We start from the raw sequence: 57671 nt of genomic DNA on the forward strand, positions 1-57671 counted from the left end.
TTACAGCCAAATCCCAAGATAGTCACTCATAGCAGATGACTTAGCATGGAAGCATAAGTGAGTAATTGGTAGTAATTGTTAGTTTTTTAGCTACTGTTAATTAACCCTCAGCTTGGGCTGGCGAAAAAGCAAAAATTTACAACTCTATGTTACTAGCTTGCTGCTTGTGGGCTTACTAGCTTTAGGCGGATGTCAGCCTGTGCCATCGGTTAATGCAGCTAAAGTGATACATTTAACCCTGTGGCAGGGGGTAAATCCGCCGCCAAATCGGGATGTTTTGCAAAAGCTGGTAGACAAATTTAATCAAACCCACGCAGATATACAGGTTGAGTCTCTTTATGTGGGACAACAAGATCAGCAAACGCCAAAGATTTTGGCAGCGGTGGTAGGTAATGCCCCCCCTGATTTGTTGTGGTATAACCCGACAATTACCGGACAATTACTAGAGTTGGGTGCTATTTTAACTTTGGATGAGCAGTTAGAAAACTCACCAATCACAAAGGAAATTGACCCTACCTTGTATGCTTCAATGGAATACCAAGGTCAGATTTGGTCTGTACCCTTTGCGACAAATAACGTCGGTGTTTTTTATCGCCCAAGTTTGTTTCAAGCTGCCGCAATTACTCAATTACCCCGGACTTGGGAGGAGTTGCGGCAAGTTGCTAAGAAATTAATTCGTGATCAGAATGGCGATGGGCAACAACACCCGCATAGCGATCGCAAAATTGATCAACATGGTATGCTTCTGCCGCTGGGTAAGGGAGAGTTTACCGTCTTCACTTGGTTGCCATTTATGTGGAGTGGTGGCGGTGAATTGGTGAGTGGTGATTCCCAAAAAGCAGATGGAGTGGTGTTGGAAGAGAATCAAGGTGCGATCGCTGCTTTGCAATTTTGGCGGAATTTAATTACAGATGGTACGGCAGTACTATCTGAACCAGAACGGGGTTATGAGATCAATGCCTTGGTAACAGGTAAAGTGGCAATGCAGATCACAGTCCCGTGGAGTTTAGGGGAATTTAAACAGAGTGGTGTAGATTTTGGTGTTTTTCCCATTCCTGCGGGGAAACAACCTGCGACGGTTATTGGTGGCGAGAATCTATTCCTTTTTAAGACTACACCGGAACGGGAACAAGCCGCCTTTAAATTTGCTGAATATGCTTTGAGTGAAGAGTTTCAGACGGAATTAGCACTGGGAACAGGCTATTTACCAATCAATGTCAAATCTCGTCAAAGTGCCAAATATCAAGAGTTTCTCCAAAAACAGCCACAATTAAAGGTATTCTTAGATCAAGCAAAATTTGGGCGATCGCGTCCTATCTTTCCTGGTTATAATCGCGTTTCCGATAATTTAGGCAGGGCAATTGAAGCGGTGTTATTAGGTAAAAGTTCCCCAGCCGAAGCCCTCAAAGCATCTCAGCAGCGTTTGGATTTGATTTTTAAGTGAATTCAAGTTTTATTTTCAGGCAGATAGGGAAGGTTTAACTTGACCAAAACGGCGATCGCGTTTTTGGTAACTTAACAACGCCTGATGAAAGGCTACTCGGTCAAAATCTGGCCAGAGAATATCAGTAAAATACATCTCTGTATACGCCATTTGCCACAATAAAAAATTACTCAACCGCATTTCGCCACTGGTGCGAATCAGCAAATCTGGTTCTGGGATATCTGCTGTATAAAGGTATTTCGTCACCAGACTTTCATTTATTTCTTGGGGATTTATTTCTCCCAGTTGCACCAATTCCCCTAACTGACGACAGGCGGTGATTATTTCATTTCGGCTACCATAATTAACTGCCACATTAAAATGAATTGCCTGATTATTTGCAGTTTCTATCATCGAATGCTGCATTTCTGCTTGTAAAGACTTGGGTAAATCTGACAAATCACCAATAAACGAGATTCGCACACCTTCCCGGTGCATTTGTGCTAACTCTTGGCGCAAAAGTCGTTCAAACAACAGCATTAGAAAATCTACTTCTTCAGTTGGTCGTCGCCAATTTTCTGTAGAAAAAGCGTAAGCTGTAAGTGCTTTAATTCCCCAATCTTTACAACATCGTAATAGTTCCTTAAGCGTCCTCGCACCTTGGCGATGTCCAGCAATTCGGGGTAAACTTCGTCCTTTAGCCCATCGTCCATTACCATCCATAATAATAGCTACGTGTTGAGGTAAATTTTGAGGATTTAAATCGGCGGGTAATTTGGAGAATGGTTGAGTATTCATTTTTATTTGATGTAGAAAATTAATAAAGTTCAATCACAGATGAACACAGATAAACACAGATGAAGAATTTATCGGTGTTCATCCAATACGGTTCTGTTAAGATCCCCCCGTCTGCGGCGACCCCCTTAAAAAGGGGGTAAAAGAGAGTTAAAAGCCCCTCTTTTTAAGGGGGGTTGGGGGGATCTTCGATTTAAACGTTAACCGAACCGTATTGGGTGTTTATCTGTATTTATCTGTGTTTCTAAAAATCCTGAACCTGTATTTTTGCAAGATGGTTAAAATCTCTATCTTTCATTTCTTCACTCACAGAAACACCAAACAAGTCTTGTAAATAATCTGGTGTGAGGCTATTATTCCAACCCCACAAATGACGCATTGCAGAAGTGAAGGTAAAAATCAGAGTTGCTTTATTACTCAAAGTCCAAGAATTCCAATTGAGTGTTCCCATCATGCGACGCAGAGTCCGGATGAGGCTATTTCGCTGGTAATTTGGCGAACGTGTTTTCATCAGCGTCCGTCCAATGCGGATAATAGAAGTATCGGGGTAAAGCCATACCCCAAACCCCCAGAATTTCGTCATGTGGTTGATTTCATCCTGTACCAATTCCTCTAAAACCTCTTGAAGTGCGCCGGTGGTATGTGCCATCATCCACAGATAAAGACAAGTAGCACCGTATTCAGTCGCAACTCGGTGTAAGCCATGACGATATAAATCTTCGTAGGGGTCATTAGAAGGGAGATAACCCCGGACTATGCGAAATTTTGGGGTAATTTTCTCCCCTGTGAGTTGTGTATAAATCTTGATTAATGCCGGCGTGTGTTGACGTTCTTCTTTTTCCCACAAGCCTAACTCTAACAATTTACCATCTTCCGCCACAGTTCCCCCCACAAAACGAGCCATTTGAGGGTGTAATTTTGTTAAATATTGGCGGCTTGTTTGGGTATAGTCGCGGATGGGGGCTTCTGTATCCATCGCACCTATGAGAATAGATAGAAATATCTCTGGTTTAATACCAATTATTTGCCCACAATTTATTGCTTCCCAGTTAATAACTTTCCAAGGTCGGGTTTGGGGATTTTGAAATTGTAATGGTAAATCTTGCAATCGGTCTTGTAATTTGTCAACTGCGAGATAATGATTTATTAAGAAATTAATGCGGCGTTGTGTTTTTTGAATTGCTAAATTTGCGGTGTGTGGGGTGAGGGTGTTAAGCATATTTTTAAAACTTTGATTTTTACCTCTTTACCCCATAGCTTAAGCAACCCCCCTATTGTTTGTCAGTCGGGTGAAGTAGGGTAAAAAGTCGGTTGTGCGATGTATATTTATGGTCAAATCTTATGTTGACAGGTTATAATGCGTTGCAGCGGTGGATATTACACTACCGTTAGGGACTTTTAAAGACCATAAAGCAAAACATTTATGATTACCATACTGGCTAAAGCATTCATTGAAGACCTGGAAAAATTCGTCGGTGTATTCTCAACTCGTGGTGTTGAGATGCGGAAAAAACACGGCAGTAAAGGTTCTGAGATATTTAAAGTTGTGGCAGAAGAGAATACAGTCTGGGTACTATTTGAATGGGAAAATAAAGAAGCTTTTGAAGAATTTCTCAATGATCCAATGGTTCAGGAAACGATGAAATCAAGTGGCACAATTGGTAAACCTGAGTTTATTATCCTAGATAAAATTGGTGAGTTTCCCGGTTAAGCTAATATAGAAATGAGGCGTGTAACATTTCTATACAGTTAGACAAGTCGGAAAAAAAGTCGGATTGGGGGCAATTTATCCGAAAATGTAGGCGGTGAAATTGTAGAGAGGACTATTAATTTTGATCTAAACTACCCTCGTCGTGGCAAAATGGAAGCTGAAGCAGCATTAGCATGGTTAGAAACCATAATTCCTGCTCAGACCGGGGAACGGTTGAGCGATTTGCAAAAAGTTATACTTCAGCAAGTTTGGTATGGTCGCAAATACTTCGATATTGCCATTTATTATGGCTGTACTGAAGGACACGCCAAAGATGTTGGTTCTCAGTTGTGGAAGTTGCTTTCTCAAGCACTGCGGCAAAAGATTACTAAAGGTAATTGTCGCGCAATTCTGGAACGATGTATTAAGAAAACAGGTGTAATTTCTAGTTTACTTGATTCCCTCCCTCACCACCTCCCAGAAACGCCAAACCTCGCTGTACAACGAGAAGATAGCAATTTTATAGGCAGAAAAAATGCGATCGCACATCTCAATACTTTGGTGAATCAAGGATCTAAAGTGATTGTCATCCAAGGGGAAGGCGGTTTAGGTAAAACTACTCTAGCCCAGCAATATCTGCAAAATCAAGGTTTTGAGTTGGTTTTAGAGTTGCTGATGGCCAAGGAAACTCAAAACATCACCCCAGCAGAACGAGTGGTTGAAGAGTGGTTAAAACAAGACTTTCACGAAGAACCAGGGGTAGAATTTGGGGTGACATTGGGACGACTGAAGCGCCAACTCCACAACCGGCGCATTGGGATATTAATTGATAACCTAGAACCTGCCCTAGACCACCAAGGACGCTTGATTACCCCTCACCGCAACTATGTGGAACTATTGCGGGTTTTAGCTGATGCTAGGGTGCAATCTGTGACGATAATTACGAGTCGCGATCGCCTGAGTGAACCTGGGCTGAATGTCAATCACTATCGGCTTCCTGGCTTAGATTGTACTGTATGGCGACAATTTTTTAGCGCACGGTTAAGCCTACCCATCGACTCACCCACTCTGCAAATTATCCATCACGCCTATGGTGGAAATGCGAAAGCAATGGGTATTCTCTGCGGTGCAATTCAGGAAGATTTTGATGGTGATATGATTGCTTATTGGCAAGAAAATCATGCAGACCCCCTAGCGGTGACAGACTTAAAAAATTTAGCTGTGAGTCAAATTAACCGTCTACAAAATCTTGATTCCCAAGCATATCGCCTACTTTGCCGTTTGGGATGTTATCGTTACCAAGATGTACCCACCATCCCATCACAAGGACTGATTTGTTTACTTTGGGATGTACCAATTTCTCAACATCGTCAAATCATTGCTTCTTTAAGAAATCGGTCTTTAATTGAATGTCGCAAAGGTGAATATTGGCTGCATCCAGTGATTCGGGCAGAAGCGTTAACGCGGGTTGACAATAATGAATGGAAAACTGCTAACCAAAAAGCCGCAGAATTCTGGACAGCCACTATTTCAAAAATTGAAACTTTTCCAGATGCTTTACAAGCACTAGAAGCTTATTATCATTATGTAGAAATCAATGAGTTTGAGTTAGCAGCTAAGGTAATCCTCAAAAGTCGTGATAATCAATGGCGGCAGTTTTTGCCCCTTGGAAGTACGCTTTATCGTATGGGTTTTATTCAACCTGTACTTACTGCTATCACTCAGATTATTGGCGATATTAAAAATGACCAAAATCTAACTGAATTATATAATATTTTAGGTGATTTGTATTGGATAACAGGTAAAATTGATTTAGCCATTGCCTGTCAAGAAAAAACTATCACCTTAGCGACACAAGCGCTTAAATCAATAGTTCCCCAACCAGAGAATAAACATAAAGTCTACTATCTGCGAATGCTAGAAGTAGACTCTCTCTTAAGTATGGGTCTTTACAAAATAGATTTGTGGGAACTAGAGGCATCTGCAAGCTTATTTCAACAGGTAATTTACCTAGCTCAAAATACTGATCATCATCGCTGGGCAGAAAAAGCTTCTGTGTGTTTAGCTTTAGTAAATTCTTATTTAGGAAAGCGAGAGGCATCTTATTTACTAGCAGATGCAGCCTATCAAAATATTACTACAGAAAACCTTTTAGAACAAGCAGGAAGATTTGCATATTTTATTCAGATTCTCGGTCAAACCTATGTCAATTTAGGGGACTTTTCTAAGGGAAAGGAGATGTTTCACAACGCCCTAAATTTTGCTGAGGAAAGTAATTATATGCAGGTAAAAGCCAAAACTCTCAATGGTTTGGCAGAAATACATCGACAACAAGCTGATTTTCAATTAGCCCTGAATAATCATACAGAAGCAATTGAACTTTTGGATAAAATAGGCGCTAAATGTGATTTAGCTGAAGCTTATTTTCAACTAGGTTTAACTTATCGAAATATGAGAAAGTTTGATGAAAGTCAAGAAAATTTTTACCAGGCAATTCAGCTATTTAAAGAAATGAAAGCACCCAAACAGGTAGAAAAAGTTTTAAAATTTTGTTCTACCGTAAGAGTGGGAGGCGGAGCCTCCTGATAGGCATTCCCAGTCAATTGAGGCAGAGGGTAGCCGGGGGAAAAATTGACAATTTAAGTAAAAAATTCCCCGCCTCATCCCTGAAATTAGACCAGCCGCAATTAAATTGAATTTTCAATTAGTTATTGCTGAAATTCAGTTAATAACCAAGCACAAACTTGACCATGATTCATCATTCGAGTTCGTTGTAATGCTTCATTGAGTAAAGTTATGGATAATCCTGATAAAACTTGAGATTGAGTAATTCTTCTACTGCCGCCATTTTCCATCGCAAAAGCAATTATCTGCACATTCTGCACATCAACTATCCAATATTCAGCTACACCTAAATCCTCATATATTAATCTTTTTTCACCCTTATCATCAGCCAGGGAATTATGAGCAACCTCAATGACTAAATTTGGCGGTGGATAAATATCTAGATTAATGATGGAAGTACCGTAGGGAATAATATTGGCATTTTCTCCAATGTAGTAAGATACATCAGGTTGAGCATCCAAGCCTATTTTTTGGTAAGTACAGTTATCTTTACCATTCATATCAATGCCTTTGGTAGCCACAAAAATGCCAATAGCAGAGATAATAATTGTATGATCGCTGGCGTGGTCATTGCCCACGGATGGCATTTCCACCCTCATTTGTCCATTGTGGTAGTAGGTTTTAGCTTTTTCATCAACACGATTGTCAATGGTTTGCATATATTGATCCCACGTTCCTACTATCCAGGTGTCAGTTGGTAATTGTGGTTTAATTTCGCTCATATCGTAATTTTAATTATGAGGATGTTGTGGCTAATATTCGGCAAAGTTTTACAATACTAACTAATTATAAGGCTAAAGCCCTTACACACAAATTTCGTCCAATATCGCTCAATTTACCCTCATCCCATACGACTGGAAGTCGAGGCTAAAAACATCTAAAATGCATTTAGCCCGCCTACGCGGGCTTTGCTTGTCTAGCCCCAGATTTTCACTTTCTCAAAACCAATTGAAAGGAATTCAAATACCCCGTGATGGTTTTAGCTAAAGTCGAACGCTGTTTTTTAGAAACTATACCTATGACCTGATACAAGCGCCCTTCCGCAACATACATTCTGTTGATAGTTACCTTACCAGCGGAATCTACATACTCAATTTCTTTCCCCGGTTGCCCATTGGAACTACGAATATTACGTTGACTAACTAAATTGCTTTGTGTAGCTTTTAAGGTGTTATCCTGGGCTTGATTCAAGATTTTTTGGGGGTTAGTCATTTGAGCATAGCTATAGGGAAATTCATTGTAAGTTACTAAATATGCAACTTCCTGTTCTGGTGGTTGGGTGGCAAATATTTCTAATTTTATTTCTCCCATGTAGGTTTTTTGGACTTGAGTTTTTCTTTTCGGTCTTCCTGGCATTAAAACCTGAAAACTTTTATCTGGGGGAGTGAATACCTTCCATTTTGGCTGCACTACTTTAGGAACAGTCGGTTTACTAGGAGAAACCGCTGGTTTGGGTTGACGCGCTTCGGCTGAAACATAACCACTGTATACAAAAGTGGCAACGATGAAAGGTAGTAAAATTTTGATAGTCATATTTATAGCATTCGCAGATGCAGATTTGATGGTTTCTGCTATTTATAACCTAGCTGCACACACAGCCGCACCAATTAATCCTACTTGTTGATTAAGAATTATATGTACGGGTATTTCTTCTAAAATCGAGCGCATTCTGCCTTTTTGGGTGAAGTTTAATAAGAAGCTCCCATTCTGCATTAAAGGCAGGATTTTGGGTGCGATGCCACCCGCAATGTATAATCCACCGTGGGGTAAGAGTTTGAGGGCGAGATTGCCGGCTTCTGCACCGTAAGCCTCTATAAATAGTTGCATGGTTTGTTCAGAAAGGCGATCGCTTTTAGCCAAGGCTGCACTCCCAATAACCGCACCAGGATCGACTGTTTTTTCTGATTTTCCCGCTTCTTGTTCCCAACTTCTGACAACTTGGGAAATTTCTGGTGATTCGGTGGCTAATTGTCTATCTCGCAAAAATTGGTAAATGGAAGTAATCCCTAAGCCGGAAACAACCCTTTCTACAGAAGCCCGTTGAATACCATGTTTATCCAATAAGTATTTCAACAACTGAAATTCTAACTCGGTGCGGGGTGCAAAATCTGCGTGTCCACCTTCTGAGGGAAAAACATGATAATGATTTCCCTGTTTAATTAAAAATCCTTGTCCTAAGCCAGTTCCCGCACCAATAACCGCCATTGGCGCTTCTGGTTGGTGTTTACCAACTTGTAAAGTCAGCAAATCTTGTTTAGTTAAACCAAAAATGCCATAGCCCACAGCCGCAAAGTCATTAATTAGGGAAATGGAGAGAATACCTAATTCTTGGGCTAAACGTTCTGTATCTAAAAACCATGTTAAGTTAGTTAGTCTGGCAGTATTTTTAACTACTGGGCCGGCAATTCCAAAACAGGCTTTTTCGGGTGTGGATGTATTCGCAGTTGCCAAAAACTTCTGCACTATCGGCACTAAATCAGCAAAATCCCCACTGCGGTAACTCTCCTCATAAAGAGTTTTTAACCCTAATGAATCTGAGGATTCCACCAAGCGCAAAATAGTTTTCGTCCCACCAATATCTCCTGCTAGTAGCAATGTCATAAAATTTATCAGTTAGTTACTTGTGCTGTAATTATTTAGCTATCAGCAAACAGCAGTTAGATTTTTCAGGTTTACGCCAAAAATCACTACTTGATCATCTACTGATTTATCAAATATTCTGACTCCTGAACGGCAGTTGCTTTATGCCGGGGAACCCGTCCACCGCACTGCCTCCTCCTGACTCCTGACTCCTGACTTATACAAATCTCACCATTTCTTCTATTTGAGTCAAATGGGAAGTATCTCCCTTTAGTTCTAGCAACCATTCTGACTCTTGACGTACGACTTTAACTAAAGAACATAAGGAAGCTTTAACTTCTGTTTTAGCAATTTCGCCAACTAGTCCCATTGCTCCCCCCAGTACAGAAGCGCCATGTGCTATCAGTAGGATATCATCTGGGAAGAATTCAGCCGCTAGACATCTGGCTGTTTGTCCAGAACGTTCCCGCACTTTTTCATGGGTTTCGGGGTATTGTGCGGCAATGCGTGATGTGTAGCTGGTGTCAATTCTGGGGAATAATGCTGCTAAAGCTAGTGTAGAGTGTCTTTTTGGTTCTTCTGTCATCCATTCTGGATTTAGCCACTCACTTAAGCCTGTTTCTAATTTAATTGGTAAATTCAGCACTTCTGCAACTGCGTTAGCTGTTTGTACTGTTCGCAGAAATGGAGAAGCGAAAATCTGGGATATTTTTTCACCTTTGAGACGTTTTGCTAGTTGTTGCGCCTGCACCATGCCATCATCTGATAAAGGTGGATCATACCTTTTTTCGGCGGTGAGAAACCAATCAGGGTTGACAAAGTCGAGGCGGTTGGCGTGTCTTGCGATCCAGATGATTTGACTCATGGGGGGAAATTTTACAGGTATAATCAGGTGCAATTTAAATATTAGGACATAAGTGTTATATTTCGTAATTTAGCTAGAAATCGCATTATCCTGCCTGAGTTGATAATGGTAGAGTTTATAAAGTTTCCTCACGCATACACTCAGCCGCAAACGCGAAAACGGCCTGTAATGCTTCGGGTGTAAGTGTAGGATAATTATCAAGAATTTGTTCTTGTGACCATCCAGCAGCAAACAAACCTAACAGAAATTCTACTGAAAGACGAGTACCTTTAACAGTTGGTTTACCTAGCAAGATCTGTGAATCTGAATGAATATATTTATTGTTCCCATGCCTTAAATTTATTCAATTTTACCTAACTACCTCACATTTCTCACCAAAAAATTAGCCTGACCACAACTTTTTCGAGAACGTCTCAAAATTTCTTCGCTACAAATACCAGCTTGACCATCTTTAGAATAGCAAAAGAAGACTTCTTTTAAAAACCTGCCAGAATCAGAACAATATGGTGCTATACTATCAACATTAAATTTGCTATTAGCACTTACAAAGGCAGTTTTCAAATCTTTCACTGTAGTGCGAAAAGGTTTGTCAGGACGATTATAATCTGTGGGAATAACTAGAGAATATTTTAACTGTCTACTTAATGCTAGATATTCGATAGGTTTTTTACCCGAACAAGTTCCATGTTTTTCCCATTCATGATTATAAAGCTTCTCATTGGGAAATAAACCTCTAAACTTTTGTTTGACTAATGGCGGTAATTTTTCAGTTGTACAGTTAGCGGGATAACCTTTTTGATATTGTGGCCAAAGACCATGTAGAACAAAACCATATTTCTTTCCTGGTTTGCACTGCTGGGGGTCACGATTACCATTTTTAGCACAATAATCAGGCGACCAAGATAGAGTTAATACATAAAAATCAAATTTACCCGGAGTACCAGGTTTTTGAGCAGCAGCGATATCAGGTAATGCTAGGCTAGTTATTAATAAGGAAGATGCGACTAAAAATTGCTGAAGCTGCATAATTTCAATTCTTTAACCTAAATAAGCCTTTTTAACTCGCTCATCAGTAATTAACTCTGATGCTGCACCGGTTAAAGTGATAGAACCAGCTTCTAAAACATAACCGCGATCTGCAATTTGCAAAGCTAAATTAGCGTTTTGTTCAACAAGTAAAATAGTAACACCTGTATCCCGCAAATTTTGAATAATTGCAAAAATTTCTTTAACGATAGCAGGTGCTAAACCTAAACTTGGTTCATCTAAAAGTAAAAGTTTCGGTCTACTCATTAAGGCACGAGCTATGGCTAACATTTGTTGTTCACCACCGCTGAGAGTTCCTGCTAGTTGGTTGCGTCTTTGTGCTAACCTAGGAAATAGCTGAAATTGCTTTTGAATATCCGTCTGTATCTCTTTATTATCTGAACGAATATAAGCACCCAACAGCAAGTTATCAAAAACTGTTTGTTTGGCTAATACTCTTCTTCCTTCAGGAGAATGAGCGATACCTAACTTGACAACTTCATGAGCTTGACGACGAGTAATATTACGTCCGCTATAAAGAATATTTCCACTTTGAGAATTAACTATTTTGGAGATAGCGCGGAGGGTGGTAGTTTTACCAGCACCATTAGCACCTATCAACGTCACCACTTCACCCCTGTTAATAGTTAAATTAATTTTTTTCAAAGCTCTTATACCGCCATAGCTAACATCAAGCTCTTGCAATTCTAATACTATTTCATCAATTAATTGTCGTTGAGCGGCGTTCATCAGTGGTTTAAATCCTCATTCAGTTCCTAAATAAGCTTCGATTACAGCAGGGTTATTTCTCACTATAGATGGTTCACCCAAAGCAATCAATTGTCCAAAATCTAAAACTGCAATTGTGTCACACAAACCCATGACTAATGGTACATGATGCTCAATCAGGATAATCGTTAAATTAAAGCGATAGCGCAAATTGCGAATAAATTCACTTAACTGCTGTTTTTCACTAGGGTTCATCCCGGCCGCAGGTTCATCCAAGAGTAAAATTTGCGGTTCTAAAGCTAAAGCACGAGCTATTTCTAATCGACGTTGATCACCGTAGGCTAAGTTTTTGGCTTTTTCTTCTGCACGAGATGTCAAACCAATCAACTCTAATAATTCTAAAGCTTTCTGTTTACTTTTATTTTCCTCATTCGCTGCAAATGGTAAACCTAAAATACCTGTGATTATATTAGTTTTATTATGCAAATGTCTGGCAATTATCACATTTTCTAAAGCTGATAAATCTCCAAATAATCGAATGTTTTGAAAAGTTCTAGCAATACCTAAACTAGCAATTTGATACGGTTTAAGTTGAGAAATTTCTTTACCTTGATAAAGTAATTTGCCGCTAGAAGGGGGAATTAAAGCTGTAATTAAATTAAACATTGTGGTTTTACCAGCACCATTAGGACCAATTAAACCAAAAATTTCCTGTTTATTTACTGTAAATGAAACATTATTTACCGCTACTAAACCGCCAAAACTGCGGGTTAATTCCTTCATTTCTAAAATAATGTTTGTGCTTTTTTCCTGAGTGATTTCCATATAACTATTGTTTAATTCTGCGTAACTTTTTGAAAATATCTGGAGTCACTAAACCTTGAGGAAAAAATATTGTACCAATGACAATTAATAACCCAAAAATAATTAATCTACCATCTCTTAAAAAATGCGCTAACCAATCTGGAAACCCAGTTGTTTCCGCTAAATTTCTTAAAATTTCCGGTAAGGCTGTAAATACCATTCCTCCTAAGACCGAACCTAAAAAGGTTCTAGAACCACCAATTAATACAAAAGTTAAGTAGATAATACTAGCATCAAATGTTCCTTGACGAGCATTCCAAGTATTGAGAAAGTGGGCGCTAATTGCACCGACAATACCAGCGAGAATTGCTCCTAAAGTAAAGGCTAAAACTTTATGGTAAGTAGGGTTAATTCCCATTGCACCCGCTGCTAATTCATCTTCACGAATAGCAATAAAAGCCCTACCAACACGAATACGTTCTAGGCGATAAAGTACCAGCATACTAATAATTAATAATGGCAGCGCAATCCATAAATATTCAATCGATGTTTGGAAAGGTTGAGGAATGCCAAAAATGCCAACAGCACCACCTGTAATTTCTAAATTCAGGGAAATAACCCGCAACACTTCCACAAATGCGATGGTGGCTATTGCTAAATAAATTCCCCGTAATCTTAACGCGGGAACGCCCACAACAACACCTAATAATCCCGAAATAATCCCAGCGATTAACATCTCTAATAACAGCAGAGGAATAGGAAATAATTCACTGTTAGATGTAAAGACTTTGGTAGAAAGAATCGCTGCAATATAGCCACCTAAAGCATAAAATCCAGGGCTGGCTAGAGATAATTGACCGGTCATTAATGGTAAGTAAAGTGATAGACCTAGCAGCGAACCTAAGACCATTGAGACAATTAAAGAACCGTAAGTTGAGAAAAATTCATTCATAATTCTTCAGAAAATATTGGCAATAATTTCTATGTTTCTACACCTTTTGAATAAATTTCTTACCGAGTAAACCTTGGGGTCTAATTAATAGCATAATAAATAATATGCCAAAAGCAACAGCATCTTTATAGCCAGAATATTCACTAGGTACTAAAGCCTCTATTACGCCAATAACTAAACCTCCTAAAACCGCACCGGGAATACTCCCTAAACCACCTAAAACAATGACGGCTAAACCCCGTAAACCAAAACCAATCCCGAAATAAGGACCAGCAATACTCACACTAGAAGCCACCAAAGTTCCAGCTAATCCCGCTAAGAAACTGCTGATAAAAAATGTGAGGACAATAAACTGATCTGTGTTAATTCCTAACAAACTTGCGGTTACTTGATCTTCGGCGATCGCTTGCATTGCTTTCCCATATTTTGTAGAATTAATAAAGTAGGTGAGAATCGCCACAATTACTACAGAAACGCCAAAAATTACCAATTGTACACTGCGAATTGGAATTGGTTTATCTACACTACCAAAATTAATTGCTGCGGGTAAATTACCAAAAGTGTCAGCAGGGAAAGTATAACTTTCTGCTCCTACTAAATATTGAATTAAATTGACAATGACTACCGCCACACCCAAACTAGAAACCACAGTTAATAACGGGTCAGAACCTTTCCGGCGCAGAGGTTGAAAAGCGATACGTTCCATCACAACCCCTACTAAACCTGCCAAGGTACTACCTAAAATCAAAGATATTGCAAAGGGCAATTTTACAGGTAAAGCCGCATTAGCTAACAAACCACTAAAGCCAAAATTACCGCCCATGAGTGCATAAGTAAAATATGCCCCCAAAGTAAAAATTGCCCCATGTGCTAAATTAATGATGCCCAAAATTGAGTAAACCAAGGTATACCCCAAAGCAAAAATTGCGTAAACACTGCCAATGGATAACCCGTTTAATAATTGTTGTAAAACTAGACTGAAATCCATGTACAGTTATTTAATGAATGTGAATTTACCATTGTTGCCATCTTTATCCATTTTGATTTGAGCAACATAAAAATCTTTCTGTACGACTTCACCAATTGGCGTGAAAGAAATTTCTCCCAAAGGTGTATCATATTTTCCGGCTAGGATTTGTTTATTAAGTTCATTTCTTAACTGTGGCAGTTGTAATTTATTAACTTTAGTTTTATTATCTAAAGCCTTGAGTGCTTCCACATAAACCTGTAACGCCGTAAAAGCTTGGGCGCTAAGTTGAGGTGGTTCTTTCTTGTATTGTTCTAAATAAGTTTTACGAAAGATTTTGTTAATGTCATTATCATGTTCTGGACTGTATGCTTGAGCAATAATTACTCCATCACAAAGAGCCTTACAAACAGGTAATATGTTTGAAGTATTTAAACCATTTCCACCAATAATTAAACCTTTATAACCTAGTTCTCGTAATTGACGAACTAAGTTTCCACCATCAGCAGTCAATCCAGAAATAATCACTAAATCTGGTTTTAAATTAATAGCATTAGTTGCTTGGTTTTGAAAATCAGTGTCAGTAGTTTGGAATTTTTGAACTGTAACTATTTCTAGTCCAGTATCCTTAACGGTCTTTTGAAAAATTTCTGTTTCTGATTTATTGAATGCATCATTTTGCGCGTAAAAAATCGCAACTTTTTTAATATTAGGATTTTGCTTGAATGCGGCTTTTACTGCATTAGGTGCAACGGTAGCAATGGGTGCAGATACACGGGAAATATAGTCACCAAGTTCAGGAATACCTTTAGCAGTATTCGAGCCTGCAACTACTGGAACTTTAGCACGGTCAGCAACGGGATCAGCACTAAAAGCCTGTTGTGATAAAGTTGGTCCAACAATACCCACGACTTTATCTTTGTTGATTAAAGTTTGAAAAGCATTAATTGCTCCTGCTTCATCACCACCTGTATCTTGTATTACTAATTTAATGGGTGTACCATTAACGCCACCTTGATCATTAAAATACTTTTGGGCGATTTTTACACCTGCAAGTCCTTCTTGACCAAGTAAGGCAACATTACTAGTTTGGGCAAAAGCGATACCAATGGGGATAGCACCAGATGTAGTGCTTGTTGTATTGTTGCTTGTCGCAGTACCAGGGGTATTAGTTATGGAATTATTTCTAGTGTCACCACCACCGCAAGCTGTCAGCAGCAGGGTACAAGTAGCCAAGAATGTAGTTGTCAGCGCAGCAGGTCTTTTCATTGTTTAAGTGTTATCTACTTAGGGAATTATTTTTATTTCATCATGCAAAGGTAACGCTTCCAAGTAGATTTGATATTTTTATGGATTATGCTAGTGAGGCAGCAATCAGCAATTATCATTTTTTTCTACTAGGTTGCTAAATTGTGCCATAAAACGGCGATCAATACAGTCTTTCCAGTGCCACAATAGCTGATGGGGTGGTAAGGTGAAATTCCCTCTCGTGGCTAATGCGCGTCCATCACCTGTACTAATTAAACTTAAATATTCTTTTTGTGGTTTATAGGGTTTGAGTGATTTACCCAAAATCATCCTTCGCAAATTATCATACAACGGTTTACCTTGACGCACCGCAAACACACCAGCTTTCGGTAAGTGATAATTTCTCATTGTCGCAATATCACCCGCTGCAAAAATATGGGAATGAGTAACAGATTGCAAATTATCATCAACTAAAATAAAACCTTGTTCATCAGTACCAATACCCGAATTTTTCACCCAATCTGGTGCTGATGCTTGTGTTACCCAAAAGACTTGATCACAGTCAACTATTAACCCCGATTCACATTTAATTTCTAACTTGTCGTCTCTTGGTGCAACTTGACACACAGTTTCACTTAAATGCAATTTCACATTTTTGTTAATTAAAATTACCTCCATAATTCGTCGCACTGATAAATGATGATTTGGCATTAATTTCCCACTCCGTTGGAATAAATGCAATTCCAGATTTTTAATTTCCAATCTCTGTAAACCTGCTTGCATTGATAATGCCAATTCCACACCACCAGCACCACCACCCACAATCCCAATACTTAGCTGTTTTTGGGGATTTTTAACAACTGTGTTTTGTAGTTTATACCAATGTTCTAAAAGTTGCGCCACTGGTTTAGCAGCAATTGTATATTCTGCTGCACCTGATACAGATAATTTTGCGGGAGTGCTGCCAATATCAATAGACAGGATATCAAAATCTACGGCAGGTCGGTTAACACAAAGCACTTGGTGATTTTTGAAATCCAGCCCAATTACTTCATCAAGATACAATTCTGCGTGAGCAAATTTGCATAAATTCTGTAAAAAAATATGACATTCAGCATAATTGTAAAATCCGGCAATATGTCCTGGTAACATCCCAGAGTAGGGTGTATATTGATCTGGAGTAATTAAGGTCAAACTTACTCCGGGCAGAGGTTTTTTACCTAAAAGTCTCAAGATAATAGCATGACTATGACCGCCACCAATCAGCACTAGGCTTTTCAGTGTTGGCTGGTAATTTGGCTGCATTTGCAGATTTAAGTAAATTTGATTAGGAATTAAATATAAATAAATTTTATCATGATTGTTCTCTATTGTCAGTGAATACTAAGCAATAGTGATCACAACCAAAAACTGATCAAGATGTGCTAAACATATTTTTCTCTATGTTCATCAATTATATTTGATATCAGAGAATGTTTAGAAAGTTACAAAAATTACTCTTTACCTGTCTCTAAACCTCTTTTATACAAGAGTAAAGCTTTGTGATTCTCCTGTTTCTTGTTCCTTTCTAGCTAAAACTCATGTTTTCCTTTTCCCTCTACTCTTAGGAGATTTCTACTCTTCGGCAATTGTTAGGGACAGGTTGTTGAGGTTAGAGGCCATTTTTATGAGCTAATAATCAATATGAATTTGAAAGTATTATTTTTCACATCCAAGCTACTCGATTTCAGTGGATTAATTCAAAATGCCTCATTCAAAAAAATCATCCTGTGGATGCTGGAAATTCAAGAACGATTAAAACATACTCAACAAAATAACTCATATCAACAGTATTTAATGAATGTCATACCAAGACTTGAGAATAATTCCATTGAAACCAGTCTATCTGCAATTAATGATTTAGAGCGTCTCGCCAAAATCCAACCGCAATACCACTGGATAATTATGGATATGCTGACTCATTTTGTAAGAAATCAAGCTCCCATTATTGCCCCAGAAGAACAGATGATTAATTCTTCTACAAACATCGAGCAAGTGATTCAAGCAGCTATTACCGTGATAGGGAGGAGAGATATCACAAAAGACCCAGAAAATGAGCAGATTGACTTAAGTTATGCAAACTTGAGGGGGGTAAATTTGTCAGGTGCAAACCTAGGAAAAACTAACCTTTATCAAGCTAATTTATCGAATGCAAATCTTGCTGGTGCAAATTTAGAAGGGGCAATCCTCAGTGCAGCAAATCTTTCTGGTGCAAACCTCAATTTAGCCAATCTGTCTGAGGCAATTCTCAGTGCAGCAAATCTCAACGGTGCGAATCTCTCTGGTGCTAACTTGCATCGAGCTAATTTGTATTTAGCTAGTTTACAAAATGCAATTTTGAATGATACCATTCTTAATGGTGCAAACCTGAGAGAAGCTAAGTTTAATTTTTAAGAAATAATATATACCAGGTTGTTAAAATTTTGCCATTAGCATCTTACAATTAAAATTTTTGCTTTCCAGCTATTGACATCTACTCCTATATAGGAGTAGATATATAATTATCCGTCAGGAATTATGAACACCTATTTGATAGCAGATTTTGGGTTAAGAAGTGGTTTGGTGATTTATCTGTATCTGTAGCATCAGCGTTATCAGTTAATTACCCCTTCTAACCCTACCGACAAGGTGTTCACAACCTCAGCAAGAATCTCTATATAGAAAGATATTGTAACTATTCAGACGCTGAGAAAATTTTTTACAGAGTATAGTTATTTTCACTATCACGAATTAGTACCAAAGTTAATCCTGAGTTAATTAATTCCTATTCTGACATCAAGTCCGGTTAATTGCTGATCAAAAAACTCTCCGTGTACCCCTGTCACTGCGCGGTTCCCTAATTATAAGTATTCAAGCAAACACGATATTACATATCCAACTTTGAAGCTAAATGCTATACTGTTTTTTTCAATCATCTCAGTAATAACTCATTATTGTGAAGCATCTTTCTGGTATGTCTGCTAAAAAGACAGACGCAACTTTGAATTGGTTTATCACCATCATAGTTATCGTTGCTATGTCCTTGATACTGATTGTCTTCGCATCTACTAATATTGATAAGTTATCACTTCCGCAGCGAATAGCTGATAGAAATCAAGCATTAACTACAACTGCAATAGTTTTTCTTGGTTTAGCTGTCATGCTTAATGCTTATTACGCAGCCAAGCGGAATCAAACAATGCAAAAAAGTGCCATTACAGCGGAAAAAACCCTAGAAATTGGCATTGAAAATACCAAACTCACCCAAGAAAGATTAATTACTGAACGCTTTATTGGCGGAATTGCCCAGTTAGGACATGACAAAGTTGAAACGCGGACTGGTGCAATTTATGCATTAGAAAGAATTGCTCAGGATTTCCCTCAAGAACATTGGACAATTATGGAAATTCTCACTGCTTTTGTCCGCGAAAATGCACCCATACAAGTAGAGAGAAAACAACAAAAACCAGAAGATTTCATGGCTATTGATTTAGGTCAACATCGAGATAGAGTACGTCGTCAACAATCAGTAGATTCTTATATTCCATCAGAAACTTTCAAACTTCGCACCGATATTCAAGCGGCTTTAACTGTTATTGGTAGACGAAATTTTCAGCAAGACCGAGAAAATCAAAAGCTGGATTTAAGTAATACTAATATCAGGCGGGTAAACTTAGCTGGTGCAAAATTGCAACGGGTAGATTTGCGAGGTTCTGATTTATCTGGAGCCAATTTACGGGAAGTAGATTTAAGTGAAGCAGAATTGGATGGAGCTAAACTTATAGGGTCGATTCTCTATGAAGCTAACTTATTTAAAGCTAGTTTGCGAGGAGCGAATTTGAGCCGTTCCAACCTCAATTTGGCTAACTTATATGCAGTCAACCTACTTTCAGCTAATTTGTTTGGTGCAAGTTTGCGTTCAGCTAATTTACAAGCTGCAAACTTATATAAAGCTAATTTACAACAAGCAAACTTGAAAGCTGCAAACCTTTCTAGTGCTAAGTTGTTTTTGGCTAACTTGCAAGGTGCAAAGTTAGGGAAAACTAATTTACATTTAGCTGGTTTAATTGCGGCTAATTTGCAAGGTGCAAATCTTAATGGTGCAAATCTGCAAGGTGCAAATTTAAATTCTGCTAAATTACAAGAAACAGATATCTATTTTGCTAATCTCAGTCAAGCTAGTTTGACAGAAGCAGATTTGCAACAAGCTAATCTCATGGGAGCTAATCTTTGTGGGGCTATTCTTGATCAAGCTGACTTGTCTTGGGCGAATTTGATGGGTGCTAATTTATCTGGCGCTCAACTTTGTGATGTTAATCTCACTGGGGCGATTTTGACTGGTGCAAAAAACTTAGAATCAGAACAGATAATCATGACATTGGGCGATTACACGACTCGTCTCCCTGATTATATCGAACCCCCAGCTAGTTGGCGACAATCTAGTTAATTTATAGTTATCACTGTTGCTAATTTGGGTGTATTCTACTGTTTAAGGCAGGAGGGAAGAGTGTTTTAGCCTAATTCCTATTCTTGGATCTATTTACCTTTATTTTTACCATGCTACTCACTTACATTTTTTGAACTACTAAATTTGAGTTTTGTTTTATTATATAAAGCTCTTAATTAAGTTATTAAATCATGACTTAGCAATTGTCATGATTGCTTGTTTTAAATTTACTGAATTCGTAATCAAATTAGCTTTTTATATTAGTCAATTCATAGTAACTTCAGATAAACACTAATAACTCGCAGTTTCCAGCTTTTGCTAGACAAAGGTTTGAAAATATCAGGCTGTTACAAAAAGACTACTATTTGTGAGGTTAAAATTATCATGACATTTGATATTACTAATAATTTTTCCTCCAAAAAGGAATTCAATTTTACTCCTATTTCCCCAATTGATACCTTTAATACGCCGGCTGACAATAGCTTAAGTTGGGGTAATCGTAGCAGTTTGCCGAAAGAGGAAACAACAGAAACTATTGCCACAACTAATAGCTATAATTCCAATAATGGCTATGGCTTAGTAGATGCCGGCAAAGCAGTAAGTGGAGCCGCTGGTGAAAGTCCTTATGCAGACGCTCCTGATTTGGGTGGAAATAATTGGGGTGCAGATTTGGTAAATGCTCCAGCAGCTTGGGAACATGGACACACAGGACAGGGTATTATTGTTGCGATTTTAGATACTGGAGTTGACTACAACCATGAAGATTTAAAAAACAATATTTGGACAAATAATAAAGAAGTTGCTGGTAATGGTATAGATGATGATGGCAACGGCTATATTGATGATTTTCAAGGTTGGAGCTTTGATAGTAGCAGCAATAATGTTTTAGATGATAATGGTCATGGAACTCATGTTTCTGGTACTATTGCTGGGGAAAATAACGGTATTGGTGTGACTGGTATTGCCTATAATTCCAAAATTATGCCAGTCAAAGTTTTAGATAAAAATGGCTCAGGTTCTTATTCAAATATTGCTAATGGTATCTATTATGCTGTCAATAATGGGGCTAATGTAATTAACCTGAGTTTAGGAGGTAATTCTTCTAATGACGACCTTAAATCAGCTATTGAATATGCCAGCAGCAAAGGTGTAATTGTTGTTATGGCCGCAGGAAATAATGGCGACTCTACACCATCTTATCCTGCCCGCTATGCCTACAATTCAGGAATTGCTGTGGGTGCAGTAGACAGAAATAATAACTTCACTGACTTCTCTAACCGTTCTGGTTCTCAAGAAATTAAATACGTTACTGCTCCAGGTAAAGATATTTACTCTACAGTCCCAAATAATCAATATACTACTTATGATGGCACTTCTATGGCAGCCCCTCATGTTGCTGGGGTAGTGGCTCTTATACTCAGCGCTAACCGCAGCTTAAGTGATAGTCAAGTACGGGAAATTATCACGAGTACGGCAAACAATACTACACCAACTCCAGAGCCTAGTCAGCCTTCAAATCCATCTCCTTCTCTGCCGTTTCCATTTCCTATTGACTTATTACCTTTTCGTCTAGATATGATAGGTTCACTACTACCAAATATAGGCTCACTATTTCCCTTCGGTTCACAAGGGCAATCAACTATCCAATTACCGCAGGTTGTTCTTTCTGTTGGTGAAAAGAGTTTAGAATTACGGTTTCGTGATGCTGGTACGGGAACGCAAAAGATAGCAAATTTCAGTTATTACGGTGAGAATAATGATCAATGGGAATTGCGTTATTATGACAGCACTGGGGTTAAATACACTATTGCTGAGAATGGTGAGAGTGATATGGAAAAAATAGTATAGTAAACAAGTTTTCATCTATTGAAACCATGCTGTAGAGACGTTAGCTGAAATGTCTCTATAGAGGGTTTAATTTATTTTATTTGGTTCTCGATTGAGTGATGTACAAAAACCCCACCCCCAACCCCCTCCCCGCAAGCGATGAGGGGACTATGATGTACCTCATGTGATTAGGAAACGCTATATTTGGTTAGTTTATCTGAAAATAGTTGTTAGTTTTTTATATATAAACAAATTGGACAAAAATAGCATTCTTGCCGATAATGACATAGAGGGTAATTTGTCGGCAAAAGTGTAAATTTACTAATGACATCTATAATATTTATTCACGGCACTGGGGTAAGAAAAGCGGAATATAACGAAACGTTGAAGTTAATTGAGCAAAAGCTACTTAGCCAACGTTCTGATTTAACAGTGCTTCCTTGTTTATGGGGTGACACTTTAGGGATAAAGTTAAATGCTCAAGGTGCATCTATTCCTTTGTATGATGCCACACTGGCGTTAGGTGATGAAGAAGAAAACGCAGAAATTATCCTTTGGCAACAATTGTATCGTGACCCTTTGTATGAGTTGCGGGTGTTGTCACTCAAGCCAGTAGAAGGAAGTGTAAATCCTTTTGGTGAACAACCGAGCGATCGCATACAATCAGTTTTAACAAGCTACAATCCCACGCCAGAACTACAAACACAACTAGCAGCAGCGGGAATTAGTGAGGAATTTGTCGTAGCTTTAGCAAAAGTTACTCAGAGTGAATCCTACAACCTCGCTTTGCTAACAGCAGCAGATTCCCTTTATGATTTGTGTTTAGCGATATCAAGAGCGATAATTGCTCAGGCAATATTTGACAGTCAGGAAGAAGACAAGTATCCGCTAATACTTACTGATGCAGATTTGCGGGATAAGTTAGTTGAAAGCCTGACTCTGACTTTAACAGAACCAGAATTAGGGTTAGGGAATTGGACATTACAAAAAATTGCCCAACTTGCACAACCAATTGGTACTAATTGGGTAAAACGCCGACGTGGTGCAATTACCAATTCAGTATCGCCTATGCCTGGAGATATTTTGCTATATCAAGCCAGGGGTGAAAAAATTCGCGCTTTTATTCGGGAAACAATAGCCAAGGCTGAACCACCAGTAGTTTTAATCTGTCACAGTTTAGGTGGTATCGCTTGTGTTGACTTGCTGGTGAAAGAGAAATTACCGCAGGTGGAATTATTAATTACAGTTGGTTCTCAAGCGCCGTTTTTATATGAAATTAACGCTTTACCCAGTTTAGAATTTGGTCAACCTTTACCCGCACATTTCCCACAGTGGCTGAATATTTATGATTTACGGGATTTTCTCAGTTATACTGGTGCTAATGTTTTCCCGAATCAAGTGCAAGATGTACTGGTAGATAATAAACAACCATTTCCCCAAGCACATGGCGCATATTGGACAAATACCTCCACTTGGAAAGCGATAATTCCCAGACTACCATGATGAATTTTACCGCTAAACCAGAGCGGACTTATGCTCTAGTTGTTGGCATAGAGAAGTATCAAAATCCAGATTTTAATGTTAAGAACGGTGGGGGACCAGCCATTGACGCGCTGAAATTTTATACTTGGTTAATTCAGTGCGGTGTACCAAGGGATAATATTTGTTTGTGTTTATCTTATTTAGAAGAAAATAAGCATTTATTTTCTACCTTAAACGCACAAAATAATCATCCTACTGAGGCTAATATTGATAAACTCATTACAGAATTTTTATTACCAAAAGAAGGCGATTTAATTTACATTTTTTGGGCAGGACATGGTTTAATTGATTTTGAAAGAACTCGCAGATTATTATGTGCTGATGCTGTAAATGATAATTGGCGAAATATAGATTTTAAATCCTTACAGGATTTTCTAAATTCAAGGTCTAAAATCCAACAACATATCTATATTATTGATGCTTGTGCTAATTACATTCGAGAGTCTCAAAGAAATGAATTAATTGATATTGGAGGTAAGACCTTTCCAAGAGGAGACCGGAAACCCGATATTAAGCAATTTATTTTACTAGCTACAAGAGAGGGAGAAAAAGCTATAGTTAATTCCCCAGAAAAAACAGGGTATTTTTCCCAAGCCGTCAGGGAAGCTTTAGGACAAGAACCGCCAGATATTTGGCCTCCCGATATGCTGAGTGTAGCTGATAAAGTTAAACAGCAATTTGCAAGTTTAAATAAACAACAAGTAACAACACAATTACCAACATATTATTTCTATCAAACTGGGGATGGTGATAGGTATAGTGAAAATCCGTTTAAAAAGTCAATTACTCCCCAAAATCTTCCCCGCAGTAGTGTAATTAAATTTGTGGGACGAGAAACAGCACTGACAGACTTGCACGAAAAATTACAACAAAAAGAACGAGTTGCAATTACCGCTATTGCTGGTATGGGTGGTGTAGGTAAAACCGAATTAGCCTTGCAATATGCCTCACATTATTGGGAACAAGGAACATATCCCGGTGGTGTTTGTTGGTTACGAGCAAGAGATGAGAATATCGGTGAACAAATTGTTAATTTTGCTCAAAACAATTTAGGTTTAAAGATTCCTGAACATATTAAAGGTTTAGATAATCAAGTAAGTTGGTGTTGGCAAAATTGGCACGAGGGGAATGTTTTAATTGTATTAGATGATGTTAATAACTATGGACATATTAAATCTTATCTTCCTTCAGTAAATCCTCATTTCCGAGTGTTGATAACTACACAATTACAATTATTGCAATCTAATCAAAGGATAGAGTTAAAAGTATTAGAACTAGATACAGCCCTTATTTTATTAGAGTCATTTATTACTAAAGAAAGAATACAAAATGAATACAGTATTGCTAAAAAAATCTGTCAATTTTTAGGTTGCTTACCATTAGGCTTGGAGTTAGTAGGACGCTACCTGGAACGCAAACCATATTTATCCCTGGCAGAAATGTTACAACGTTTAGAAGCAAAAGGTCTGAAGCAACAAGCATTACAAAAATCAGAAAATTTAACTTCAGATATGAGGTATGAATTGGGAGTCGCGGCTGCTTTTGATTTGAGTTGGCAAGAATTAAATTCTACAGCCAAGGAGTTAAGTTTATTTTTGTGTATATTTGATTTAGTACCTATTTATTGGCAGTTGATAGAGCAGTGTTTTCCTGAGCAAGATCCAGAAAATTTAGAAGAAGCTAGAGATGAATTTCTAGTATATCTACATTTACTGCAACGTGAAGGAAAAGAGACTTATAAACTCCATGAATTAATTAGAGAGTTTTTTCAAAGTAAATTAGTTGAATTAACACAGACTAATTTAATGGAAGCAGTAGCTTTAAAAATTGGGTATATTGCAACTAAAAATACTATCTGTATTACCGAGATTTTACAAAAAGGATTATTAAATTGGAACTTTCCTCCAACTTCACCATTATCAGCATTAGAATGGGGAAAGCAAGTTTATATAGCCAGTCAATCTTGGTGTAATGGACTAGATAAATTAGCCAAATTATTAATGCCTCTAAGAGTAGATGGTAATTTACCAGTTTTAGGTGTTGCTTTGGTTGAAAAAAATAGCAGCAGTTTCATAGATAATCTGATCAATAAGCTACCTAATTCTGGTGCTATTCTCTCTGAACAAATATTAATAAATAATCCAAATCGATTTTCCCTTGTAACAGGTTGGTATTTTGGAGATAATATTCAAGAAAATATTGTTGAATTACCTTCAGAAGCTACCAAAATTGTTGACTATAATTATACTTGTGATTTTTCAGATATAAATGCACTTTTTGAATTAGGTTGGAGTCATTTTCAATCTCGATCATCCTTGATTAAACCCAATGTATCTACCGCTTGGCAGTATACTTTTGATTATATTATTGAGAAATTATCAAAATTGTTACAAGAACGTTCGCTTCCTGTTTCATCAGGATATCTTTCTCTTGAAGCTAGTTGGCACGCAGCTATTTATTTAACTCGGAAACATCTAATAAACTCCTACCCATACCGAAATGAATATTATGATCCAATTGCTTTAGACGAGATTGAAAACTGCTTATCTAAAGTTAATCAAAACCAGTTTTCCTCAATGAATAAACACTATTTAAACCAGTTAAGAATTGAGATAGAAGCTTGTAGTGATAAAGGTCAAACTCATTTAATTTTTTCTCCTTCTATTCAAGTATATAAAAGTCGCTCTAATATTTCTGATGAAATCTTATTAAATTATACAACAGAAATTTTTCAGCAATCAATTGAAAGTTATGAGCAATTAGTTAATTCTTTATTTATCAAATTTGTTCCAAAATTAAAGTTAGCATCAATTTTACCTGCTCGACTTGTTGGTTATATTGTTCCACCTAAAAATTCTGCTGATTCAATTAGTATGAGTTGGCATTGGGAATCTTTATCTAAAAATCAAAAAAGTTATGTAGATTTTAAATTAATTGAAAATGAGAGTTCTCTACCCTCTTCATTTTCGCAAACTGCTCTATTTCCTCAAGGACTTAAAGAAACTCCATTTCATCGATTTACATGGCTAGGGACTAACCCTGTAACTGAACGAGTATATCAATGGCTGTGGGAAGATTTTAAAAAAATAGGATGGGTTAAAGGCGATCGCTTAAACAATGCAGGGTTTCCTTACTGGAGATGAAGTTATTAAACTTATCAAGTACATTTACAATAGCCCAATATGATAACTCTTTTCCATTACTCTAGGCAAAAGAAAATTTTCTGTTAATGATAAATATGTAGTGAAATTAGAACGAGATATCAAAGCTTACAGACTCTAAAATCACTACTTATATACCATTACCGTTTACCAGTAATTTATTCCCTAGCCCAGGTAACTAAAATCATCTATACTCTAATTACCTCACAGAAAATGCTTCACTAAACCTGCGGGTAATTGGCTCAACAATAAACGTCAAAACCGACTTCTTCCTAGTCACAATTTCTGCATTTGCAGCCATACCCGGAGTAAATTCTACCTCTTGACCTCGGAGATTAATTGAGTGTTTGCTTAACTTAATTTGCGTTGGAAAAATTAATCCCAATTCTTTATCGACAATTGCATTGGGACTGATTTGCATAACTTCACCATCAACAACTCCAAATTCTTGAAAAGGGAAAGTTGCTAATTTCACCTTTGCTTTCATCCCCTGACGAATAAAACCAATATCTCGGTTAAGGACTTTTACTTCTAAAAGCATTTCTTCCCCTTCTGGGACAATTGATAATAATTCTTCACCAGATTGAACTGGTCCTTTAGTAGCTTTAATTTTGTAAATTGTCCCCGCTACAGGTGCTTTAATTGTTTCTCCGTCTTTTTGCTTTTTCGCTTGTTCTAATTGACCGGCAACATTGGTTAATTCTTCTTTACGCTTGTTGATTTGGGTAAGAATTTCACTTTGGCGTTCGGATGTTAAACGTAAACCTTGATTACGTGCAGCTTGATAGGTCTGTTCAACTTGTTTAATTTCTTGAATTTGAGCAGATATATCTTTTTCTAAAGAGGTAACTTTGTCTTGTGCTTCTGTTAACCTATTTTGAGTATTAGTGACTTCATCTGAACTTTTAATAATATCTGTATTGGCACGATTTAATCTTTCTTGCGCGTCTAGATAATCAACTCTAGGAACTGCACCAGGATTTAATAGAGTGCGGAGATTTTTTTCTCTTTGTTGAGCAATGCTTAAACTATTTTCAACTTTAACACGGATACTTTTGGCATTAACTAAGTTAGTTTGAGCATTAATAACACTGGTTTTGGCGTTTGCTAAATTTTCTTGTAACCGAGTCAAACGGACTTTGGCTTGATTAATAATTGAAAGTTGGCGTTGTGCTTCTGCTTCCGCTGCGGCTTGTTTGGCGTTGTAGTCTAACAAACGGGAATTTAATAATTCATCTTGCAATTTTGTCCCCCCAATCTTTCCCCCAGTACGTTCTGCTTCTAATCGTTGTAAATCTTCCTCAATTAATTTACTAGCTTTAGCCAGTCGGTTCACATCAGTTTGTTGTAAATTAGGATCACGTTCAATTAAAACTTGATCTTTGGTGACGCGATCGCCTTCTTTCACTTTCACTGCTAAAATAGAGCCATTACCTAAAGATGTCACCGGTCTGACTTGAGTGGAAGCAATTAATTCTCCTGGTGCTGTCGCTACTTCATCAATTTCTGAAAAATGCGCCCAGGAAATTGCCCCAAATATAACAATGCTAATTGTTCCCGCTAATAATCTTGTATAAAGTGGAGGTAATTCCTGTACAGCTTTACCCAATTCATAAGATAATTGTTCTTCTGGTTTTGCAAATCTCTCTTTTGTTTGACGTGCTTGAACAGCATTTGCAGCTAGAGAAAATTTCATAATTTTTGTCCTTTGTTATCAGTCATTAGTGATTAGTCATTTGTTTAATTGCTAATGACCAATGACTAATGACTATTTTCTAAATTTCTAAATAACGGCGCAAAAAGTTTTCTAATGTTTCCAATCGAAAGTTAAATATCCTTTCTAAATTGGCGGTTTCTTCTAATGTACAGAAAAATTCATTAGCTAATAAAGTGCGAAAAGTTCCTAAACTTGTTTGTGCTGAGGAGTTAAATAAACCTAATGCACTCCGGAAGCTATCAACAGCAAACAGAGGAACGTTTATGACTATCGGTTCTTTGTTAAAGATGCGACTAAAAATTCTGGGAATATCCTCTCGCAATAAAATTTCCGCACCTCCTACAGGTAAAATTTGGTTACAAGCATCTGCAACGGTCAAAGAATCTACAACTATCCTGGCTAAATCATCGGTGCTAACAATAGATGTGCGGTTTTTAGGATCACCGATAAGTAGATACAAACCCGTTTCTCGAAACCATTCCGCCAGTGGTAGCAAGTTTGATGCTAATCCAGCAGGGCGTAAAATAGTGTAATCTAAGCCACTACTTTGCAGATATCTCTCTACGGCTCGTTTGGCTTTGAACACGGGAGCATCTTCATATCCTCTGTCAGCACCTAAAACGGATATAAAGACAAAATGTTCAACACCCTGGACTTTAGCCTGATCAATGAGTTCAATATTAGCGCGATAATCTAAAGATAGAGCATCATTCCCGGAACCATGAGCGCTGATAATATATTTTGCTCCTCGACAAGCTTTCTCAATGTCCTGTTGTCGTCGCAAATCACCAATGAAGATGTCAGAACCCCGGTGTTCTAACTCGCTGTAATGGGAAGTCAAGCGGACAAACGAACGCACAGGCTGCTGTTGTTGGCGTAAGAGTCGCACGACGCGGCGACCAATTCCGACGGTTGCTCCAGTGACTAGAATCATAGCTTTTGGATTTGAGTATGGGCTATTCCTCTAGTTAAGTTTAATCACTATTTTGTCAGAATCAGGATTTCCAGGATTTAAGGATTAACAGGATGAAGATGAGGATCTAGAATGAAAACGTTGGGGTTAAACAAAACTGATGCAGATACCAGAAACAAACCCAAAGATCACAATACCTATATCTAGTCTTTACACAAATGACTTTTATGCTTGGACACAAGAACAAGTTTCTTTACTCCGTAACCATCAATGGAGTCAAATTGACTTGCAAAATTTGATTGAGGAAGTTGAATCTTTGGGAAAACAGCAACGCCAAGAACTGCAAAATCGGTTAAGCATTTTAATGGGACATTTACTAAAATGGCAATTTCAACCACAACACCGCAGTCGTAATTGGTTAGCAACCCTTCGCATTCAACGCTTAGATACTATTGAATTACTGGAAGAAAATCCTAGCTTGAAATCCTATTTGGAAGAGGCGCTTGGTAAAGCTTATTTGAAAGGTGTGGAATTAGCTGTTAGGGAAACAGATTTACCTAGTCGCACTTTTCCTTCTGATTGTCCTTATAGTTCGATAGAAATATTAGATGATTGCTTTTATCCTGGTGAAGCCAGCGAGTTAGTCAGTGAGTGGGAATCGTAATAAGTTCTACATTTTGGGTCGAGGTTGCGGTTGTGCATTAGTTAACCTTTGCATTGTATACGGATCACATCGCTCAAACAATGAATTGAACCATTCAATAGCTTCTAACCCAGCGAAATTTTTTACAGGTAGCCCAAGTACATAGGTTTCATCATCGTAAATAATCCCGAATGTTTTAGCTACTTAATGTAAATCGATGTTCCTTAAAGCCAGGGAATAAATTCCCTGTCTAAAAGCTAAAGTCGGTTAAAACCGACTATTTTGGCATCAATAGGATAATTTTTGATTTTGAGTTAACCAGAGTGCGTTTTAACGCACTTTAGCTTTTAGACCGGAACTTGAGTTCCGGACGGGTTTGTTCTAAAACTCCACAATCACTGGTGTATGATCGCTAGGCTGTTCTAATTTCCTTGGTGCAACATCAATAATGCAACTTTGAGCGCGATCGCACAAAACCGATGTGAGATAATGATGATCAATCCGCCAGCCTAAATTACGCTTGAAAGCAGCAGTACGATAATCCCACCAACTATAATGTCCTTTTTCGCTGTTAAACTTCCGAAAAGCATCCGCAAAACCCAGAGAAAGAATATCTCGTAAAGCTTGGCGTTCTGGTTCAGATGCCATAATGTGATTTTCTATCTTTACTTTGTCGTGAATATCTATATCTTCCAAAGCGATATTAAAATCACCACACATAGAAATAGCAGGATTTGACAACAACAACACCTGCAAATATTCCCGCAGGATTTTTAACCAACCCAGCTTGTATTCATATTTATCACTTCCCACAGATGAACCGTTGGGAACATAAAGATTGATAATGCGAACTCCATCAATCACGCCGGTTATCACCCGCTTTTGCTCCTCCCATTCTGGTTCTATCTCTGGTAGAATTGCTGTGAAACCCATACTCACATCTTCTAAAGGTTGACGGCTAATGATAGCAACGCCGTTATAAGATTTCTGCCCGTAAATATAAGGGTAATAGCCTATTTTTTCAAAAGCTAAAATCGGAAAGTCTTTATCTATAACTTTCGTTTCTTGCAAACATAAGACATCAACAGGATTTTGATTTAACCAATCAATCACCTGTTCTAAGCGTATACGAATCGAATTCACATTCCAAGTAGCGATTTTCATTAGTTACCAGTGTGACAATTAAGTAAGTGGGTTTGAATATTTATGTTTGGGATCAGGTAGGCGAAAGTAGAGAAGAGGATTTAACGCTCATTCATCTTTCTTTACATAGTGAGGTTTAATTGTGTCGAGCTACTAAGATTAAGAATTATAAAAAATGTAAATTCCTTGTAACCAAAAACCCTTGATAATTGTTACACTCCGTTTCTTTATCCGTCAAAAACAGGCGATAAATAATTGCTTTAATTTGTAATTTAGTATGCCCAGCTACAAAATCGCTAAATTTGTCAGCTAGACTACATTATATTTTAATTGATTATGATCCCCAAGGTAGATGAAAATCCGAAATACTCGGTTATAGTTTAAGAGTGCTGTTGGTTTTTAGCTATTACTTAATAACTGCAATAATTAGCATTTTTATGATCCTTTTTATTAGAGGATGTTTGAAAAAGTCATCAAGTTTAGCAAAAAAAACTCTCCATAGACCTGTTCGCGTAGCACTCAGCGGCTTCCCGCTGTCTTTCCTCTCCCCCACAAGCCGAGAAGCTTTGAGATTACTATTTTCTGTTCTCTTTTCCTTGCCGGAAAGGGGTTAGGGGCTAAGTCTTCAGGGTTTTGATGTTAATAAGGATACTCTTAAAACATCTTTTTAGAAAAGAGATTATATGTCATTTACAGCAGATTGCAGGTTGGAGGAGGTACAAAATTTTTACCAAAAATCATGTATCAATGGGGTTTTACTCCTGACTTCTGATAGCGTAGCGTGGCGTAAGCCATATTCTGCTGTACATTGCTCTCGCCGAGTAGTTGATGCTGGAAGCAACTGATTCATTGGGGTTTAATCAAAATTTTTTTGCCTGATTTCGACAATAATTTTTTTGAAGAGGAAATTGGTATGAATAAGAGAGCTAATATCTGCCCCTGCTGCGGTGGTTCCATTTTGCGTCATGTTCGTTCTGGCGAACTATATTGGTTTTGCCTATCATGCCGACAAGAAGTTCCACTGTTAAGCATTAATCGTTTGTCTAATTCAGAAACCCGTAATACAACCGGAGTGCTTACCCAGCAGACTGTTGACCTAGCATCGTCCTGAATTTATAGCAGGAGTCAGGAGTCAGGAGTCAGGAGTAAAACTGTCTTGCTGTCTAGGTTTCAATTTTGATTCTGTACCTCCTTGATCTGCAATCTGCTATATTTACCGGTCAAAACACAATCAGCCGAGATTTAGCGCAAGTGTCATGTAGGTGATGCTGGCGCTATGCTTTGAGCAATCCAAAAAAGTTTGTTACCAAGATAGCTGATAACCTCATCCGTATCTCGTTATGATAGAAAAGTAGATAAAACTTAAAAAATATTTATCAAATGCTGATTGACTCCTCTGGCTTGTCAAAAGTCAAAGACTCAGTAACCAAATCCATTCTCTTCGGTAACGAACCTAAGCCGGAGTTAATTGCCATTCTTGCAGTCTACTTTGTTCAAGGCATCTTAGGGTTAGCGCGTCTAGCCGTCAGTTTCTTCCTCAAAGATGAATTGCATCTGAGTCCAGTTGAGGTATCAGCGCTGTTGGGAATAGTCGCCCTACCGTGGATGATTAAGCCCGTATTTGGCTTTATTTCCGATGGGTTGCCCATCTTTGGCTACCGCCGCCGTCCGTATTTGGTGTCATCAGGAATATTGGGCACTGCGGCTTGGGTGAGTTTGAGTACTGTAGTTCATACTAGCTTAGGGGCAACAATAGCGATCGCTCTGAGTTCCCTTTCTGCCGCCTTCAGTGATGTCATAGTTGACTCCCTCATTGTCGAACGAGCTAGACTAGAAACCCAAGCTAAAGCCGGTTCTCTCCAATCCCTGTGCTGGGGTGCTACTGCCCTTGGGGGTTTAATAACAGCCTACTTTAGTGGCTTACTGTTAGAACACTTCACTACCCGCACCGTATTTTTATTTACCGCTGGATTCCCCCTCATTATTTCAGCGGCAGCGTGGTTAATTGCAGAAACACCAATCAGCAAAGTTGAGTCAGAAAATCATCACACCAACTTTCTCAACGTCAAAAATCAAATCATTCAAGTGCGCCAAGCCTTTACCCAAAAAGGAATTTGGCTACCCACAGCATTTATATTTCTTTGGCAATCTACACCCAGTGGAGACTCAGCTTTTTTCTTCTTCTTCACCAATGAACTGCACTTTAAACCAGAATTTTTAGGCAGAGTTAATCTCGTTACAAGTTTAGCCTCATTAATTGGCATTTGGATCTTTCAACGTTTTCTTAAAAGTGTTCCCTTTCGTGTAATTTGTGGTTGGAGTATCCTCATTTCCGCAATATTAAGAATGACAATGCTCCTGTTAGTAACTCACACAAATAGAACATTAGGAATAGATGACAAATGGTTCAGTTTAGGTGATAGCTTAATTCTCGCAGTCATGGGACAAATTGCATTTATGCCCGTGATGGTTTTAGCCGCTAGAATCTGTCCCTTGGGAATCGAAGCCACATTATTTGCACTCTTAATGTCCATCTTTAATTTAGGAGGCGCTATTTCCAAAGAGCTTGGAGCATTATCTATGCAATGCTTAGGAATCACTGATACTAACTTTGATGCCCTATGGTTGTTAGTAATAATTACTAATCTCAGTGCTTTGTTACCTCTTCCATTCCTCAACTGGCTACCCGTTGAACAAGAGGAATCTGAAATGGCAACATTGCCAGCAACTTCAGTTAATAATTGATGTCCACGCAAACAAGCTTTATTGCATCTATCAAATCAAAAACATATGCAGACATTACCAACTCAAGAAACTCAACCTTTACCAAAATCCTATACTCGTGAAGATTGGCAAGGAGGATATGAATCTCTCACCGAAGAACTTGATTATTGGATTGAGGATATAGAAGGAGAAATTCCTCCAGAATTACAAGGAACATTATTTAGAAATGGACCAGGTTTATTAGACATTAACGGACAACGCCTACATCATCCTTTTGATGGTGATGGCATGATTAGCCGGATTACTTTTACTAATGGCCGCGCCCATTTTCGCAACCGGTTTGTTCAAACTACTGGCTATTTAGAAGAAAAGAAAGCAGGTAAAATCCTTTATCGTGGTGTTTTTGGTACACAAAAATCCGGAGGTTGGTTAGCTAATATCTTCGATTTTAAAATTAAACATATTGCCAATACTAATGTTCTTTACTGGGGTGATAAACTTTTAGCGTTGTGGGAAGCAGCAGAACCTTATCGACTTAATCCCCAAACTTTAGAAACATTAGGAAACGAATATTTTAATGGGGTTTTATCTACAGGTGAAGCCTTTAGCGCTCATCCTCGAATTGACCCCAGTTGCACCCAAGATAACGGCGCACCTTGCTTAGTCAATTTTGCTATCAAGCCAGGATTAACTACGACAATCACCATTTTTGAATTAAACCCAGACGGTAAAATCATCAGAAAAAAAACTTATAGTGTTCCGGGTTTCTGCTTCATTCATGATTTTGTCATTACTCCTAATTACTGCATCTTTTTTCAAAATCCTGTTAATTTCAATCCCATACCTTTTGCTTTAGGAATATCAAGTGCAGGACAATGTATTAAGTTACTAAAAAATAAACCAACTCGGATTATAGTTATTCCCCGTACCCCGGAAGCAGAAGCAAAAGGTGTAAAAATCCTCGAAACTCAAGCTGGTTTTATTTTCCACCATGTCAATGCTTTTGAAGTGGAAAATAAAATTATCATTGATTCCATCTGTTACGAATCTTTAACAGAAGTTGAACCTGAAAGCGATTATCGGCAAACAGATTTTGATGCTAATTCACCGGGAAAACTTTGGCGTTTTCATCTCAACCTACAAGACAATAAAGTAGAACCTCAGTTAATAGATAGCCGTTGTTGTGAGTTTCCCACTATCCACCCAAATAATGTCGGCAGACAATATCGTTATTTATACTGTGGTGCGGCTCATGCAGAAACTGGAAATGCACCTTTACAAGGGATTTTAAAGCTTGATTTAGAGTCACAACAACAACAAATGTGGAGTTTTGCACCTCGCGGTTTTGTAGGTGAACCGATTTTTGTACCTCGTCCAAATGCTCAACAAGAAGATGATGGTTGGGTAATAGCTTTAGTTTATGATGCAGAATATCATCGTTCAGATGTGGTGATTTTAGATGCTCAAGATTTTCAAAAAGGTGTAATTGCAAAACTACACCTTAAACACCATATTCCCTATGGATTGCATGGAAGTTTTACAAATCAAATTTTTCTTTTAGAAAACGCCAAAAAATAAATTACCCAAATTCACAGAATCAAAACGACTTTTTCCCCTGCTCCCTGCCCTAAAAGCAACGTACGCATATTTCATTTCTGGAGATGTCTATGGGTATGTTGTTGGGAAATCTGCGAAATTAATCCCCTGCTCGATACCCTGAATACAATGGTGGAAAACTCTCTGCTCATTTTTGAAAGTGTGGTAGATGCGATCGCAAAGCGTCACTAAACCCCTTTAATATCATGTCCAGTTGAATACTTATCATTAAGGCAGCAGGGGGGCAAGGGGAAAGAGAATTTTTGAATTTCTGCACAAACATCTGCACAAACAATTTATATCGCAAGTGATTAGGCAGACATGATATAACTACTTTCAGCCCCGATTTAAAAGACATTAAAGCCTAAAAACCCAAAAAGTTTTTAGGTTTTATAGCAATCGCCAAGGTAGTTAGAACATCAACTGATTACGGCGTTGCTGATTGGAAGTATAAATCCGGGTATTGAGACGCAAAATTTAAAGCTTATACAAGTATTTGGAAATCATCAAAAATCATTTTCATACATGGATTCCGCAACGCCAATTTTTGCATCTCCATAACTAAAGTTAGTTGCTCTGTAACCTTTAATTACGAATTACGAATTACGAATTACGAATTAGTAATTATTCTGTCAATGGGACTAGGATGAGATTCATGCTCGCTATGAATGCTGATCGGTTAGCAGAGATAGTCTCAAGCGCGATTCCCTGGGTTGCTAAAGAGGCAAACAGCAGCAGTCCCAAATTTGTCCCATCGCGGAGCGATCGCATATTCAAGTCACGCAAATGCACAGCAAAAGCTAGTGCTGCTAAGGCACAACGAATGGCGATCAGCGTTCCGGGAGAAAGGCTAACGATTGTTTGTTTAACAAGAGGAAAGGTTGTACCCCAAAAAATAGTTACGGCCATCAGCAGCATGATGCCCAGGGTATGCTGGGATTTAAGATTGTTTTTGTATTCCAAAAGATTGTTAATATAGGACATAAATTTATTTATTTTTAGTCCTATCTTCCAGAGACTTATACTTTGAGCCATCAGGCATAATCGCACCTTCTAGGAAAGCACTACTCAGTTCATAATCGCTGACTTTAGCATTTTTGAGATTAGCACCAGTTAGGTAAGCTCCCGCTAGGTTCGCACCACTTAAACTAGCATCTCTCAAATTTGCACCACTCAGGTTTGCATTACTCAAATCTGCACAAATCAAATTAGCATTACTCAGATTGGCACTATTAAGATTAGCCTTAGTCAAGCGAGCAAAACCCAGTTTTGCATGACTCAAATCTGCACCACTAAGTTTAACCTGACTGAGATTAGCATTATCTAAATTGGCATAGCTCAAATTAGCATTTGTAAAATCGCTTTCCATTAAATTGGCTTTACTCAAATTGGCATGAGGAAGATTAATATCTACCAACTCCGCACCAGGAGCATCCAAACCTCTCAGAGAAACACCATCCTCATTCAAATCTTGCAGTGCCAAAATTCTCGCATAACTAACTTTAACATCGTGTGCTGCATCAACCGTACTCCAGGCTTGATAATGAAATTGTTTTCTGCGATCTGGAGCTTCTTTAATGAATAGAACTAGCGCCACCACCAGACTGATAGTATCAGCAGCACCCAAAACTTCTGCTAGTAAAGAGTTGTCATCGACAATTACAAGAACTACAGTAAAGATAACTGCCGAAGCTACAGCGACTAACCATACTGGTGCTATCCAGAAAGCATCAATAAGTTTAGCAGGAAGTTGTTTGAGGACTTCACTGAATGGCTGTTCAGATATTTTGGTCTGAAACTTCTGATAATTAGCAGTAAAATTAGTGATAATTTCTTTTAAAACTTCACCATCTAACTGAATAGATATCAGAGATTTTTTCTCTAGCTCTGCTGAGGGCTGAAATAGCTGAGATTCTTTTTGAATTTCGGTTTTTAATGTTGCAGGTTTTGATACAATAACAGGTTTCTCCGCTTGGACAGGTTTTGGTAAAACAGCAGGTTTCTCAGCTTGGACAACTTGAGGTGAAGATTCTTCTCCCGCACCTTTTAACATCAAGGTTGTAATAGCTCTATAAGCATTTAACCAAGCTTTTTTAACTTCAGGAGTCCAATCTTCACCAAGATACTGCTCAAACGCCAACAGCAGTGCTTCTCCTACTGGTCTATAGTATTTGGGAATAGCTCCATAGCCGACGTGTCTACCTCCCAGAGCGTTGAGAACTGGCCCTAAAGCTTCTGGGTTGCGGAGATTTTCTACTACCAAAACCAGGGAATTTATCAGCTTTTTTTCTTGAGTTCCCATATCAGTATGGGTAAATAGCGGTTTCACCTCTGGGTGAGCTTGAAAAAGATTATCGTAGAAACTGGCTGCAAATTCATCAGCACGAGGTTTGATTTTTTCAAAACTGTTTACTAATATTTCTACAGGTAACTCTGAAGATTCTTCTTCTGGTATTTCTGTTAATACTTGCTCTGCTACTTCTACTTGTGGAATTTCCTCAATTTTTTGCTCAATTGGTATTGTAGTTGCTTGTGCTGCTTGTTGTTCTGACTTATTTGTTGTTGGTACATTATCTACACCTGCACCTTTTAACATCAATGCAGTAATAGCTGTAAAAGCATCTAGCCAAGCTTTTTTGACTTCAAAAGTCCAATCTTCACTAAGATATTGTTCAAACGTCAACAGCAGTGCTTCTCCAACTGGTTCATAATAATTGGGAATAGCTCCATAACCGACGTGTCTACCTCCTAAAGCATTAAGAACTGGGCCCAAAGCTTCTGGGTTGCGGAGATTTTCTACTACCAAAACCAGGGAATTTAAAAGCTTTTTTTGTTGATTTACCATATCAGTATTGGCAAATAACGGTTTCACCTCTGGGTGAGCTTGAAAAAGATTATCGTAGAAGCTGGCTGCAAATTCATTAGCGCGAGGTTTAACTTTCTCAAAACTTTGCTCTAAGATTTCAATGTTTAACGTCATACTTTTTTCTTTTTTTTAACTTTGTAGATATGTCAAAAATTAAAAGTAAAATATTAAAACTATATAAATATATACTTAAGGTTTTTACTTTTAATTACTTGAAAGAAGCTAATACAATAACTTGATATTTTTGAATTTTTTTGATTACTGTATTAAGTCCCTAATGAAACTGGGGATGCAGCACCAGAGACAACATTAAGGTTAGCAACTAACCCATAGGTTGATACATACTCTTCTAACTCTTGCAAATCAACTGTTCCACTTTTATCTGCATCTAGAGTATTGAACAGATAATCAGTTATATATCTCCTGACTTCTTGTGAGCTACGTTCACCTGTTGTCATATCTTCTATGCGACCTAAAAGCTCCATAATTTCGCCTCTATCAAGTGCTTTACTTCCATCTGTATCCAATTCCAGGAAAAGCTTTCTGATATCTTCTGTTGCCATTCTCGAAGAGCGTAAAGTTTCTCTCAATAATTCATTACCAAATGAATTCATAAACAATATCTGCTCGATGAGTGGTATGGAGAAGAACCCCAGTGCTGCCCAAAAAATTGCATATCTTACAGCTTCTGGATTTGCAGTTGCACTAACTCCCAAGAAAAGAGATGCCCAAAGGAAAAAGTTGGGATTAACAAGCAGGATATAAGCATCTCTAGCTTCTGCCTTATTCAGCTTGCCTGTTGTTAAAACTGAAGTTAATACGGCAGAGATGCGGATTAAGATAAAAACTAATGTTGCCACTGCTAGTTGTTGCAAACAGGCTAGTGAACGGTTCGGATCTGTTGATGAAAATAAGTCGGAAATGAATGTTGATGGAGTAAACTGAAACCCAGTTGCCAAAGCCATTAATGCGACAGCAAGCACTCCAATAAATTTCCAGTTCTTGCTGTGGTGGTTTGATTCAACAGGAGATTTATCACGCCAAAATTGGGCTAAAGCGCCCGGTATTGCCAGACCAACAATGAGAATAATCCCGAAAAATATCAGGCTTGAATTGTTAATTGGTAGTTGTTTTGCCAAGCCAAATGTCACAACTAGTGCAACTGGAGTGATGATTGATAAAGTCCTGGATAAGATAGCCGAAGGATAAAGATTACCGCCCCAAAGTACCGATAAAACAGGGGAAGTAAGGGCTGGTGGAACCATCAAAAACAGCACCCACATAACTTTGTACAAATCCCCTGGGCTTTGATACAATATTCCCGAAAATATTAAAAATAGCCCAACTATCCATCTTACTAACATCCACCCGTAGACTATATACTTCACAGTTGAAGTTACTTTGCGTTTACTCGCTGCAAAGTCAATATCCAGGTAAGTATAAAAGGTTGAAGCAGCCAGACAAACAACAATTATTCCTCGAAATAGTTCTGATGGCATTCCCCCTGTGGAGGCACTTAACGCCCTTACCAAGCATCCTAGTAAGAAGGCAGCAGCATAGAGAAAAATTGCCCACATAATTGACAGATCATTGATCTGTTTACGCACAGAAGCTGCACCACCGGATTCCTTATCACGAAACTTGACTAACTCCTCTTGACTGAGAGCTTTACCATTAGGAAGTTTCAGATGTTTATAAGCAGTTGGTGGTAAATCACTTAAATAAAGTGCTAAAGGCTCTAATACATATTGGTGGCACACCACCAGAACAGTTTCACCCCGTTCTAAATGTGGTACGATTCGCTCTTGGTAAAAACTTGCAGCGCGGTGATAAACTTGTGCAATTTTCTCGCCAGCCGGAGGTGCTTCGTTATGTGAATGCAACATTTCCTCGAAGCCTTCATAGCCCAAAGCTAGACGCAGCAAATTCAAATTACGACCGGCAAAAATCCCAAAAGATTTTTCGCTAATTCGATGGTCAATTTGAATCGGAACATCAGAGGATTTCAAAGCCTGACTTTCAGCAAGTGCAATTTCACAAGTTTGTCGTGCGCGTCTCATGTGAGAGACATATACTGCATCGAATTTCATACCTTTTTTCTTGAGGTCAGAACCTGCTTGACGCGCTTGCAATCTACCAAATGCAGTCAAATCTACATCTAATACACCTGCAAAAATATTGCGTTCATTGCTGGTACTTTCACCATGCCGAATGAAATATACTTTTCCTTCTTGATGATTGTTTTCTCCTACTTGGTTAGATGTTTCCAAGTTGGAAATTATTTCTGAAGATAGATGCTCTTTTGGTAGATTATTCATGCTGTTTATAGAATCCCTGTAACCTAAAAATTTCTGTGTTTTTGAAATAAGCAATTACAAATTCAAACTTTCTAATTCTTGCCAGAGAGTAGACATAAACTCATTAGCATCCTTAATACCCATTTCTCCCAGTGCTTTCCACTCCTCTGTCGTGTAATCTAAATCCTGTCCCATGATGTCTTGAGTCCAATAGGGTAACTTAGATGGATTTTCCATTAGCTCATAAGTTAGCTCCAATATTTTTGTTCCTGTCGTGTTTCTCTTGGCTTTTGTAGCCAAACAAAAAGCCAGTAATTTAGCTAGATTGCTTTCTGGAGGAATAGATACTAGGAAAGCCATATTTTGTGCGAGAACAAATTTGTCTAATTTCATTTTTTTCCTAATTTAAAACTATTTAATCTTTAAATAACTGAGATTATGCTTGGGAGCGATCGCTATTCTTTGTCGTCTCACCCGTGTTATTCTTCAAACAAGTTGATCAAATAGCTGCATAAACCGTTCCTTATCCACATCTAAACAAGCATCTACATTAGGTGGATTCGTTGTTTCATCTCGGCGATCGCGTCGATCTGCCAGTGACATTCCTGTTGTGAATCTTCCTTGAGTTTCAACCATCATATATAGCGATTCTGTCGTTACTAAGCTCGGATCAATTGCCACTGCCATTGCCAAAGGATCGTGTAAATAACAGCCATAGAAGCCTTCATTATCACGATAGAAAGCCATATAAATTCCCGTGCAGTCGGCAATAAACTGAGAAACTTTTGTAGGCCGACGCTGTAAATTATCTTCAACAATTTGACGAGACAAGGGAGCTTTCATCGCCACATCTAAACCCACTAAGGTGAGAGGAATTCCCGACTCCATGACAATTTGAGCCGCATCAGGATCGACAAAAAAGTTAAATTCAGCAGCGGCTGTAATATTTCCGGGTACAGTCACAGCCCCACCCATGATGACAATTCGCCCTACTTTTTGCATGGTTGCACTATCTTTCTGAATCGCTGTTGCTAGATTCGTGAGCGGTCCTAATGCAATAATGGTCAAACTCTCGCCGTACTCTTGAGCAGCCTTCAGTAGTAGAGCGATCGCATTCTCTTCAGATGGCTTCATCGTCAGTTGAGGATAGCGGAGTGTACCATCAGCTTCCTGAAAGCGATCAAGTTCACCCAAACCATCAGCCCCATGAATTCCTGCGGCGTTAAATGGTGGTTTTTCTAGAGGCTTTTCACAGCCTTTGGCAACTATAGGCAACCTATCCGGTTCAACAATACTGACTACGCGCAAGACATTATTCGCCGCCTGATCAACATTAATATTGCCAGCCACAACAGTGACGGCTTTCAGGTCTAATTGCGGTGAATTCAAGGCCATAATCAGAGCCAAGGCATCATCAACACCTCCGTCCGTGTCAATTATTACTGGTATAGGGTGATTTTGAAGGGCTATCATGCTAATTACTGCTCCATTTAACTGATATCAAGATGATGTAAATCGTAGCTACACAGGCATAACCTAGAAGCCAACAGTTGAAAACGTCTCTACTTGTAAACTAATCGGCCTTCGATATGACTATTAAGATTTTGATGATGACTCAAGTATTCTTCTAGGACATCTTGATAATTGGTGACAATTAGTTTTGGGTCGCCTAATTTTGTTAGTTCTGCATGGGTAATGCCTAAATTCTGAGCCGAATTTTGGTAACGATAGCCATCCATACAAATAGTGTAATGTTGATTGTCTTGTACAGCTTGTTCCTTAATGCTTAAGGATTCCAGGCTATGCAGGGCATCATTGTAAACTGCTTTAATCCCTTGGTTGACCTGAAAATACTCACTTTGACCCTCTATGCGGTTTTCCGGTCTCATAATATGGGCAAATATCTGGGTTAAGTGAACCCCAGTCACTCGAAATTTATGAAGAGTATCTTGATAAGGGAAAACAGTTTTCAGATCACTCAAAGTTACTGGAGGTCCTAATTCTTTTCCTCGGATTGAACCACTGGCAACAAAAACCACATCCAAACTATCAAGTTGAGCAAAAATATCCGCGATTAAGTTTCCCAATTCAGTTTCTTGTTCACGCTTGGGATGGGTCATTTTATGGGCTAATCGTCCAATCAAGCGATTATACTTGCGGTCTACATCTTCTTTGAAGGAAGCAATCAGCTTTTCGATTTCGAGATCGGGCAGAGCCAGATTATTATCAACTGGAAGGAGTTGCCATTTCCATTCAACGATGCTATTCGTATCGTCATCAACTACAATATCAAAACGTCCGATCTGGTCTGTCCCTACTCCAGCTTGGGCAATCAGAATATTATTAACTTCGGCTGGTTGTTCTAAAAATGTATGGGAATGTCCGCCGATGATCATATCCACACCCCATTCTGGATCTAGCATTGCTGCCAGTTTTTTATCCTCTTCAAAACCGATGTGGGTGAGAATAACAGTTAAGTCAATATCATCGTTTTTGTAGGCGTTGCAAATCTTGCCAACTTCTGATGCCGCATCTTCTAAATTAATAAAAGTGCCAATATTCCTATCACGTTTTAATGTTCTCAAAGCTTCTTCCGTCACAATTCCGATGAACATAATATCAAATCCATCGACATTAAGGATAATGTATGGATTCATCAAGCGGCGGTTATACTTTTTAATGTATAAGTTGGCATTCACTATAGGAAAATTTGCCATTTTTTCCAAGAATAATAAATGAGGCAATCCATAATCTAATTCGTGGTTTCCCAAGGTGACGACATCAGGAGCCAGATAATTCATAATTTCTATGGTGGAAATCCCTTGGTATTCCGAATCAATCGTCGAGCCTTGGAGCATATCACCAGCAATAACAAACAGCACGTTTTTCTCGTCCTGACGCACCTGATTGATATATCCAGAAAGTAGGGACATACCACCAATAACATGACCCTCTGCCTGACCTGTAGCCTCTGCTAGAAAGTCGCCGTGCATATCATTGGAATGTAAGATTGTGAACTTTTTAAAACGCTCTGTGATTGTCATAGTTTTTTACCTCAAAAAATTGACTCTTTTTATTAGGTTTGTACTTAGAATTTTGGCTAAAAGTTTTCTTTTCTATAGCCAAAACCATATTTAGTACAAAGACTCTTTAACTGTGTTGACAGTCCAGGAGGTCCACAGAAAAATACATCAACTTTATTGGGTGCGTGTTGTTTTGCTAAGTCACTAAAAATCTCATCCCAATCTGGACGACCAGTTTTTGTGCGACTCTTTAAGCCTGTGATTAAATCAACCTTTGTCCGAGAATGCATCAAATCCATCGCCACAAACAAAGTACTAGACTTCATATCTGATTTTTGCTGTGCGCCTGTTAGATATAAGTTTAGATCAAAGAGTTTGTTAGTGTCTTCGGCTTCAATTTCTGATAACAGTTCAACGAACCATTCAAATGCATTTTGTTCTCGATTTAGCCAGTAAAAATGTACCTTCTTCAAATTGATGTTAGAAGAATTATGTTGATTGCGGTACAAAATACTTTTCAGGATAGAAGCAAAGGGAGTTACACCAATACCAGCACCAATTAACACAGCATATTTAGATTCAAAAATATGTGTACTTGGTGTACCATAAGGCCCATCTAAATAAACCGGAACTCCCTGCTCAGGTTGAGAACTACTTGAACGTATCCATTCTTCCCTTTGCTCTCGAAAAAGTTGATATAACTTACCAGTCCAACTTCCTGCTGCGCGTATATGTAAAGATAAGACATCTGGTCTTTCCGGGGCGCTACTAATTGTAAATGGATGCCATTCATATTTGGAAATACTGGGACATTTAATAAATAAATAGTCTCCTGGTTGATAGTTGAAAGCTCCTGGACGTTGAACTTCTAAACCTAAAACTTTAGATGGGAGTAAAGAGGCATTAACTACAACAGTTGCTTGTTTTGTTGCCCGCCAACGGATAACTAATTCAATCACAAATCCCAGTCCAGGGAATAACACCCACTGCCAAAAAACTGGCCCATGAATTAATGCCAGGATAAACCACAAACCGTACCCCATGTGAGCTATATAGAAAAGCGCAAATTTCCCACCTTGTCGGATAGGTGCTTGCGCTGTTACCCACATAATTGTGAAAACTAGCAGTAATAAAAATCCCGATAAACCAGCTTTTGTCCCCAATAAACTTTGTAGAAAGGGCGCAGGTAAGGTACTGTAATTGAGAAAATGTGCGATCGTATGCACAATTGCCAAGGCAAACATGACTTGACCTATAAGCTTATGAAACTCGATGCTTTCGTCTATGGGTAAATAGTCATTAAGGCTACTTTTGCGAAGCCAAGTCATAAAATGCCGTAGCATGGGGATGAGAATCAGCGCCCCGTTGAAGTTAAGTGTTGCACCACAACCTCTGGCAATTTGAACATATACATTTGCTCCTAAATCTGCATATCGCTCAACTGCCCCGAAGAAAAGAAATATATTGACAGCAACATAGAGGGCTAAAAAAGCTATTTTGACCCAATTGTTTTCAATGTAATGCTTGATGTAATCTTTTTTTGTCCGCTTTTTTTCTGGGGAAGTAACTGTTTGAGAGTTTTGCTTGTGAGGTCTGAGCCAGCTAACAGGGCTGACGGTCATTGCTTCAATTAAATCAGGAAATTTGCCGATTAAACCTTTAAATTCTGCAAAAGAAATTTCCCCACTGTTGTCGCTGTCAGCTTCTAGAAACAATATATCGACTAAATCGTTAATTTGTTCCGGTTTGAAACTGAGATTATTTTCATTCAGACTCGCAGTAATCAAATGAGCAATTTCTGCTTTATCAATGCAATCATCCCCGTTGATATCATGTAATTGATAAGCAAATTTTAGTTTCTCTTCTGTAGTCGCAAAAACAAGTTTTTCTACAGCAGCTAAAAATTCTTCTATTTTGATAGTGCCACTGTTATCAGTATCAAATATGGAAAAGAGTCTGTCGGCAAAATATTCGTCTTTCAAGCCTAATGATTTCTTAAACTCTGCTTGATCAACTTGTTTATCTTCTCCAGCAATCTTGGTAAATACCCGTTTCAATTCTTCTAAAGTTTGTCTGGGGGTTTCCATTGTTTATTTATCTGGTTTTATCTATTACTAATTGGTATTTATTTAACCTTATTCAAAATGGGATTGAAAAGGTTTTTATTAGAGGATGTTTGAAAAATCCAAAATGTTATGCTGTAGCAAAATAGCATAGTGTATATAGCTAGAGCAAAATGTATTCCTGACAGCTAGTATCTCATAAATTGACGAAAAAGCAAGATTCTTTCATCTTAAAGCTGATAAATTATCAACAAGCTATCAATAAAGAGCATGGTATCAAGATATATACATATTTTTTTAACATCTGCGTAACGTATTTCCACAATTTGTGCGTCGCAGCGGTTTTGCGGCTTGCTTATTAATATCAAATCAAGTCGCAGAAGTCTAAAAATTAAGTTTTTATAAAAATAGTTATTATAGTTCTGTAATATCTCTAGTTCCTTCAGGACATACAGGAACACCATTTTTTAAGATGGGATTTGCTGGACGGGTAGCAGTAAAGAATTTACTTTCACAAAGAACTGCTATTGTCGTAAGTTTAATTTTATTATTTTCCTTGACAGGAACAACGAAAACAGCACCAACGAAAGTTATAAGAGGGCTAGAATGTGTTAATGTATAATGAAAATTCAACCAAATCTTATGATGATATTGTCCAAATTCATGTTTAGCAATACCATAATTAAAAGCAGCTTTTGATGTCGCAATTGTAGAATAGTTGTAGTTTATGGTTTGCTCTAAAATTCCTAAGTCTAATTTAGAGATAGTTTTAGAAAAACGACCATTTTCTAAAAAGTAAGCTTGTTGAGCTTTATTTATAGCGTTAGTATATTGCTTACCTTCTGATGATACATCACGGCTGGGCAGGTTTAAAAATGATGGGTAAGCCAAGGCACTTAAAATACCAATAACTATAGTTACTCCTAACAGTTCCCACCATGTAAAGCCATCATGATCATTGTTTTTGAATAGATGTTGGAGTAGTTTTCTGGAAAATTGTGTGTTCATAAGTTACTCAATTGTGCTAGTTCCTTCAGGACATATAGGAACGCCATCTTTTAAGATTGGACGTGCTGGAAGGGTAGCAGTAAAGAATTTACTTTCACAACGAACTGATATTGTCGTAAGTTTAATTTTATTATTTTCCTTGACAGGAACAACGAAAACAGCACCAACAACAGTTCTAAGAGGCATAGAACGAGATGTAATTATAATATGAAAATTCAACCAAATATTTTTCCTATATTGTGGATATTCATGTCTGGGAATACCATAATTAAAAGCAGCTTTTGATGTTGCAATCGTAGAATAGTTGTAGAATATGGTTTGCTCTGAAATTCCTAAGCCTAATTTAGACATAGTTTTAGAAAAACGACCATTTTCTAAAAAGTAAGCTTGTTGACCTCTATTCATAGAGCCAGTATATTGCCTACCTTCTGATCTAGGAATGTTGGGCTGGGTTAAAAATGATGGTAAAGCCCAGACAGTTAAAATACCAATAATTATAGTTACTACTAACAGTTCCCACCCTGTAAAGCCATCATGATCATTGTTTTTGAATAGATGTTGGAGTAGTTTTCTGGAAAATTGTGTGTTCATAATTTACTCAATTTCTCTAGTTCCTTCAGGACATACAGGAACACCATTTTTTAAGATGGGATTTGCTGGACGGATAGCAGTAAATTCTTTACTTTCACAAAGAACTGCTATTGTCGTAAGTTCAATTTTATTATTTTCCTTGACAGGAACAACGAAAACAGCACCAACGAAAGTTGGAACAGTTATACTAGTAGATGTAGTTGTAATATGAAAATTTAACCAAATATTATGCCTATATTTTGGATATTTATGTCTGGCAATACCATAATTAAAAGCAGCTTTTGATGTTGCAATCGTAGAATATTTGTAGTTTATGCTGTTGTAGTTTATTCTGTTGTTAATGTCTTGCTCTGAAATTCCTAAGCCTAATTTAGAGATAGTTTTAGAAAAACGACCATTTTCTAAAAAGTAAGCTTGTTGAGATCTATTTAGCGAGCCAGTATATTGCTTACCTACTGATGATATAGCAATGCCGGGCCGGGTTAAAAATGATGGTAAAGCCCAGACAGTTAAAATACCAATAATTATAGTTACTACTAACAGTTCCCACCCTGTAAAGCCATCATGATCGTTGTTTTTGAATAGCTCTTGGAGTAGTTTTCTGGAAAATTGTGTGTTCATAGGTTTTATTGTTTTGTAATATCTACAGTTCCTTCACCACATACCGGAACGCCATCTTTTAATATGGGATTTGCTGGACGGGTAGTAGTAAATTCTTTACTTTCACAGATGATTGACACAGTTTCAGTTTGCTCTTTTGCTGTTACAGGTATAGTAGTTCTTCCACCACATACCGGAACGCCATTTCTTAAGATTGGTTCTGTTGGAAGGAGATTACCTAATATATCATCAAAACATATAATTGTTACATTGGCATTAGGGGTCATAAATACAGCACCGATATAGTTTTTAAACTTGTCTGTTCGTGCAATTCCGTAATTATATACAGAACTTGTACCCATTTTGATGAAATAGTTATATTTATTAGTCTGATTGGCAATTCCTAAACCCAATTCTGGTAATGATTTGGAGAATTTGTTATTTTCTGAAAAGTACGCTTGTTGACCACGGTTCATAGAAGCAACATATATTTTACCTTCAGATAATTTTAATTCTGAGCTAGTTTGTACAATAAATGATGGTAGTGCTATAGCAGCTAAAACTAAGATAATTATGAATACTAATAAGACTTGCCACCAGGTAAAACCCTGCTCATTCTTTTTATTAAGAATATGTTGGAGTAGTTTTCTGGAAAATTGTGTGTTCATAATTTACTCAATTTCTCTAGTTCCTTCAGGACATACAGGAACACCATTTTTTAAGATGGGATTTGCTGGACGGGTAGCAGTAAAGAATTTACTTTCACAAAGAACTGCTATTGTCGTCAGTTTAATTTTATTATTTTCCTTGACAGGAACAACGAAAACAGCACCAACAACAGTTATAAGAAGTGTAGAAGAAGATGTATAATGAGAATTAAACCAACTATTATGATGATGTTGTGCATATTCATGTCTGGCAATACCATAATTAAAAGCAGCTTTTGATGTCGCAATCGTAGAATAGTTGTAGTTTATGCTGTTGTTCATGGTTTGCTCTAAACTTCCTAAGTCTAATTTAGAGATAGTTTTAGAAAAACGACCATTTTCTAAAAAGTAAGCTTGTTGAGATCTATTTAGCGAGCCAGTATATAGCCTACTTTCTGATGATACAGCACGGCCGGGCTGGTTTAAAAATGATGGTAAAGCCAAGACACTTAAAATACCAATAATTATAGTTACTACTAACACTTCCCACCATGTAAAGCCATCATGATCATTGTTTTTGAATAGATGTTGGAGTAGTTTTCTGGAAAATTGTGTGTTCATAATTTACTCAATTTCTCTAGTTCCTTCAGGACATACAGGAACACCATTTTTTAAGATGGGATTTGCTGGACGGGTAGCAGTAAAGAATTTACTTTCACAAAGAACTGCTATTGTCGTCAGTTTAATTTTATTATTTTCCTTGACAGGAACAACAAAAGCAGCACCAACGAAAGTTATAAGAGGTTTAGAATGAAAATTAAACCCACTATTATCACGAGAATCATATTTACGTCTGGCAATACCATAATTAAAAGCAGCTTTTGATGTTGCAATCGTAGAATAGTTGTATTTCGTGGTTTGCTCTGGAATTCCTAAGTCTAATTTAGAGATAGTTTTAGAAAAACGACCATTTTCTAAAAAGTAAGTTTGTTGACCTCTATTCATAGAGCCAGTATATTGTTTAGCTTCTGATGATCCAGCACGGGCGGGTTCGTTTAAAAATGATGATGATCCAGCCCAGACAGTTAAAATACCAATAATTATAGTTACTACTAACAGTTCCCACCCTGTAAAGCCATCATGATCATTATTTTTGAATAGATGTTGGAGTAGTTTTCTGGAAAATTGTGTGTTCATAGTTATTATTGTTTTGTAATATCTACAGTTCCTTCACCACATACCGGAACGCCATTTCTTAAGATTGGTTCTCTTGGACGGAGATTACCTAATATGTCAAAACATATATTAATTAGTGTTATGGCTTATAAATACAGCCCCGATATAGTGTTTAAACTTGTGTATTCGTCAAGTTACGTAATTATATACAGAACTTAGACCCATTTTGATGAAATAGTTATATTGATTAATCTGACGTGACTTGTGCGTAAGTCCTAGATATTACTCCTGCATTTGAATCTCCCCGTCGTTGCATCTCTATGTCAATAAAACTGTAACAAAAACTACAAAATTGATATTTTCTTAAAAAAAGAGGGTAAGCTAATCATATAAATCCGGTTCACGAAAATAGCGTGATGAGGAGTTCTCTTATGGTTACAACGTCTCGCCCAGTCTGGGAAAATCACTCTCCAGCGCATATTTGCCCATTTGACCAAGCTTGTAGTTATTTAGAATGGGCTGCGAAAGAATTGACACTAGATTCTGGTATAGTAGAAATACTTAGCCATCCCCGGAAGGTGGTGACAGTTTCCATTCCGGTAAAAATGGATAATGGAGAAGTGCGAGTTCTCGCTGGACATCGAGTACAGCATTCCGATATTTTAGGCCCATATAAAGGTGGAATTCGCTACCATCAGGCTGTAACACTGCGGGAAGTTTCAGCTTTAGCAATGTTAATGACTTGGAAATGTGCGTTGTTGGGTATTCCCTACGGTGGTGCCAAGGGTGGAATTCCCATAGATCCTAAACAGTACAGCGTGGGGGAATTAGAACGCATTAGTCGCCGTTATATTAGTGAGTTAATTAAAGATATTGGTCCTTCCGTAGATATACCCGCGCCAGATATGGGTACTTCAGCCCGTGAAATGGCCTGGATGATGGATACTTATTCTGTTAATGTTGGTCATTCTGTACCAGGTGTGGTGACTGGTAAGCCGCTTTCTGTTGGTGGTTCTCTCGGAAGGGAAATGGCTACGGGCAGAGGTGTAATGATTATTGTCCGTGAAGCCCTGGCAGAGCAAGGTAAATCCCTTGAAGGTGTGCGAGTTGCGATTCAAGGTTTCGGTAATGTAGGCGGGGCTGCGGCTGAATTATTACACAATGCAGGAGCAAAAATTATTGCTGTTTCCAGTGGTGCTGGAGGTGTATTTTCGGAAGTTGGTCTTGATATTCCGGCTTTGAAAGCCTACGCTGCTGTAAACCACAGAAGTGTTGTCGGTTTCCCCCAAGCTACACCAATTAGTAATGCAGATTTACTGACTTTACCTTGTGATGTCTTGATTCCCGCAGCCTTGGAAAATCAAATTACTGAGGAAAATGTCCATCAGATACAAGCCCAGTTTATTGCTGAAGCTGCTAATGGCCCTGTGACATTGGAAGCAAATCAAGTCCTAGAAGCGCGTGGTGTAACGGTTTTACCGGATATTTTAGCCAATGCTGGTGGTGTAGTGGTGAGTTATCTAGAATGGGTACAGGGACTTTCTTACCTGTTCTGGGATGAAGAACGAGTGAACCGGGAAATGGAACATTTGATGGTACAGGCTTACCGCAAGGTGATTGAACAGTCGAAAGCACGGCGGGTGAATCTGCGGTTAGCTGCTTATACTCTGGGTGTGGGTAGAGTCGCCCAGGCTTTGACTGATAGAGGTTTGTATCCTTAGTTGTACAGCAGCGTTCAGTGTTCAGTATGGGTTTAGCATTGCTAAACCCGTACAAATGTAAATGTAAAGATATTTCCCAGTCCATACTTGTCGGTTAAGCTAAAAACATTAAATCAGGTAGGTTGGGAAGCAATACTTGTCGGTTAAGCTAAAAACATTAAATAAGGTAGGTTGGGTTGACGTTAGGAAACCCAACATTTACGGACTTTTGTTGGGTTGCGCTATCGCTTAACCCAACCTACAAAAACTCTTAACCGAACAGTATTGATTTCCCAGTCATGTCTTTACACTTACATTCATTTTCTAATTACAGCAATTTTCAGGTAAATGAACCACATTCTTTTCTCACGCTCCAGACGCAGAAGTGCAAAGAGAAATCAACAGTGTGGTCTAAATACATGAAAATTGCTGTAAGCAAGACCTCAGTCTTTGTTAAAAGCTGACAATATCCAGTTGACTGATACTATTAATTTCCGTAATCGAATTATAGTTCCAGCTATTTTCAAATACTAATCTTTCCTCACGTCTGGTCTGAGAATCGTAGCGAATTTCTGTGACAAATTTTATTTCTGACTTCGATAAGTCAATATTATTTAGTCGCAGTTTGTTAAATTCTATTACCTCTGGAGTTAAAAAGTATTTGTTTCCTTTTTTGGCAATCTGTCTTGCTCCTGTACTGTTGTAAAATTGCACCCAACGATTGTTTTGACGAGCGTAGATTGTGTAGACTACATTTGCGTATTTAGTAACTGGTTTTTCCAGAATATCTAGATGTAGAACGAAGGCTCTTTGATTGGAATTAACTAACCTGCCTAATTTAAATAAGCAATTCCAGTCTTTGCTCCTAAACGCTTTTGATGAGTAACGATTGTTTACTTGACGATATTCGCGTCTGCGATCATCATCGTCATCATCACGTCTGCGATAGTTGTTGTTATCATCATAATCTTTTTTGGTAGTTCTGTAACTGACTGTCGTTAGCTGCGTAATACTACTAATTTCCGTAATCGAACTATAGTTCCACACATCTTCAAATACTAATCTTTGGTCTCGTTTACTATTGGAATCGTAGCGAATTTCTGTGACAAATCTTAAGTCTGATCTCGACCAATCAAGATTACCTACCCGCAGTTTGTTAAATTCTATTACCTCTGGGGTCAAGGAGAATTTTCCTCCTTTTTTTTCAATTAGCCTTGCTCCGGTACTGCTATAAAATTGCACCCAACGATTGTTTTGACGAGCGTAGACTGTGTAGACGACATTTGCGTATTTAGTAACTGGTTTTTCTAAGATATCTAGGTGTATGACCAATGCTTTACGGTTGGAATTAACTAACCGTCCTACTTTGAAGAAGCAATCCCAATCTCTGATTCGATATAATTTTGATGAACGATGATATCCTCCCCTGTAATCGTCACCTCTGCGATAATTATCACGGTCATCATCATTGTCATAACGTCTGCGATTATTTCTACGATCATCGTCATCATCATCATCATCATCATCATCGTCATCGTCATCATCATCACCTCGGCGACGATTATTGTCATTATCATCATCTTTATCTTTTTTAGACAGGAGAAAATTTGATTCTTCTTCTGTCAACTGATTTATAAATGAGTAGTTTTTTTGCTGTGGTTCACCAACATTTTTATCTTGAATATCTGCTATTTGAGTTGTTAAAGAGAGAACTTGAGAGGGAACAGAGACAGCAGCTATTACGGATAGGCTTGTAACTGTTAAAACATCTTTGCAGAACAAAGTGAAGGAAGACTTGTGTGACATTGAAATCCTTTTATGACTTGGTTGGTCAGCTAAATTACTTGATTTTGATTTTTTCTATGACTTAATGTATAGTGACAAGTTCCCAAGTCTGTGTAACTTTCTACACTTTGTAGCAGTTGCAAAGACACAACGGTTATTTTAAATACACATATGCGTAAATTGCACTTTTTGACCGAAGAGGACGCTCCAGAGTGGGAGACGCGGAGAGTCGCCTGTGTCCGACGTTCGACGCAAATGGTTTAAAGCCCCTGACTTGAGTCGTGGAGAAGAAAAAAGACATTCCTTGCTGGAATCCCCTGGCTTTAAACATGGGGTGTCCCCGCGTCTTCTTCAACATCTACCCATAGAGTTAATCTACAAGAAATGGAAGCGAGTACTCATAACACCCTTCCCCATGATCCTGAAATTTTAAGCAATACTGGTACAAGAAGGACGGTTTACAGAACATTACAAAAATGACGATTCAACCTAGTGATAAGGCTTTATTAGATTGGAGTGGTGATACTTTAGCGATCGCCTTATTTGAAGACGCAGTAGAATTAACTGGTGAGTTGGCAGCTTTAGATGAGAAATTCGCCGGCATCTTAAAAGAACTGATTGCTGAAGAAGAATTTACTGGTAAAGTCAATAGCACTATTTTCACGCGGGTAGGTGCTGGAAACAATGTGCGGAAATTGATTTTGGTCGGTTTAGGTAAACCAGACGCGCTGAAACTAGAAACTTTACGCCGTGTTGCGGCTACAGTAGCGCGAACTGCTAAAAAGCAAAAAACCAAAACTCTGGGAATCAGTCTACCAGTATTTAACAACGATCCTGCCGCAACTGCTCAAGCTATAGCCGAAGGCGCACAACTGGCACTTTACCAAGATACGCGCTTTAAATCGGAACCAGAAGATAAAAATCCCAATATCGAAACTATTGATTTACTAGGATTAACTGGACAAGAAGCAGCCATAACCCGCGCTAATCAAATTGTTTCAGGGGTAATTTTGGCTAGGCAGTTAGTAGCAGCCCCTGCTAACGCCGTTACACCCATCACTATGGCAGAAACTGCCCAAGCCATAGCTGCTGAACACGGTTTACAACTGGAAATCCTGGAAAAAGAAGAATGTGAAAAATTAGGTATGGGTGCATTTTTAGGAGTCGCCCAAGCTTCTGATTTACCACCAAAATTTATTCACCTCATCTACAAACCAGCCACCACACCCAAACGCAAATTAGCAATTATCGGTAAAGGTGTAACCTTTGATTCTGGTGGTTTAAATATTAAAGGTGCTGGTAGTGGCATCGAGACCATGAAAATGGATATGGGTGGTGCAGCGGCCACATTAGGTGCAGCTAAAGCCATTGGACAGTTAAAACCAGATGTGGAAGTTCACTTTATTTCCGCTGTCACCGAAAACATGATTAGCGGTAAGGCTATGCACCCTGGAGACATCTTAACCGCATCTAATGGCAAAACAATCGAAGTTAACAACACCGATGCAGAAGGGCGTTTAACCCTGGCTGATGCCTTGGTATATGCCGATAAATTGGGAGTAGATGCGATCGTTGATTTAGCCACCCTCACAGGTGCTTGTGTAGTTGCCTTGGGTGATGATATCGCCGGTTTATTTACACCTGATGATGCTGTCGCTTCCCAACTGCAAACAGCCTCAGAAGCAGCAGGTGAGAAAATTTGGCGGATGCCAATGGAAGACAAATATTTTGACGGATTAAAATCTGGCATTGCCGACATGAAAAACACAGGCCCCCGTTATGGAGGTTCCATTACTGCTGCCCTTTTCCTCAAGCAATTTGTGAAAGATACCCCCTGGGCGCATTTAGATATTGCCGGCCCCGTTTGGGCAGATAAGGAAAATGGCTACAACGGTGCAGGTGCAACCGGTTTTGGTGTCAGGACTTTGGTTAGCTGGGTTTTAGGTTAGTTTAATTTGAAGACAAGGGTGGGAAAACCCATCCTTGCCTACTCAGGGAACTCCAAAAAATAAATTATCCAATTTCACTCCAATCAAAACGACTTTTCCACCCCCTGTGTACTTTTTTAATTTTTAATTGGGAATTTTTAATTGTTAAGTATTGCAATCTGATAAAATTTGTAAGGTTTCTTTGAGCTAGGAGCAATGGGATCGACTGGTGTAAGGATCGCAATTGACGCAATGGGGGGAGATCATGCACCCGCTGAAATCGTCTCTGGCGCACTGCGAGCGCGGGAAGAATTGGGCGTAAAAATATTATTGGTGGGTGATCCACAGCAAATTGAAGCTGCTATGCCGCCAAAAACAAATATGGCGGGTTTAGAGATTGTTCCTGCTGAGGAAGCGATCGCTATGGATGAGGAACCGATCACCGCTGTTAGACGCAAACGGAAGGCTTCCATCAATATAGCGATGGATTTAGTCAAGAAACAGCAAGCAGATGCAGTATTTTCTGCGGGTCACTCTGGAGCCGCAATGGCATCAGCGTTGCTCCGCTTAGGACGATTACCAGGAATTGATCGCCCAGCTATTGGGACAGTATTTCCCACAATCGTCGCAGGCAAACCAGTGATGATACTTGATGTCGGCGCTAATGTAGACTGCCGTCCTAAGTTTTTAGAGCAGTTTGCTGTCATGGGATCGATTTATAGTCAATATGTTTTGGGAACACCTGAACCCAAAATAGGTTTATTGAATATTGGCGAAGAAGATACTAAAGGTAATGAAGTAGCTCTCCGCGCCCACCAACTCTTAAGGGAAAATACCCAAATTAATTTTACTGGCAATGCCGAAGGACGGGATGTCCTCTCTGGTGAATTTGATGTGATTGTATGCGATGGCTTTGTGGGTAATATTTTACTAAAATTTGCCGAAGCTGTGGGCGGAGTAATTCTGCAAATTCTGCGGGAAGAACTACCCCAAGGTTTACATGGTCAAATTGGCACGGCAATTTTAAAACCCAACCTTAAACGCGTTAAACAGCGCATGGATCACGCCGAACATGGAGGTGCTTTACTTTTAGGGGTAGACGGAATTTGTTTTATCGGTCATGGTAGTTCCCAAGCGCCGTCAATTTTTAGTGCGATTCGCATGGCCAAAGAAGCTGTAGACAATCAGGTACTGCAAAGACTTCAGTCCCAATATCAAATCCTACAGAGTGAAAGCGATTAGCCTTCTCTAGGAAACGCTACGCGAACAGCCATAGTCATTTGTCATTGGTCATTCAATTTTGGATTTGAGATTTTAGATTTTGGATTAACTATAGAAAAATTAATTTCATTTTCAATGCCCGATTTCTTTATTAATCTAAAATCTCCCCTCTAAAATCTAAAATTGGCACGGTCACTAGTCATTAGTATTAGTTACTTATCTTGATAAAAATGACAATTGACAACTGACACATGACAACTGACAAAAATGCTGAAGCTTATAGGAGATTAAGAGTGCCAATATTCAATGGTGTAGCAATTACAGGCAGTGGCTCGGCAGTACCAGCAACTACCCTAGATAATAAATCACTAACTCAACTGGTAGAAACATCAGATGAGTGGATTACCACAAGAACAGGAATTAGTCAACGGCGGTTAGCATTGCCACCTGAGTCATTAACTTCACTTGCTACTACTGCTAGTCAGCAGGCTATTGCAGCAGCAGGAATTAATCCAGAGGATATTGATTTAATTTTGCTGGCAACTTCTACCCCAGACGATTTATTTGGTAGTGCTTGCCGCATTCAAGCTGAATTAGGCGCTGTCAAAGCAGTCGCTTTTGACTTAACAGCAGCTTGTTCTGGCTTTGTATTTGGACTAGTCACAGCAGCCCAATACATTAAAACAGGTGTTTATCAAAATGTACTGCTGATAGGGGGAGATATCCTCTCTCGTTGGGTAGATTGGCAAGATCGGCGGACTTGTGTGTTGTTCGGCGATGGTGCAGGGGCAATAGTTTTGCAGGCCAGTAAGAGCGATCGCTTGTTAGGATTTTCTCTTAAAAGTGACGGCACTCAAAATCATTATCTCAACATCGGTTATGAAGGTTCTGCCCAAGAACTGAGTCCAGGTATAAATGTAACCAAAGGAACTTATCAGCCTATCAGCATGAATGGCAAAGAAGTCTATCGCTTTGCTGTTCAAAAAGTCCCAGAAGTTATAGACAAAGCCTTATTTGCAGCTAATCTCACCGTTGACCACATAGATTGGCTCGTATTACATCAAGCAAATCAGCGAATACTGAACGCTGTAGCGGAGCGTTTAAATATTCCAGAACATAAAGTAATCAGTAATGTCTCCAATTATGGTAACACCTCCGCCGCTTCTATTCCCCTAGCATTAGATGAAGCAGTGCGAGCAGGAAAAATTCAAACCAATGATATCATTGCTACCTCCGGCTTTGGTGCTGGTCTTTCCTGGGGTGCAGCAATTTTTCAATGGGGAAGGTAAAGAGGCAGGGGGCAGGGAGCAGGGGAGCAGGGGGCAGGGGAG

Annotated in this window: 48 protein-coding genes; 16 read left to right on the forward strand and 32 right to left on the reverse strand. The window is 38.5% G+C overall.

Annotated elements, in window-relative coordinates; all coding sequences use genetic code 11:
* The first annotated feature begins 112 nt into the window (after positions 1–112).
* Entirely contained in the window at positions 113–1444 is a 1332-nt protein-coding gene (locus H6G68_RS09470) for an ABC transporter substrate-binding protein (protein ID WP_190906412.1), read from the forward strand.
* Between the two features lie 15 nt (positions 1445–1459).
* Here H6G68_RS09470 and H6G68_RS09475 read toward each other — a convergent pair whose 3' ends face one another.
* Together H6G68_RS09475 and H6G68_RS09480 are read right to left on the reverse strand one after the other, a co-directional pair.
* Positions 1460–2221: an isoprenyl transferase gene (locus H6G68_RS09475; protein ID WP_190906413.1), complete on the reverse strand. Its 762-nt coding sequence runs from the start codon at positions 2219–2221 to the stop codon at positions 1460–1462.
* Positions 2222–2462: 241 nt separating this feature from the next.
* Complete coding sequence (locus tag H6G68_RS09480; protein WP_242045204.1) at positions 2463–3437, reverse strand: ferritin-like domain-containing protein; 975 nt, start codon at positions 3435–3437, stop codon at positions 2463–2465.
* Between the two features lie 204 nt (positions 3438–3641).
* Here H6G68_RS09480 and H6G68_RS09485 point away from each other — a divergent pair, with 204 nt between their 5' ends.
* Entirely contained in the window at positions 3642–3929 is a 288-nt protein-coding gene (locus H6G68_RS09485) for an antibiotic biosynthesis monooxygenase (protein WP_190906414.1), read from the forward strand.
* A 150-nt stretch (positions 3930–4079) separates the two neighbouring features.
* Positions 4080–6494, forward strand: a complete 2415-nt coding sequence (locus H6G68_RS09490) for a helix-turn-helix domain-containing protein (RefSeq protein WP_190906415.1) — start codon at positions 4080–4082, stop codon at positions 6492–6494.
* A gap of 122 nt (positions 6495–6616) precedes the next feature.
* Here H6G68_RS09490 and H6G68_RS09495 read toward each other — a convergent pair whose 3' ends face one another.
* The 12 genes from H6G68_RS09495 to H6G68_RS09550 form a co-directional block, all read right to left on the reverse strand.
* Positions 6617–7255, reverse strand: coding sequence for a Uma2 family endonuclease (locus H6G68_RS09495; protein ID WP_190906416.1), 639 nt, complete (start codon positions 7253–7255; stop codon positions 6617–6619).
* A 208-nt stretch (positions 7256–7463) separates the two neighbouring features.
* Positions 7464–8066 carry a hypothetical protein gene (locus H6G68_RS09500; protein WP_190906417.1) on the reverse strand — a complete coding sequence of 201 codons (603 nt, stop codon included), beginning with the start codon at positions 8064–8066 and terminating at the stop codon, positions 7464–7466.
* A gap of 42 nt (positions 8067–8108) precedes the next feature.
* Positions 8109–9134 carry a glucokinase gene (locus H6G68_RS09505; RefSeq protein WP_190906418.1) on the reverse strand — a complete coding sequence of 342 codons (1026 nt, stop codon included), beginning with the start codon at positions 9132–9134 and terminating at the stop codon, positions 8109–8111.
* 196 nt (positions 9135–9330) lie between these two features.
* Positions 9331–9978, reverse strand: coding sequence for a histidine phosphatase family protein (locus H6G68_RS09510; protein WP_127053651.1), 648 nt, complete (start codon positions 9976–9978; stop codon positions 9331–9333).
* 115 nt (positions 9979–10093) lie between these two features.
* Positions 10094–10321 (reverse strand): DUF433 domain-containing protein, encoded by a 228-nt coding sequence (locus tag H6G68_RS09515; RefSeq protein ID WP_190906499.1) that lies wholly within the window; start codon positions 10319–10321, stop codon positions 10094–10096.
* 14 nt (positions 10322–10335) lie between these two features.
* Positions 10336–11004, reverse strand: coding sequence for a ribonuclease T2 family protein (locus H6G68_RS09520; RefSeq protein WP_190906419.1), 669 nt, complete (start codon positions 11002–11004; stop codon positions 10336–10338).
* 12 nt (positions 11005–11016) lie between these two features.
* Entirely contained in the window at positions 11017–11754 is a 738-nt protein-coding gene (locus tag H6G68_RS09525) for an ABC transporter ATP-binding protein (RefSeq protein WP_190906420.1), read from the reverse strand.
* A 15-nt stretch (positions 11755–11769) separates the two neighbouring features.
* Positions 11770–12558 carry an ABC transporter ATP-binding protein gene (locus H6G68_RS09530; protein WP_190906421.1) on the reverse strand — a complete coding sequence of 263 codons (789 nt, stop codon included), beginning with the start codon at positions 12556–12558 and terminating at the stop codon, positions 11770–11772.
* A 4-nt stretch (positions 12559–12562) separates the two neighbouring features.
* The gene (locus H6G68_RS09535; protein WP_190906422.1) at positions 12563–13489 is read right to left on the reverse strand and encodes a branched-chain amino acid ABC transporter permease; all 927 of its coding nucleotides are present in this window, start codon (positions 13487–13489) and stop codon (positions 12563–12565) included.
* 37 nt (positions 13490–13526) lie between these two features.
* Positions 13527–14477: a branched-chain amino acid ABC transporter permease gene (locus H6G68_RS09540; protein ID WP_190906423.1), complete on the reverse strand. Its 951-nt coding sequence runs from the start codon at positions 14475–14477 to the stop codon at positions 13527–13529.
* Between the two features lie 6 nt (positions 14478–14483).
* The gene (locus H6G68_RS09545; RefSeq protein WP_190906424.1) at positions 14484–15725 is read right to left on the reverse strand and encodes an ABC transporter substrate-binding protein; all 1242 of its coding nucleotides are present in this window, start codon (positions 15723–15725) and stop codon (positions 14484–14486) included.
* A 105-nt stretch (positions 15726–15830) separates the two neighbouring features.
* Complete coding sequence (locus tag H6G68_RS09550) at positions 15831–17009, reverse strand: FAD-dependent oxidoreductase (RefSeq protein WP_190906425.1); 1179 nt, start codon at positions 17007–17009, stop codon at positions 15831–15833.
* A 378-nt stretch (positions 17010–17387) separates the two neighbouring features.
* On the opposite strand from H6G68_RS09550, the gene H6G68_RS09555 reads away from it, so the two are divergent.
* The 5 genes from H6G68_RS09555 (at position 17388) to H6G68_RS09575 (ending at position 26681) form a co-directional block, all read left to right on the forward strand.
* The gene (locus H6G68_RS09555) at positions 17388–18137 is read left to right on the forward strand and encodes a pentapeptide repeat-containing protein (protein WP_242045206.1); all 750 of its coding nucleotides are present in this window, start codon (positions 17388–17390) and stop codon (positions 18135–18137) included.
* Between the two features lie 559 nt (positions 18138–18696).
* Positions 18697–20169, forward strand: a complete 1473-nt coding sequence (locus tag H6G68_RS09560) for a pentapeptide repeat-containing protein (RefSeq protein WP_190906501.1) — start codon at positions 18697–18699, stop codon at positions 20167–20169.
* A gap of 384 nt (positions 20170–20553) precedes the next feature.
* Positions 20554–22017: a S8 family peptidase gene (locus H6G68_RS09565; protein WP_190906426.1), complete on the forward strand. Its 1464-nt coding sequence runs from the start codon at positions 20554–20556 to the stop codon at positions 22015–22017.
* Between the two features lie 303 nt (positions 22018–22320).
* Positions 22321–23499, forward strand: a complete 1179-nt coding sequence (locus tag H6G68_RS09570; RefSeq protein ID WP_190906427.1) for a lipase family protein — start codon at positions 22321–22323, stop codon at positions 23497–23499.
* Positions 23496–26681: an NB-ARC domain-containing protein gene (locus H6G68_RS09575; RefSeq protein WP_242045207.1), complete on the forward strand. Its 3186-nt coding sequence runs from the start codon at positions 23496–23498 to the stop codon at positions 26679–26681. The genes H6G68_RS09570 and H6G68_RS09575 overlap by 4 nt, the downstream gene beginning before the upstream one ends.
* A 217-nt stretch (positions 26682–26898) precedes the next feature.
* Here H6G68_RS09575 and H6G68_RS09580 read toward each other — a convergent pair whose 3' ends face one another.
* Both H6G68_RS09580 and H6G68_RS09585 read right to left on the reverse strand, forming a co-directional pair.
* The gene (locus tag H6G68_RS09580) at positions 26899–28395 is read right to left on the reverse strand and encodes a beta-barrel domain-containing protein (RefSeq protein ID WP_190906428.1); all 1497 of its coding nucleotides are present in this window, start codon (positions 28393–28395) and stop codon (positions 26899–26901) included.
* Between the two features lie 79 nt (positions 28396–28474).
* The gene (locus H6G68_RS09585; RefSeq protein WP_190906429.1) at positions 28475–29350 is read right to left on the reverse strand and encodes an SDR family oxidoreductase; all 876 of its coding nucleotides are present in this window, start codon (positions 29348–29350) and stop codon (positions 28475–28477) included.
* Positions 29351–29489: 139 nt separating this feature from the next.
* Here H6G68_RS09585 and H6G68_RS09590 point away from each other — a divergent pair, with 139 nt between their 5' ends.
* Positions 29490–29993, forward strand: coding sequence for a DUF29 domain-containing protein (locus H6G68_RS09590; RefSeq protein ID WP_190906430.1), 504 nt, complete (start codon positions 29490–29492; stop codon positions 29991–29993).
* Between the two features lie 360 nt (positions 29994–30353).
* On the opposite strand, the gene xth is transcribed toward H6G68_RS09590, so the two are convergent.
* Both xth and H6G68_RS27585 read right to left on the reverse strand, forming a co-directional pair.
* Positions 30354–31136 (reverse strand): exodeoxyribonuclease III, encoded by a 783-nt coding sequence (gene xth, locus H6G68_RS09595; RefSeq protein WP_190906431.1) that lies wholly within the window; start codon positions 31134–31136, stop codon positions 30354–30356.
* 706 nt (positions 31137–31842) lie between these two features.
* Positions 31843–31965: a hypothetical protein gene (locus H6G68_RS27585; protein ID WP_277925462.1), complete on the reverse strand. Its 123-nt coding sequence runs from the start codon at positions 31963–31965 to the stop codon at positions 31843–31845.
* A 63-nt stretch (positions 31966–32028) separates the two neighbouring features.
* Here H6G68_RS27585 and H6G68_RS09600 point away from each other — a divergent pair, with 63 nt between their 5' ends.
* The 3 genes from H6G68_RS09600 (at position 32029) to H6G68_RS09610 (ending at position 35417) form a co-directional block, all read left to right on the forward strand.
* Positions 32029–32226 (forward strand): hypothetical protein, encoded by a 198-nt coding sequence (locus tag H6G68_RS09600; RefSeq protein ID WP_190906432.1) that lies wholly within the window; start codon positions 32029–32031, stop codon positions 32224–32226.
* Between the two features lie 269 nt (positions 32227–32495).
* Complete coding sequence (locus H6G68_RS09605) at positions 32496–33860, forward strand: folate/biopterin family MFS transporter (protein ID WP_190906433.1); 1365 nt, start codon at positions 32496–32498, stop codon at positions 33858–33860.
* Between the two features lie 45 nt (positions 33861–33905).
* On the forward strand, positions 33906–35417 hold the full coding sequence (locus H6G68_RS09610) for a carotenoid oxygenase family protein (RefSeq protein ID WP_190906434.1): 1512 nt from the start codon (positions 33906–33908) through the stop codon (positions 35415–35417).
* 642 nt (positions 35418–36059) lie between these two features.
* Here the strand turns inward: H6G68_RS09610 and H6G68_RS09615 are convergent.
* The 13 genes from H6G68_RS09615 to H6G68_RS09675 form a co-directional block, all read right to left on the reverse strand.
* Positions 36060–36419 carry an EamA family transporter gene (locus H6G68_RS09615; RefSeq protein ID WP_190906435.1) on the reverse strand — a complete coding sequence of 120 codons (360 nt, stop codon included), beginning with the start codon at positions 36417–36419 and terminating at the stop codon, positions 36060–36062.
* Positions 36420–36423: 4 nt separating this feature from the next.
* Positions 36424–38415, reverse strand: a complete 1992-nt coding sequence (locus tag H6G68_RS09620; RefSeq protein WP_190906436.1) for a pentapeptide repeat-containing protein — start codon at positions 38413–38415, stop codon at positions 36424–36426.
* Between the two features lie 152 nt (positions 38416–38567).
* A complete protein-coding gene (locus H6G68_RS09625) occupies positions 38568–40619 on the reverse strand; it encodes a histidine phosphatase family protein (protein WP_190906437.1) in 2052 nt (683 codons plus the stop codon).
* A 54-nt stretch (positions 40620–40673) separates the two neighbouring features.
* Positions 40674–40991, reverse strand: a complete 318-nt coding sequence (locus H6G68_RS09630; protein WP_190906438.1) for a hypothetical protein — start codon at positions 40989–40991, stop codon at positions 40674–40676.
* A 93-nt stretch (positions 40992–41084) separates the two neighbouring features.
* On the reverse strand, positions 41085–42071 hold the full coding sequence (locus H6G68_RS09635) for a nucleoside hydrolase (protein ID WP_190906439.1): 987 nt from the start codon (positions 42069–42071) through the stop codon (positions 41085–41087).
* Positions 42072–42160: 89 nt separating this feature from the next.
* Positions 42161–43642: a bifunctional metallophosphatase/5'-nucleotidase gene (locus H6G68_RS09640; RefSeq protein WP_190906440.1), complete on the reverse strand. Its 1482-nt coding sequence runs from the start codon at positions 43640–43642 to the stop codon at positions 42161–42163.
* Between the two features lie 56 nt (positions 43643–43698).
* Positions 43699–45708, reverse strand: a complete 2010-nt coding sequence (locus tag H6G68_RS09645) for an EF-hand domain-containing protein (RefSeq protein ID WP_190906441.1) — start codon at positions 45706–45708, stop codon at positions 43699–43701.
* Between the two features lie 390 nt (positions 45709–46098).
* The gene (locus tag H6G68_RS09650) at positions 46099–46692 is read right to left on the reverse strand and encodes a type IV pilin-like G/H family protein (protein WP_190906442.1); all 594 of its coding nucleotides are present in this window, start codon (positions 46690–46692) and stop codon (positions 46099–46101) included.
* A 3-nt stretch (positions 46693–46695) separates the two neighbouring features.
* Positions 46696–47283, reverse strand: coding sequence for a type IV pilin-like G/H family protein (locus H6G68_RS09655; RefSeq protein WP_190906443.1), 588 nt, complete (start codon positions 47281–47283; stop codon positions 46696–46698).
* A 3-nt stretch (positions 47284–47286) separates the two neighbouring features.
* Positions 47287–47904 (reverse strand): type IV pilin-like G/H family protein, encoded by a 618-nt coding sequence (locus H6G68_RS09660; protein WP_190906444.1) that lies wholly within the window; start codon positions 47902–47904, stop codon positions 47287–47289.
* Between the two features lie 5 nt (positions 47905–47909).
* Positions 47910–48551: a type IV pilin-like G/H family protein gene (locus H6G68_RS09665; protein ID WP_190906445.1), complete on the reverse strand. Its 642-nt coding sequence runs from the start codon at positions 48549–48551 to the stop codon at positions 47910–47912.
* Positions 48552–48554: 3 nt separating this feature from the next.
* Positions 48555–49151 (reverse strand): type IV pilin-like G/H family protein, encoded by a 597-nt coding sequence (locus tag H6G68_RS09670; protein ID WP_190906446.1) that lies wholly within the window; start codon positions 49149–49151, stop codon positions 48555–48557.
* Positions 49152–49154: 3 nt separating this feature from the next.
* Positions 49155–49727: a type IV pilin-like G/H family protein gene (locus H6G68_RS09675; protein ID WP_190906447.1), complete on the reverse strand. Its 573-nt coding sequence runs from the start codon at positions 49725–49727 to the stop codon at positions 49155–49157.
* Between the two features lie 410 nt (positions 49728–50137).
* Here H6G68_RS09675 and H6G68_RS09680 point away from each other — a divergent pair, with 410 nt between their 5' ends.
* Positions 50138–51427 (forward strand): Glu/Leu/Phe/Val family dehydrogenase, encoded by a 1290-nt coding sequence (locus H6G68_RS09680; protein ID WP_190906448.1) that lies wholly within the window; start codon positions 50138–50140, stop codon positions 51425–51427.
* Between the two features lie 432 nt (positions 51428–51859).
* On the opposite strand, the gene H6G68_RS09685 is transcribed toward H6G68_RS09680, so the two are convergent.
* The gene (locus tag H6G68_RS09685) at positions 51860–53212 is read right to left on the reverse strand and encodes a hypothetical protein (RefSeq protein ID WP_190906449.1); all 1353 of its coding nucleotides are present in this window, start codon (positions 53210–53212) and stop codon (positions 51860–51862) included.
* 455 nt (positions 53213–53667) lie between these two features.
* Here H6G68_RS09685 and H6G68_RS09690 point away from each other — a divergent pair, with 455 nt between their 5' ends.
* From H6G68_RS09690 to H6G68_RS09700, 3 genes are all read left to right on the forward strand, one after another.
* Complete coding sequence (locus H6G68_RS09690; RefSeq protein WP_190906450.1) at positions 53668–55140, forward strand: leucyl aminopeptidase; 1473 nt, start codon at positions 53668–53670, stop codon at positions 55138–55140.
* Positions 55141–55335: 195 nt separating this feature from the next.
* Positions 55336–56361 (forward strand): phosphate acyltransferase PlsX, encoded by a 1026-nt coding sequence (gene plsX / locus H6G68_RS09695; protein ID WP_190906451.1) that lies wholly within the window; start codon positions 55336–55338, stop codon positions 56359–56361.
* Positions 56362–56591: 230 nt separating this feature from the next.
* Positions 56592–57629 carry a beta-ketoacyl-ACP synthase III gene (locus H6G68_RS09700; protein WP_199332557.1) on the forward strand — a complete coding sequence of 346 codons (1038 nt, stop codon included), beginning with the start codon at positions 56592–56594 and terminating at the stop codon, positions 57627–57629.
* Positions 57630–57671: the final 42 nt, after the last annotated feature.

This window comes from Anabaena catenula FACHB-362 (assembly GCF_014698735.1).
GTDB lineage: Bacteria > Cyanobacteriota > Cyanobacteriia > Cyanobacteriales > Nostocaceae > Anabaena > Anabaena variabilis_A.

Bases quoted from the DNA above. Each gene is read 5' to 3' on its own strand.
- H6G68_RS09475 (WP_190906413.1), bottom strand. From the start codon at position 2,221: ATGAATACTCAACCATTCTCCAAATTACCCGCCGATTTAAATCCTCAA.
- H6G68_RS09480 (WP_242045204.1), bottom strand. From the start codon at position 3,437: ATGCTTAACACCCTCACCCCACACACCGCAAATTTAGCAATTCAAAAA.
- H6G68_RS09485 (WP_190906414.1), top strand. From the start codon at position 3,642: ATGATTACCATACTGGCTAAAGCATTCATTGAAGACCTGGAAAAATTC.
- H6G68_RS09490 (WP_190906415.1), top strand. From the start codon at position 4,080: ATGGAAGCTGAAGCAGCATTAGCATGGTTAGAAACCATAATTCCTGCT.
- H6G68_RS09495 (WP_190906416.1), bottom strand. From the start codon at position 7,255: ATGAGCGAAATTAAACCACAATTACCAACTGACACCTGGATAGTAGGA.
- H6G68_RS09500 (WP_190906417.1), bottom strand. From the start codon at position 8,066: ATGACTATCAAAATTTTACTACCTTTCATCGTTGCCACTTTTGTATAC.
- H6G68_RS09505 (WP_190906418.1), bottom strand. From the start codon at position 9,134: ATGACATTGCTACTAGCAGGAGATATTGGTGGGACGAAAACTATTTTG.
- H6G68_RS09510 (WP_127053651.1), bottom strand. From the start codon at position 9,978: ATGAGTCAAATCATCTGGATCGCAAGACACGCCAACCGCCTCGACTTT.
- H6G68_RS09520 (WP_190906419.1), bottom strand. From the start codon at position 11,004: ATGCAGCTTCAGCAATTTTTAGTCGCATCTTCCTTATTAATAACTAGC.
- H6G68_RS09525 (WP_190906420.1), bottom strand. From the start codon at position 11,754: ATGAACGCCGCTCAACGACAATTAATTGATGAAATAGTATTAGAATTG.
- H6G68_RS09530 (WP_190906421.1), bottom strand. From the start codon at position 12,558: ATGGAAATCACTCAGGAAAAAAGCACAAACATTATTTTAGAAATGAAG.
- H6G68_RS09535 (WP_190906422.1), bottom strand. From the start codon at position 13,489: ATGAATGAATTTTTCTCAACTTACGGTTCTTTAATTGTCTCAATGGTC.
- H6G68_RS09540 (WP_190906423.1), bottom strand. From the start codon at position 14,477: ATGGATTTCAGTCTAGTTTTACAACAATTATTAAACGGGTTATCCATT.
- H6G68_RS09545 (WP_190906424.1), bottom strand. From the start codon at position 15,725: ATGAAAAGACCTGCTGCGCTGACAACTACATTCTTGGCTACTTGTACC.
- H6G68_RS09550 (WP_190906425.1), bottom strand. From the start codon at position 17,009: ATGCAGCCAAATTACCAGCCAACACTGAAAAGCCTAGTGCTGATTGGT.
- H6G68_RS09555 (WP_242045206.1), top strand. From the start codon at position 17,388: ATGAATTTGAAAGTATTATTTTTCACATCCAAGCTACTCGATTTCAGT.
- H6G68_RS09560 (WP_190906501.1), top strand. From the start codon at position 18,697: ATGTCTGCTAAAAAGACAGACGCAACTTTGAATTGGTTTATCACCATC.
- H6G68_RS09565 (WP_190906426.1), top strand. From the start codon at position 20,554: ATGACATTTGATATTACTAATAATTTTTCCTCCAAAAAGGAATTCAAT.
- H6G68_RS09570 (WP_190906427.1), top strand. From the start codon at position 22,321: ATGACATCTATAATATTTATTCACGGCACTGGGGTAAGAAAAGCGGAA.
- H6G68_RS09575 (WP_242045207.1), top strand. From the start codon at position 23,496: ATGATGAATTTTACCGCTAAACCAGAGCGGACTTATGCTCTAGTTGTT.
- H6G68_RS09580 (WP_190906428.1), bottom strand. From the start codon at position 28,395: ATGAAATTTTCTCTAGCTGCAAATGCTGTTCAAGCACGTCAAACAAAA.
- H6G68_RS09585 (WP_190906429.1), bottom strand. From the start codon at position 29,350: ATGATTCTAGTCACTGGAGCAACCGTCGGAATTGGTCGCCGCGTCGTG.
- H6G68_RS09590 (WP_190906430.1), top strand. From the start codon at position 29,490: ATGCAGATACCAGAAACAAACCCAAAGATCACAATACCTATATCTAGT.
- xth (WP_190906431.1), bottom strand. From the start codon at position 31,136: ATGAAAATCGCTACTTGGAATGTGAATTCGATTCGTATACGCTTAGAA.
- H6G68_RS27585 (WP_277925462.1), bottom strand. From the start codon at position 31,965: ATGAATCAGTTGCTTCCAGCATCAACTACTCGGCGAGAGCAATGTACA.
- H6G68_RS09600 (WP_190906432.1), top strand. From the start codon at position 32,029: ATGAATAAGAGAGCTAATATCTGCCCCTGCTGCGGTGGTTCCATTTTG.
- H6G68_RS09605 (WP_190906433.1), top strand. From the start codon at position 32,496: ATGCTGATTGACTCCTCTGGCTTGTCAAAAGTCAAAGACTCAGTAACC.
- H6G68_RS09610 (WP_190906434.1), top strand. From the start codon at position 33,906: ATGCAGACATTACCAACTCAAGAAACTCAACCTTTACCAAAATCCTAT.
- H6G68_RS09615 (WP_190906435.1), bottom strand. From the start codon at position 36,419: ATGTCCTATATTAACAATCTTTTGGAATACAAAAACAATCTTAAATCC.
- H6G68_RS09620 (WP_190906436.1), bottom strand. From the start codon at position 38,415: ATGACGTTAAACATTGAAATCTTAGAGCAAAGTTTTGAGAAAGTTAAA.
- H6G68_RS09625 (WP_190906437.1), bottom strand. From the start codon at position 40,619: ATGAATAATCTACCAAAAGAGCATCTATCTTCAGAAATAATTTCCAAC.
- H6G68_RS09630 (WP_190906438.1), bottom strand. From the start codon at position 40,991: ATGAAATTAGACAAATTTGTTCTCGCACAAAATATGGCTTTCCTAGTA.
- H6G68_RS09635 (WP_190906439.1), bottom strand. From the start codon at position 42,071: ATGATAGCCCTTCAAAATCACCCTATACCAGTAATAATTGACACGGAC.
- H6G68_RS09640 (WP_190906440.1), bottom strand. From the start codon at position 43,642: ATGACAATCACAGAGCGTTTTAAAAAGTTCACAATCTTACATTCCAAT.
- H6G68_RS09645 (WP_190906441.1), bottom strand. From the start codon at position 45,708: ATGGAAACCCCCAGACAAACTTTAGAAGAATTGAAACGGGTATTTACC.
- H6G68_RS09650 (WP_190906442.1), bottom strand. From the start codon at position 46,692: ATGAACACACAATTTTCCAGAAAACTACTCCAACATCTATTCAAAAAC.
- H6G68_RS09655 (WP_190906443.1), bottom strand. From the start codon at position 47,283: ATGAACACACAATTTTCCAGAAAACTACTCCAACATCTATTCAAAAAC.
- H6G68_RS09660 (WP_190906444.1), bottom strand. From the start codon at position 47,904: ATGAACACACAATTTTCCAGAAAACTACTCCAAGAGCTATTCAAAAAC.
- H6G68_RS09665 (WP_190906445.1), bottom strand. From the start codon at position 48,551: ATGAACACACAATTTTCCAGAAAACTACTCCAACATATTCTTAATAAA.
- H6G68_RS09670 (WP_190906446.1), bottom strand. From the start codon at position 49,151: ATGAACACACAATTTTCCAGAAAACTACTCCAACATCTATTCAAAAAC.
- H6G68_RS09675 (WP_190906447.1), bottom strand. From the start codon at position 49,727: ATGAACACACAATTTTCCAGAAAACTACTCCAACATCTATTCAAAAAT.
- H6G68_RS09680 (WP_190906448.1), top strand. From the start codon at position 50,138: ATGGTTACAACGTCTCGCCCAGTCTGGGAAAATCACTCTCCAGCGCAT.
- H6G68_RS09685 (WP_190906449.1), bottom strand. From the start codon at position 53,212: ATGTCACACAAGTCTTCCTTCACTTTGTTCTGCAAAGATGTTTTAACA.
- H6G68_RS09690 (WP_190906450.1), top strand. From the start codon at position 53,668: ATGACGATTCAACCTAGTGATAAGGCTTTATTAGATTGGAGTGGTGAT.
- plsX (WP_190906451.1), top strand. From the start codon at position 55,336: ATGGGATCGACTGGTGTAAGGATCGCAATTGACGCAATGGGGGGAGAT.
- H6G68_RS09700 (WP_199332557.1), top strand. From the start codon at position 56,592: ATGACAACTGACAAAAATGCTGAAGCTTATAGGAGATTAAGAGTGCCA.